This window comes from Mucilaginibacter sp. P4_E8 (genome assembly GCF_056401495.1).
Genome location: NZ_JBFUJG010000037.1, coordinates 1 through 50746, shown reverse-complemented (window position 1 = coordinate 50746; position 50746 = coordinate 1). Strand labels below are relative to the sequence as shown.

The 50746-nt window shown below is 41.7% G+C and carries 41 protein-coding genes; 11 read left to right on the top strand and 30 right to left on the bottom strand.

Translation table 11 applies throughout. The features are described from left to right. The first annotated feature begins 13 nt into the window (after positions 1–13). Positions 14–160, top strand: coding sequence for an integrase core domain-containing protein (locus AC1DRQ_RS15390; protein ID WP_477425567.1), 147 nt, complete (start codon positions 14–16; stop codon positions 158–160). Between the two features lie 136 nt (positions 161–296). On the opposite strand, the gene AC1DRQ_RS15385 is transcribed toward AC1DRQ_RS15390, so the two are convergent. Continuing rightward, a complete protein-coding gene (locus AC1DRQ_RS15385; RefSeq protein ID WP_429400948.1) occupies positions 297–2849 on the bottom strand; it encodes a TonB-dependent receptor in 2553 nt (850 codons plus the stop codon). 465 nt (positions 2850–3314) lie between these two features. Continuing rightward, complete coding sequence (leuS, locus tag AC1DRQ_RS15380) at positions 3315–6146, bottom strand: leucine--tRNA ligase (RefSeq protein ID WP_477425566.1); 2832 nt, start codon at positions 6144–6146, stop codon at positions 3315–3317. A 209-nt stretch (positions 6147–6355) separates the two neighbouring features. Here leuS and AC1DRQ_RS15375 point away from each other — a divergent pair, with 209 nt between their 5' ends. Beyond that, positions 6356–7144: a hypothetical protein gene (locus AC1DRQ_RS15375; RefSeq protein WP_477425565.1), complete on the top strand. Its 789-nt coding sequence runs from the start codon at positions 6356–6358 to the stop codon at positions 7142–7144. A gap of 78 nt (positions 7145–7222) precedes the next feature. Here AC1DRQ_RS15375 and AC1DRQ_RS15370 read toward each other — a convergent pair whose 3' ends face one another. The 4 genes from AC1DRQ_RS15370 to AC1DRQ_RS15355 all read right to left on the bottom strand — a co-directional run bounded on the left by AC1DRQ_RS15370 (position 7223) and on the right by AC1DRQ_RS15355 (position 11810). Continuing rightward, positions 7223–7759 carry an RNA polymerase sigma factor gene (locus AC1DRQ_RS15370; RefSeq protein WP_429400951.1) on the bottom strand — a complete coding sequence of 179 codons (537 nt, stop codon included), beginning with the start codon at positions 7757–7759 and terminating at the stop codon, positions 7223–7225. 266 nt (positions 7760–8025) lie between these two features. Further along, positions 8026–9045, bottom strand: a complete 1020-nt coding sequence (gene murB, locus AC1DRQ_RS15365; RefSeq protein ID WP_477425564.1) for a UDP-N-acetylmuramate dehydrogenase — start codon at positions 9043–9045, stop codon at positions 8026–8028. Positions 9046–9105: 60 nt separating this feature from the next. Continuing rightward, positions 9106–10779, bottom strand: a complete 1674-nt coding sequence (locus tag AC1DRQ_RS15360) for an ArnT family glycosyltransferase (RefSeq protein ID WP_477425563.1) — start codon at positions 10777–10779, stop codon at positions 9106–9108. Between the two features lie 50 nt (positions 10780–10829). Next, entirely contained in the window at positions 10830–11810 is a 981-nt protein-coding gene (locus AC1DRQ_RS15355) for a glycosyltransferase (RefSeq protein WP_477425562.1), read from the bottom strand. A 100-nt stretch (positions 11811–11910) separates the two neighbouring features. Here AC1DRQ_RS15355 and AC1DRQ_RS15350 point away from each other — a divergent pair, with 100 nt between their 5' ends. After that, entirely contained in the window at positions 11911–12900 is a 990-nt protein-coding gene (locus tag AC1DRQ_RS15350) for a hypothetical protein (protein WP_477425561.1), read from the top strand. A gap of 157 nt (positions 12901–13057) precedes the next feature. Further along, complete coding sequence (locus AC1DRQ_RS15345) at positions 13058–14374, top strand: sugar MFS transporter (protein WP_477425560.1); 1317 nt, start codon at positions 13058–13060, stop codon at positions 14372–14374. A gap of 109 nt (positions 14375–14483) precedes the next feature. Here the strand turns inward: AC1DRQ_RS15345 and AC1DRQ_RS15340 are convergent, their stop codons facing one another. The 4 genes from AC1DRQ_RS15340 to AC1DRQ_RS15325 form a co-directional block, all read right to left on the bottom strand. Beyond that, positions 14484–14933, bottom strand: coding sequence for a sterol desaturase family protein (locus tag AC1DRQ_RS15340; protein ID WP_477425559.1), 450 nt, complete (start codon positions 14931–14933; stop codon positions 14484–14486). 1 nt (position 14934) lies between these two features. Then, positions 14935–15576, bottom strand: coding sequence for a TlpA family protein disulfide reductase (locus tag AC1DRQ_RS15335; RefSeq protein ID WP_477425558.1), 642 nt, complete (start codon positions 15574–15576; stop codon positions 14935–14937). A gap of 133 nt (positions 15577–15709) precedes the next feature. Then, positions 15710–17113 carry a dihydrolipoyl dehydrogenase gene (lpdA, locus tag AC1DRQ_RS15330; protein WP_429401046.1) on the bottom strand — a complete coding sequence of 468 codons (1404 nt, stop codon included), beginning with the start codon at positions 17111–17113 and terminating at the stop codon, positions 15710–15712. 63 nt (positions 17114–17176) lie between these two features. Further along, on the bottom strand, positions 17177–18175 hold the full coding sequence (locus tag AC1DRQ_RS15325) for a phosphotransferase enzyme family protein (RefSeq protein WP_477425557.1): 999 nt from the start codon (positions 18173–18175) through the stop codon (positions 17177–17179). A 377-nt stretch (positions 18176–18552) separates the two neighbouring features. Here AC1DRQ_RS15325 and AC1DRQ_RS15320 point away from each other — a divergent pair, with 377 nt between their 5' ends. The 3 genes from AC1DRQ_RS15320 (at position 18553) to AC1DRQ_RS15310 (ending at position 22872) form a co-directional block, all read left to right on the top strand. Further along, positions 18553–20232 carry a M1 family metallopeptidase gene (locus AC1DRQ_RS15320; protein ID WP_477425556.1) on the top strand — a complete coding sequence of 560 codons (1680 nt, stop codon included), beginning with the start codon at positions 18553–18555 and terminating at the stop codon, positions 20230–20232. 29 nt (positions 20233–20261) lie between these two features. Then, positions 20262–21935, top strand: a complete 1674-nt coding sequence (locus tag AC1DRQ_RS15315; RefSeq protein ID WP_477425555.1) for a M1 family metallopeptidase — start codon at positions 20262–20264, stop codon at positions 21933–21935. Between the two features lie 199 nt (positions 21936–22134). Further along, on the top strand, positions 22135–22872 hold the full coding sequence (locus AC1DRQ_RS15310; protein WP_477425554.1) for a head GIN domain-containing protein: 738 nt from the start codon (positions 22135–22137) through the stop codon (positions 22870–22872). 150 nt (positions 22873–23022) lie between these two features. Here AC1DRQ_RS15310 and AC1DRQ_RS15305 read toward each other — a convergent pair whose 3' ends face one another. The 3 genes from AC1DRQ_RS15305 to AC1DRQ_RS15295 are packed head-to-tail and all read right to left on the bottom strand — an operon-like array spanning position 23023 to position 26540. Then, a complete protein-coding gene (locus AC1DRQ_RS15305; RefSeq protein ID WP_429400962.1) occupies positions 23023–23748 on the bottom strand; it encodes a DUF2490 domain-containing protein in 726 nt (241 codons plus the stop codon). 31 nt (positions 23749–23779) lie between these two features. Beyond that, positions 23780–24805 carry a hypothetical protein gene (locus AC1DRQ_RS15300; protein ID WP_477425553.1) on the bottom strand — a complete coding sequence of 342 codons (1026 nt, stop codon included), beginning with the start codon at positions 24803–24805 and terminating at the stop codon, positions 23780–23782. 7 nt (positions 24806–24812) lie between these two features. Then, positions 24813–26540 carry an ArnT family glycosyltransferase gene (locus AC1DRQ_RS15295; RefSeq protein WP_477425552.1) on the bottom strand — a complete coding sequence of 576 codons (1728 nt, stop codon included), beginning with the start codon at positions 26538–26540 and terminating at the stop codon, positions 24813–24815. A 148-nt stretch (positions 26541–26688) separates the two neighbouring features. On the opposite strand from AC1DRQ_RS15295, the gene AC1DRQ_RS15290 reads away from it, so the two are divergent. After that, positions 26689–27159: a DinB family protein gene (locus AC1DRQ_RS15290; RefSeq protein ID WP_477425551.1), complete on the top strand. Its 471-nt coding sequence runs from the start codon at positions 26689–26691 to the stop codon at positions 27157–27159. 210 nt (positions 27160–27369) lie between these two features. Here the strand turns inward: AC1DRQ_RS15290 and atpG are convergent, their stop codons facing one another. The 8 genes from atpG to AC1DRQ_RS15250 all read right to left on the bottom strand — a co-directional run bounded on the left by atpG (position 27370) and on the right by AC1DRQ_RS15250 (position 33217). Then, the gene (atpG, locus tag AC1DRQ_RS15285; protein ID WP_429400969.1) at positions 27370–28251 is read right to left on the bottom strand and encodes an ATP synthase F1 subunit gamma; all 882 of its coding nucleotides are present in this window, start codon (positions 28249–28251) and stop codon (positions 27370–27372) included. A gap of 85 nt (positions 28252–28336) precedes the next feature. Then, the gene (gene atpA, locus AC1DRQ_RS15280) at positions 28337–29911 is read right to left on the bottom strand and encodes a F0F1 ATP synthase subunit alpha (RefSeq protein WP_477425550.1); all 1575 of its coding nucleotides are present in this window, start codon (positions 29909–29911) and stop codon (positions 28337–28339) included. A 34-nt stretch (positions 29912–29945) separates the two neighbouring features. Further along, positions 29946–30491, bottom strand: a complete 546-nt coding sequence (gene atpH, locus AC1DRQ_RS15275; RefSeq protein WP_477425549.1) for an ATP synthase F1 subunit delta — start codon at positions 30489–30491, stop codon at positions 29946–29948. A gap of 117 nt (positions 30492–30608) precedes the next feature. Beyond that, a complete protein-coding gene (gene atpF / locus AC1DRQ_RS15270; RefSeq protein ID WP_429400974.1) occupies positions 30609–31100 on the bottom strand; it encodes a F0F1 ATP synthase subunit B in 492 nt (163 codons plus the stop codon). Between the two features lie 104 nt (positions 31101–31204). Continuing rightward, entirely contained in the window at positions 31205–31447 is a 243-nt protein-coding gene (gene atpE / locus AC1DRQ_RS15265; protein WP_090472659.1) for an ATP synthase F0 subunit C, read from the bottom strand. Positions 31448–31509: 62 nt separating this feature from the next. Further along, entirely contained in the window at positions 31510–32505 is a 996-nt protein-coding gene (atpB, locus tag AC1DRQ_RS15260) for a F0F1 ATP synthase subunit A (RefSeq protein WP_477425548.1), read from the bottom strand. Between the two features lie 98 nt (positions 32506–32603). Further along, positions 32604–32990: a hypothetical protein gene (locus AC1DRQ_RS15255; protein ID WP_477425547.1), complete on the bottom strand. Its 387-nt coding sequence runs from the start codon at positions 32988–32990 to the stop codon at positions 32604–32606. After that, positions 32987–33217 (bottom strand): AtpZ/AtpI family protein, encoded by a 231-nt coding sequence (locus AC1DRQ_RS15250; protein ID WP_429400980.1) that lies wholly within the window; start codon positions 33215–33217, stop codon positions 32987–32989. Before AC1DRQ_RS15250 ends, AC1DRQ_RS15255 begins: the two co-directional genes overlap by 4 nt. Positions 33218–33288: 71 nt before the next feature. Between AC1DRQ_RS15250 and porW the strand changes: the two genes are divergently transcribed. The 3 genes from porW to uvrC all read left to right on the top strand — a co-directional run bounded on the left by porW (position 33289) and on the right by uvrC (position 40503). After that, positions 33289–36219 carry a type IX secretion system periplasmic lipoprotein PorW/SprE gene (gene porW, locus AC1DRQ_RS15245; RefSeq protein ID WP_477425546.1) on the top strand — a complete coding sequence of 977 codons (2931 nt, stop codon included), beginning with the start codon at positions 33289–33291 and terminating at the stop codon, positions 36217–36219. A 1-nt stretch (position 36220) separates the two neighbouring features. Next, positions 36221–38467 carry a penicillin-binding protein 1A gene (locus tag AC1DRQ_RS15240; protein WP_429400984.1) on the top strand — a complete coding sequence of 749 codons (2247 nt, stop codon included), beginning with the start codon at positions 36221–36223 and terminating at the stop codon, positions 38465–38467. 212 nt (positions 38468–38679) lie between these two features. Next, positions 38680–40503, top strand: coding sequence for an excinuclease ABC subunit UvrC (gene uvrC / locus AC1DRQ_RS15235; protein ID WP_477425545.1), 1824 nt, complete (start codon positions 38680–38682; stop codon positions 40501–40503). Between the two features lie 328 nt (positions 40504–40831). Here uvrC and porN read toward each other — a convergent pair whose 3' ends face one another. The 9 genes from porN to AC1DRQ_RS15190 all read right to left on the bottom strand — a co-directional run bounded on the left by porN (position 40832) and on the right by AC1DRQ_RS15190 (position 50670). Then, positions 40832–41836: a type IX secretion system ring subunit PorN/GldN gene (gene porN / locus AC1DRQ_RS15230; protein ID WP_477425544.1), complete on the bottom strand. Its 1005-nt coding sequence runs from the start codon at positions 41834–41836 to the stop codon at positions 40832–40834. Between the two features lie 6 nt (positions 41837–41842). Further along, positions 41843–43342, bottom strand: a complete 1500-nt coding sequence (gene porM / locus AC1DRQ_RS15225) for a type IX secretion system motor protein PorM/GldM (protein ID WP_477425543.1) — start codon at positions 43340–43342, stop codon at positions 41843–41845. A 41-nt stretch (positions 43343–43383) separates the two neighbouring features. Further along, positions 43384–44184: a type IX secretion system motor protein PorL/GldL gene (gene porL / locus AC1DRQ_RS15220; RefSeq protein ID WP_429400990.1), complete on the bottom strand. Its 801-nt coding sequence runs from the start codon at positions 44182–44184 to the stop codon at positions 43384–43386. A 43-nt stretch (positions 44185–44227) separates the two neighbouring features. Continuing rightward, complete coding sequence (gene porK / locus AC1DRQ_RS15215; protein WP_429400992.1) at positions 44228–45544, bottom strand: T9SS ring complex lipoprotein PorK/GldK; 1317 nt, start codon at positions 45542–45544, stop codon at positions 44228–44230. Between the two features lie 256 nt (positions 45545–45800). Further along, positions 45801–46559: a uroporphyrinogen-III synthase gene (locus AC1DRQ_RS15210; protein WP_429400994.1), complete on the bottom strand. Its 759-nt coding sequence runs from the start codon at positions 46557–46559 to the stop codon at positions 45801–45803. 18 nt (positions 46560–46577) lie between these two features. Beyond that, the gene (locus AC1DRQ_RS15205; protein WP_477425542.1) at positions 46578–47558 is read right to left on the bottom strand and encodes a DUF4271 domain-containing protein; all 981 of its coding nucleotides are present in this window, start codon (positions 47556–47558) and stop codon (positions 46578–46580) included. 101 nt (positions 47559–47659) lie between these two features. Further along, entirely contained in the window at positions 47660–48340 is a 681-nt protein-coding gene (locus AC1DRQ_RS15200) for a metal-dependent hydrolase (protein ID WP_477425541.1), read from the bottom strand. A gap of 241 nt (positions 48341–48581) precedes the next feature. Continuing rightward, positions 48582–49295 (bottom strand): hypothetical protein, encoded by a 714-nt coding sequence (locus AC1DRQ_RS15195; RefSeq protein WP_429401000.1) that lies wholly within the window; start codon positions 49293–49295, stop codon positions 48582–48584. 94 nt (positions 49296–49389) lie between these two features. Next, on the bottom strand, positions 49390–50670 hold the full coding sequence (locus tag AC1DRQ_RS15190) for a glycosyltransferase (protein ID WP_477425540.1): 1281 nt from the start codon (positions 50668–50670) through the stop codon (positions 49390–49392). Between the last annotated feature and the right edge of the window lie 76 nt (positions 50671–50746).

The following is a 50746-nucleotide window of genomic DNA, read 5'->3' as shown; positions in this document are numbered from 1 at the left end:
GCTTAAGGAAGACCTGATCGAGGACACTGATTTCGACAGCCTCGAAGAACTTGAAGACGAACTCCTGCAATACCTGGTCTACTATAACTGGGAAAGACCTCACCAAGGTATTGGTGGAAAAAGACCTATTGATATGATCACCTTAAACAACACAAAATAAACCTGCTACCTTGTCATCGAATTACTAAACCCTTACAGCAATGACGGAGTGGTTATCCTATAACAAACAAGGCCCGGGAAAATTCCCGGGCCTTGTTTGTTATAAATCCTGATTCCTGTTTTAACAGTCCTGAATTTTATCTGCCGCCTGCAGGTGGACCACCCTGGCCACCGCCCTGGTCACCTTGTTTCTGGTCGTCATTGTTAACACCTTTTTTCTGTTGGTTAGGGTTGCTAAAGTTCAATTTACCAAAGCTGTAGCTAAAGGTTAAACCAAATGAACGGAACGGAAACGCTGTTGAGCTGGTTTGTGTAAAGCCCGGGCTGTTTATATTCTGGTTAAAGGCTTTGTCTCTTGCAAATGGTTGCACGGTATTAAACCCGATAGATAATTTTTTCTCCATGAATTGCTTCTTGATACCAAAGGCATATATACCAAAGGCCGGGTTGGTTCCCTGTATGGTTCTGCGCGATGAATTGGTAAAGCCAAATAATTCGGCCACTAAGCTCTTGGTAACCTGCAATGAAGCGCTTCCGAAAGCAGAATATTGTAAGTAAGTACCTGTTGCTGATGAATTATCAACAAATACCCCTTGAGGAGTAGGGCTATAAGTGAATGCGTTGATACTTGCACGTATGGTTAACGCTTTTATCGGGTTTACCGACCCAAAAAAGCTGGCACCGAATGATTTGTTTGTACCCACGTTTGAATAGGTAGTACGCGTACCCTGTATAGTATCACCATGTATAACCTCTGTTAACGGCGATGCGATACCCTCAATCAGGTTATTGGTTTTCTTGTAATAAACCGAAAAGTTAAGCACTGATGATTTGATGAAGGTATTGTACCCTAACTCAACCGTTTGTGAAGTTTCTGGCGATAAATTAGGGTTACCTACAGTTTGGTTTTGTACGTTGCTGCGGTTAATAAACGGATTTAAGAACTGCAGGCTTGGCCTTTGAATACGTTTGCTGTATGATAACTTTATTGTTTGACTACCAAACTGCTTTTGTATGGTTAAGCTTGGGATATAAGTAGTATAACTGGCATTAAATGGCTCTAAATTTTGGAACAAACCACTGCTTGCATCCTGGAAAGGGTTCTGCGGATCGCCCTTGATCCTGGTATTTTCAATACGGCCACCTGCCAATATCGAGTAGCTTTTTGGCAGGGTGAATGTTAATACAGTATAACCGGCATAAACATTTTGATTGTAATCATACAAATTAGAGTTTAATGAATCACGTACCGCGTTATTACCCTGCTCATCTGTCGAAAATATATCATAGTTACTGTTAATACGGCGCTGTATGGTTTTACCACCTGCCTCTATTTTTAACAATTTGCTCACCGGCAAAGTATAATCGGCCTGAAAAGTGTACTCGTTATTTTTACCGTTGTTACTACCTATCTGACTTGGGTTAATCGCTGTAAACTGACTTGAGTAATCGGTAGTTATATCACTATGGCTCCACTGACCTGAAACCGTAAATTCATGGCCTTCTTTTTTAAATTTGTGGGTGTAATCAACATTCCAGTCAAACCCACCAAAGTGATTGTGCGATGTTGTACTGCCTAAGTATTGCAACGCGGTACCGTTAAGGTTCCTATTATACGTTCCGCCGCCATCGGTATTAAAACCGCCATCATTAAGCCTGAATGTACTGTTAATGCTATTGAACGCGTTAAACTCATAACCTGCGGTAACCGAACCTATAGCACCATGCCTTTTGATACGGCTTGTTAAATCATTATGGTTATGCAGGTTAACTGCCGCTGTATCGCCATGGGCCGGCGTGGTAATCATTTGGTCAAAAGTAGTAATTGACGTTTGTGGCCACGTTAAATTACCACCCGCGTTTATCCCTAAACTAAAGCGGTTCTTGTTATAGTTTAAGTTTATATTACCATTGTTTTGACGTGTACCCACACCACCGCTCACGGAGCCGCTAAATCCCGAAACATTTTTTTGTTTAGTGATGATGTTGATGATACCTCCAGAGCCCTCAGCATCATACTTCGCCGATGGCGAAGTAACTACCTCAATGCTTTTGATCTGATCGGCAGGGATGGTTTTCAATACATCAGATAAACTGGCCGATGTAGCGCCTGATGGTTTACCATTTATCAATACACGCACGTTTTGATCGCCACGGATAGATACATTACCATTGATATCAACCGCTACCAAAGGCACTTTTTGCAGCACATCCGTTGCATTACCACCAGCGGCGGTAAGGTCTTTTTCGGCATTGTAAACAATCTTATCAATCCTGTTCTCGATAAGGGGTGCCTGGCCTACTACATTAACCTGGGCTAATGATTTAGCGCCTGGTGATATAAAAACCGAGCCCAGTTTATTATCGGGCTTTGATGCCGTAGTAACAACCGGATCAATTGTTTTTGATGGATAACCAATAAATGATATTACTAATTTGTAACTGCCTGGCTTTATATTATCCAGTTTAAAGTTTCCTTTTTCGTCAGTAACCACACCTGTTATGGGCGATTTCCCGCCGGTGCGGTACAAACCTACAGTAGTATAGTCCATTGGTTTTTTGGTAACGGAATCAATCACTGTACCGGATATTCGGCCCGTTGTGGATGGTCCGCCGCCGCCCACACCAAACTGGGCTTTTGCAGAAAGTGCAAAACAAAAAATTGCTATAAATATGTAAAAACGTTTCATTCGCTATGTATTTTCGTAATTGGAGGCGAAAGTAGTTCAAATGTTACACCCCAAATGGTTATTTTTTTAATAAAACTAAAATTGTAATGTATATGTTACACTAAGGTTATGTAAACACCATGTTAATTCGATAAGTCGCTTGAGTGGGCATTTGTAATGGCATCAATGCCACGGGAATGAAGGATAAATAAAGGAATAATGATGTCATTGCCGAACTCGTCGAAGTATAGTGGGCAGGCTCTACACGCTATCTTCTTTGTCTGAACCTTGATTTTTCAGATTAAAGGATTTACAGGATTCTTTCTTTAGCTGATTCCGACTTATATTCGTCTGCGATGATTGTTTTTGATTTGTCATCCTGAACGCAGTGAAGGATCTACTCGCGAACTATGCATATCGCCGGATAGATCCTTCGTTCCTCAGGATGACAAAATAGACTATAGCCCTCTTAAGGAACTTGAAGGCTTACACCACCATATTTACAATTCTTCCTTTAACCACAATTACCTTTTTAGGGGTTTTGCCGTCAAGGTACCGTTGTACATCGGTATTGGCCAAAATAAAGGCTTCAATATCCTTTGGCTCCAGGCTTAGTGATACATTGAGGTTCATTTTTGTTTTACCATTGATGGATATCGGGTAAGCAAATTCATCCTCAACCAAATAAGCGCTGTTGAATTTTGGAAATGGCGCGTACGATAACGTGCCTGCCGGATTGCCCAGCAAGGTCCACAGTTCTTCGCAAATATGTGGCGCGTATGATGAAAGTACGATCACCAGCTCCTGCAGAATTGCCCGGTTATTACATTTCAGATCGGTAAGCTCATTAACCGCTATCATAAAGCTGGATACGGAGGTATTGAACGAGAAACGTTCCACATCTTCTTCCACCTTGCGGATGATCTTGTGCAATGATTTCAGTTCGGCTTTTGATGGCTCGGCATTGGACACGCTAAACTCCCAGGCATCATTATGGAACATCCTCCAAAACTTACGCAGGAATTTGAACACTCCTTCAATACCATTGGTATTCCAGGGCTTGCTCTGCTCCAGCGGACCAAGGAACATTTCATACATACGCAGCGTATCAGCACCGTAACGGCCAATAATGTCATCCGGGTTCACTACATTGAACTTGGATTTAGACATTTTCTCCACCTCAACGCCGCAGATGTATTTACCATTTTCCAGTATAAATTCAGCATCTTCAAATTCAGCTCTGAACTTTCTGAACTTTTCAATATTCAGCACTTCGTTCTCTACCATATTAACATCAACATGTATTGGCGAAGTGTGGTATTCCCTGATTAACCCGTGCGAAACAAAAGTGTTAGTACCGCGCCCTATTTCGTCAATTAAACGATACACAAAGTTGCTTCGGCCCTGTATCATCCCCTGATTAATGAGCTTTTTAAAAGGCTCTTCCTCAACCACCTTATCAATATCCTTTAAAAACTTGTTCCAAAAACGGCTGTACAACAAGTGCCCGGTGGCATGTTCGCTGCCACCTATATACAGGTCAACATCCTTCCAGTAGGCAATAGCTTCTTTCGATGCAAACTCCTTATCGTTTTGGGCATCCATATAACGGTACCAGTACCAGCTTGAACCGGCCCAGCCCGGCATGGTGCTTAGCTCGTATTCTCCTTCGGGATGTTTCCAGTTTTCTGCCCTGCCCAATGGTGGTTCGCCTGTTTCGGTTGGCAGGTATTTATCAACCTCGGGCAATAACAACGGCAAATGATCTTCTTCAATTAAATGAGGCAAACCATCTTTAAAATAAACCGGCACAGGCTCGCCCCAGTAACGCTGGCGGCCAAATATGGCATCGCGCATCCTGAAGTTTACTTTTGCCTTGCCCGCGCCAATTGCTTCCAATTTGGCGATAACAGCAGCGGTACCCGCCTTATAATCCAACCCGTTCATAAAGTCGGAGTTGATGTATGTACCTTCTTTGGTCGGGTCGGCCTCAGTTTCAATATTTTGTATGTCGATGATAGGTACTATCGGCAGGTTAAAATGCTTAGCAAATAAATAATCGCGCTGATCGCCCGATGGTACGGCCATTACCGCGCCTGTACCATATCCGGCCAAAACATAATCTGCAATCCAGATCTGGATCTTTTCGCCATTCAGCGGGTTCAACACATAGCTGCCCGTAAACGCGCCCGATACGGTTTTGGCATCAGCCATCCTGTCCAACTCCGATTTCTTTTTGGTTTGGGTTATGTAGGCATCAATGCTTGCCTTTTGCTCCGGCGTAGTTAACGAGGCTACCAACTCATGCTCAGGTGCTATCACCAAAAAGGTAACACCAAAAATGGTATCAACCCGGGTGGTGAAAACTTCTATATAGGTTGCGGGGTTCGTGTTGCCGGTTGCGGAATTTGCTGTCCCCTGAACCTCGTTCCCCGAACCTGGCAACGGAAAACGAACAGACGCTCCTGTACTTTTGCCTATCCAGTTGCGCTGCATTTCTTTTAGCGGTTCTGGCCAGTCAATAGTGTCCAAACCTTGCAACAAGCGTTCGGCATAGGCGGTGATGCGCATGCTCCACTGCAACATTTTCTTTTGCTCCACCGGGTAACCACCGCGCTCGCTAAAGCCTTCCTTTACTTCGTCATTAGCCAATACGGTACCTAAAGCCGGGCACCAGTTTACGGTACTTTCGCGCAGGTAGGTAAGGCGGTATTTTAACAGTTCGCTCTGCTGCTCCTGGTTGCTTAAGGCTTTCCATTCATCAGCAGTAAAACTTAATATTTCTTCATCACTTACGGCGTTTATCCCGGCCGATCCCTTTTGCTCAAAATGCTCAACCAGTTTGGCAATTGATTCCGCTTTGTCGGCATCTTTATTATACCAGGAGTTGAACAACTGCATAAATATCCACTGCGTCCACTTATAATAATCGGGCGAGCTGGTGCGTACTTCCCGGCTCCAGTCAAACGAAAAACCTAATTGGTCTAACTGGCGGCGATAAGTGGCAATATTTTCCGCGGTAGTAATAGCGGGGTGCTGACCGGTTTGTATGGCATACTGCTCGGCCGGTAAGCCAAAGCTATCATAACCCATAGGGTGCAACACGTTAAAACCTTTAAGGCGTTTATAACGTGCAAAAATATCAGATGCAATATAACCCAGCGGATGGCCAACATGCAGCCCCGCACCCGATGGGTAAGGGAACATATCCAGCACATAGTACTTGGGTTTGGCGCTTTTATCTTCAGCTTTAAAGGTTCCGTTCTGGGCCCAAAACTGCTGCCACTTTTGCTCTATATCTTTAAATTGATAGTCCATTTTATTGTTTACGCGTATGAGGTTGCGAAATTAAGAAAATCCCTATTAGTTTGGTAGTTAATTGATGCTTTGTTTATTTGATTTACTGATAAATTGTAATAATTCATCCTATTTATACTTACAACCATATAATACCATAAATTGACTGCCTTTTTTCTTAATTCATTGATAATAAGTTAAATTTGTAAAAATACTAACCAAACCTCATTATGAAACACCAGTTAAAACTCATTCTTTTGTTACTTACCTGTATTGCTATAAGTTATTCGGCATGTACCAAATCAAGCATCACCCGTAATTCAAGTACGGTTACCCCAAAGGTGATAAGCAGCCAGGTGGCTTTAAATCTTAAACAAATATTATATGGCGAATATGGCTCCTTTAGTATTGCCGACGGAGTAGACATGCCGGTAAATATGGATATTGGTCATAAAGGCCGCCTTAAAATACAGTCGACCAATGATGGCCCACAATGCGGTTTTAAGATCGATACCGCTTTTCAGTTTTCTCTTGACGCCAGTGATACTGCCAAATTTGATATCTGGAACAGGATAAAATATGAAGTGCTTTGCACGGGTGGCGTACTATCGGGCGTAAGCGTTTATGATAGTTTAAACGTTTCGGCTACATCAGCTAATTATACCATCGTATCAAAAAGCGGCGAAACTTTAGTGCTTAAAAGATTGGTTCCGGGTAATAAAAACTCGCAACTTTCGCTAAGTGGCTCGTTAAATGTTTATGCCAATGTACAGCCTAAAAAAGCATCAGAAAAACCTACCACCGGGACATATAATTTTACGCTAACCGCCCTGATCATTGATCCTACAAAAAATGGCGACGTTATAAGTGGTTCGGCAACGTTTGCCACTAAGGGCAGCAGCGCCGAGGGTATTTGGGATTATAAGGGAACCATTATATTTTTAGGCGACCATAAAGTTAAGATCACCATTGAAGGATCATCCTATACTTATGACCTGCAAACAGGGTTGGAAGTATAAACTGCAGATAATTTAAACACAAATGTAAAAAACCCGCCTCATCAGCGGGTTTTTTACTATATGGTGAGTTTAATTATATTAAATCTCTGCATAAACGGGTTTGGCAATACCGTTATCGTAAGCTTTTAAATTCTTCTTTAATAACTTACGTGCCACGTGAATGCGGGTTTTTACTGTGCCGATAGGGATATCCAGATGATCGGCTATTTCATGGTATTTATGTCCCTCAAAATACATCGTAAATGGTACGTAGTAATCTTCGGGTAACCTGTCAAGGGCTCTTTTAATATCATCCATCACAAACTTTGCCTCGCCTTGATTTTTTGTTGAACTGAATACCAGGTTTGGAGATGAGATCTCATCAGACTTGGTAACAAATGTGCTCATTTTAACAAAACGGCGATAGTTGTTGATGAACGTATTTTTCATGATGGTGTATAACCATCCTTTTAAATTTGTACCCTCTTTAAACTTATTGTAATAAGTTATGGCCTTCAACATTGTATCCTGGACAAGGTCGTTAGCATCATCTGCGTCATGGGTAAAATGAAGGGCGTAAGACCTTAATGAACTTGCCTGACGTAGTACTAGGGTGTTAAACTCAATCTTTGTCATTTTGTTAAAGTTTTGTAACAAGTGTTAGACAAGCATGATGCCATTTACCGGTTAACTTTGAACGCGGACAAAACTTTAAGTTAAATTTAAAAACAAAAATTCAAAGTGTAATTATTACACTATAAATGTTATTAAGTATCTTATAAACAACAAATTATATCTACTAAATACCGAAAATAGTCAAGTGAGAGCAGTGTTTGTTTGTAACAAAAATGTTATACAAGGAAGTAAAAAGGGCTGGATTTGTTTAGTTTGAATAAAATTATTTAACTAATAATATTTACCTCGCGTTGTAGCATAACGCCAAATTTAGTGTACACACTGTCTATGATTTGCGACGAAAAGCTGTACACTTCCTGTCCGGTGGCACCGCCATGGTTCACTAATACCAGTGCCTGATTTTTCCATGTTCCGGTATTTCCTACAGTTTTCCCCTTCCATCCGCACTGTTCAATAAGCCATCCCGCGGCTAATTTCACCAGGCCATCGCCGCCCGGATAATTCACCACATCGGGGAATTTTGACTGGATCACCTTAAACTCATCAACACTGATCAATGGGTTTTTAAAGAAACTACCGGCATTACCTATTGTTGAAGGATCAGGAAGTTTGGATACCCGGATATGCGATACTACCTGCGAAACATCTTTTATAGTAGGCGATGTAATACCCCTGCTGGCCAGCTCCTGCCCTATGGCGCCATACTGGGTATTGATATTAGGGATCAGCGACAAATGAAACTTTACCGATACTATAATATACAATCCCTTCAGTTCATTTTTAAATACACTTTCGCGATAGCCAAATTTGCAGTCGGCTTTGGTAAAGGTTTTAAATGTGCCTGTAGCAATTTCAAAAGCTTTACAGCTCACAAAAGTGTCCTTTAATTCCACGCCATAAGCGCCAATATTTTGAATGGGCGATGCACCTACCGAACCGGGGATGAGGCTCAGGTTTTCGATACCGGCATATTGGCGGGCCACACAAAAGTTCACCAGGTCATTCCACACCTCGCCGCCGCCGGCTTCCACAAAAACATCATTGTGACTTATACGGTGTTCGATACCGCGTATGTTCATGCGGATCACCAACCCTTCAAAATTGTTAACTAATAACAGGTTGCTGCCCCCACCCATCACCAGTCGCTCCATTTGCTGCCATTGCGGATCTGCAAACAGTTCAACCAATTCGTCCTCATGTGCTATCTCCACAAAATAACGGGCAGAAACATCAATACCAAAAGTGTTAAAGTTTTTAAGGGATACGTTTTCCTGTATTTGTAGCATATTTTGATGTCGGATGTGGGATGTTGAATTTCGGATTTACTTGGGGCGAATTTCGGAATTTTATTTTGCAGTGCCGGGCATCCTCACCAAAAAGAAATGATTCAAGGTAGTCATCCTTTTTGCTTTGATAATGAACGGCAGCGTCATATTCTCATTCGGGTAATTATCAAATGCCTTCACCAATTCAAATGGGGCATTGTTTTTTTGCAACTCCTCCCTCTGAGCATCATTAATTAAGATCAGCGCATTGGCATGTTTAGTGGCCTCGCCCAGATCCATGAATGTAACCGGTTGGTGGGTGTAAAACTCAAAAGCATTCGGCACATTGAAGGCCGCTATCACCTCATCATTTGGATGATGTTCATTAATATATTCGGCAGCGTGCAAATCGCCCTTAAAGGTAAGCAGTGTAGGGTACACCACACTCATGAGGTAGCCATTAACCCACAGGCCCACACAGCAGGTGAATAAAAACAAAGCCCTTTGCTTTGAGGCTGTATTTTTATAGATGTATAAAGTGATGCCCGCCAATAAAATACAGAGTGGTAGAAATATGGTCAAACGCTCAGGCGCGAAAATGAAGTTGAGCACTATAACTATTATTATCAGCAAACCACTTATACTGTATTGGGTAATAGTAAAAAACAGGTTTTTGTTGCTGCTAAACACCTCCCGAACAAACCCCGCCGTTATAATGGCAAAGAACGGGAACAGGATATTGGTATAAAACGGTAACTGAAATTTGGAGATCGAAAAAATAAGCAACATTACCACAGACCCGCTGATGGTAATATACTCGGGCAGCGCTACCCCTTTAACCATTTTACGGATGTGCCTGAAAATGGCATAGTAAAATAAAAGCATCCAGGGGGCAAAGGCCCATAAAAGCGTATGCAGAAAAAAGAAGATACTGCCGTGGGTGTTTTTGATAAAGCTATTGTTATTAAATCGCCCAAACTGACTATCCCACAAAAACCAATGAATGCCCGATATGCCGGTTTTGCCAAAGACCACTTTTTCGGGATGCAGATCAAACTGTATATATAAGGTATAAATTTCGGGCAGTGTAAAAATGGCTACCAGTATAAAAGCCAAAAGCCATTTGAGGTGAAAAAGACTTTTCAGATCCTTTTTAAACAGATAGTCGCCAATAATAGCGCTGCCAATGGGGATCAGCAGGTATATTCCTTTAGTCATTACCGCGCAKGCTGTAAATAACGAGGCCAGCAAAATATCAATAAGGCTAAAGCGCTCCTTAACTTTATAAAAGTGATACACAGCGCCCATCAGCAGGCCCATAATATAAGGCTCGGCCCGCACATCGGTGTTCGACATTAAAACATGCTGGGCGGTAAGCAATATTAAAATGGCTATCAGAGCCGTTTCCTGATCATAAAATTTACGGGCCAGTTTATAAGTATACACAACCGACATCAGGAAAAACAACAGGGCCGGCAGTTTATAWGCTATGGTATTAATGCCAAAAACTTTAAAGCTCAGGGCCGCCATCCAAAAGGGAAAATGTGGTTTATCCAGCCAGTCTTTCCCATGGTAAATGATATCAGCAAAATTATTGCTTTGGGCCATGGTGCGGGCAAGCATACTGTACAGACTGGGATCGTCGGTAAAATATTTAATGCCTATGCCGGCTATATTAACCAGTATGGCCAAAACCAGTACCACTATATATGGTCTTTTTTGTGCCGCGGATATGGAGGTTGCTGAACTATTCACCAGATATATTTATCGCAATAAGCTGTACAAAATAACACATTATAAAATTACTAATTAATCCATGGCAAATACTTTGGTGAAGTTTCTATCAATGTTGGATTAACCGCATTTAATGTTTCACCATTCAAAACCTCCTGGTAAAGCATCAAATATTTTTGAGCCATTTTTTGTACAGTAAAATTGTCAACAGCGTAATCATGGCAAAGCTGGTTATTAAATCCGGCCACTGCTTTAAGTCCATCGGTGAGTACTTGCTTACTGTTGCTAAGCAACCCCACCTCTGGCGATACCAGTTCGGGCAGGGAACCATAGGGCGTGCCAAATACCGGGCAGCCGAAGTACAGGCTTTCAATAATAGCCAAACCAAAAGGCTCGTGCCATAAAACCGGGAACAACAATGCTTTTGAACCGTTGAGCACCACCGACTTTTCATCATTATTAACCATGCCCTTAAACCGTACATTAATATGAGGTGTAAAGCGCAAGCCCATTTTTAAATTTAAACGGGTACCACCCAAAACTATCAGCTTGTTACCGCTTTGAGTAGCCACATCAATAGCCCCCTTTACATTTTTAACACGCCAGGCAGCCTTTGCCAAAAAGTGTGTGTGGATGCGTTTTTTTGAAAGATCAGGTTTGGGATAATCATCAGGGTCGAGGCCATGATGTACAAAAACCGACGACCCATGCCGCGCTGCATGATCGGCAGATACGAATACCGAGTTCTTATCTAACGGATGTCCATAACCCGGATTGTTATGCACGTTAATGAGGTAGGGCTTCTTTGTAAAGTTGCTCACCTGAAAGTGAAAATGCACCACATCAATATCATCAGGTACCTGCAGGTTCATATCAGTTGCAGGATCATAAATTAAAATCTTTGCAAACGGGCATTCTGAGCCGGCAGCTACCAGGTAAGTTACCTCATGCCCCAGCCGGTTAAGTTCTTTACCCAGCCACCAGATCACCCGCTCGGTACCGCCATATTTTGCGGCGGGTATTTGGGTATTGTTAACTATTAATATTTTCATCAGGCTGATAAAGTAAGCGCCCGAATTTCGGAATTTAATTTGGATTGTTTTACTTTAGAAGCAGATCACCCGTTTCTGATATACTAAACCATTATTACCCATGACCAGTCTTTTCAGTAATAAATTGAAATTAATTACCAGTAAATATGGGGGTGTTTTTTTAGGAGCCGTTTATGGACTGATTTTGCGACTGGTATTTAACATTGCCTTCAAAATTGATTTTAGTTTTACTGATCTGTTTTCAATAACATTTATCTGGATCGTGCCGGTATTTATTGGGATAACCCCCATGCTTTTTGCCAGGCCTATACAATTGGAGCGTTTAACCTACAGGGTAATCACTCCCTGTTCTACAGTTTTGGTTTTTTTTATATTTTGTTTCATTACACGTATTGAGGATATTTTATGCATCCTGGTTATTGCGGCTCCGTTTCTTTTAGGAGCGATGATGGGCGGATTAATTTTCGGAAAGTTCCTGCTGCATTATCGCAAAAACCGAGGCGTTTTATATTCTGTACTACTCATACCATTTATAACCGGAATCATCGAGGACCAGTTCAAAATCCCAACAGGCATTTACAATGTAAATACCACGGTTCTAATTAATTCTAATCTGCAAAATATCTGGCAAAATGTAGTAAGGGTAAGGCAAATCAACAATGAGGAATACACCAAAGGAGTATTTAATTATGCAGGTATACCCCGCCCCCTATTTGCAGAACTTAATAAAGACACTATTGGAGCTACCAGAACCGGACATTTTGAAGGAGGGTTAATGTTTATTGAAACTGTTAACCGTTGGAAGAGGAATAGAAATGTATCGTTCAGTATCAAAGTATTACCCTCAACCATTCGGAACACCGTTTTTGACCGGCATATTTTAACCGGTAATCATTTTGAGTTTCTAAATGCTTCCTATACATTAAAAAAGATAAGTAATAATAAAATTGAGCTAAGTTTAGCATCATCGTACCGCTTGGATACAAGAATAAATCAATATGCCTCATTTTGGGGCAATTGTTTACTGTCTGATTTTCAGAAAAGGTTATTAAACGTTATAAAACAACGATGTGAAAGTAATAACAAATAAAAAGAGGTTGTAATTGATACAATTACAGTGATTATTTGCTATTTTCAGTAATAATGGGGTATTAATTTCATAAATTTTCACATTTGCAATACAACCTATCAACTTTTTTAATTATTTTAGAAACTTAATTAAGTTTTTAACGATTTTATCAAAGATTATGGATTCTATTATCGATAACAAAAAAACAGCTGTTAAAAAATCAGCAATAAATCCTATCATCATTATAGGCGCTTTATTTTTCATTTTCGGTTTTGTAACCTGGCTAAATTCGGTATTGATACCCTATCTTAAAATTGCCTGCCAGCTTAATAACATCGAATCGTTTTTAGTGGCCAGCGCCTTTTACATTGCCTATCTGCTGATGGCCAAACCGTCGGCATGGCTGCTCAAAATATTTGGTTTTAAAAACGGAATGGCAGTCGGCTTAATTATCATGGCTTTGGGCGCGCTGATATTTATACCCGCAGCATTAACCCGTACGTATGTCATTTTCCTGATCGGCCTGTTTGTACAGGGTTCAGGATTAGCGGTTCTGCAATCGGCCTCAAACCCATATATCACTATAGTTGGCCCACCCGAAAGTGCCGCCAAGCGTATCAGCATTATGGGTATATGTAATAAGTTTGCCGGTGTATTGGCCCCACTGGCATTGGGCGCTGTTGTGTTAAAAAACATCGATGCTTTTACAGCTAAACTTGCCACGCTGAATGACACTGAAAAGATAAGCGAACTTAACGAGCTGGCTTCACGCGTTATATTACCTTATGTACTTATTGTAATTGTATTGGCGATACTGGCCGTACTGATCTATTTTTCGGGACTGCCTGAAATTGATACCGATCATGAGGACGAAACCGTTGCCGCTGCCAACTCCGGCAAAACCAGCATATTCCAGTTTCCGCACTTAATATTAGGAGTAATAGCCCTGTTCCTGTATGTAGGAGCCGAGGTCATAGCTGGCGATTCCATCATCAGTTATGGCATGGCGCATCATATCCCGTTGTCTACCGCCAAGTATTTTGCCTCCGGTACCCTTGCCTGTATGGTTATTGGTTATATTGCCGGCATACTATTTATTCCCCGTTATATTTCACAGCAAAAAGCGCTGGTATATTCGGCTATTTTAGGTGTAATTTTAACCGCCGCCGCATTACTTGTCCCTAAATATGCTTCGGTAGCATGTATAGCCCTCTTAGGTTTAGCCAACTCTTTAATGTGGCCCGCTATATGGCCGCTGGCGCTATCGGGCCTGGGCAGGTTTACCAAAATAGGTTCCTCTCTACTGGTAATGGGTATAGCAGGCGCAGCTGTTTTCCCTCCAATTTATGGCTTCCTTGTTGATAAGACTAAAGAAAGCGCCGGTCCAGAGATGGCAGCACAATCATCATACTGGATATTGCTTCCTATTTATTTATTCATCCTGTATTTTGCTACAGTAGGTTATAAAAAAGGCAAGCATGTGGTGGCAGTGTAAGGCTTTAGATCGTCTGAACCATGATTTATGGGATTTAAGGATTTCCATGATTGTTGTCAATAAGAAATCCCAATAATCCCTGAATCCGTTTAATCATGGTTCAGACAATTTACAATATCACACTCCTAAACCATTTCCTGCTTGCCACCAGTAACCCAAACTCTTCCGACGGGTTTTTCTCTGTTGATTTATGATGAATTTTATGCGCCCGGCGAATGCCCATCAGGTAACGGTTATTACTTTTAAAGGCTTTGAAGCGGTTGTGGATAAACCAATCGTGGAAAATAAAATAGATGATGCCGTATATACTGATGCCTGTACCAATCCAAAAATGGTAATCTAAACTGAGATGCCCTATCCACATCAACCATAAGGCCAGCGCTGCAAAACCGATACTAAAAATATCGTTCAGCTCCAGAAAGCCATGCCTTTCCTGATGATGCGTTTTATGAATAAACCACAGCGGCCCATGAAACAGGTATTTATGCATAGCCCAGGATATAGCTTCCATTACAACAATGGTCATAAGCACAATACTTATATCCGATAATATCTTCATATTATTTTGCCGCTAATGCCGGTTCTATAACGTTTTCTATGCCTGCGATGTTAACATCCTCTTGTCCGTCATATCCCGTTTTCTGAAATATCACCTCCCCTTTTTTATTAAAGATGATCACGGTAGGATAACCTACAAAACCCAACTGCGCATCCGGGCATTTGGTTTTATCACCTGGAGAAATACTTTCCAATTGGTTTCCAACATGATTAACTTTCGAGTCGCAACCCTCTATAAAATATACAGGCAACCTGAAATCCTGTCGTTGGCTAAAAAACTGATATGACTTTACATAATTAGCCATTGATGTATCCTGAGCTATAAACTTTTTAACGACACTACTATCCGTGCGACATAAAGTTATAAAACAAAAATCTTTATCATTAAAGTGTTTAGAGTAAAGCTTGTGCAGCATGCCCATTTCTATAAAACATTGCGGACATGGTATAAACCACGAATCAATAAACAGTACTTTATTTTTACTCAACTGCTTTAAAGTAGTATGCTTACCATGAATATCGTAAACATCAATATCAGGCAAATATTTAAGTTGCTGCTTTTGAGTAGCACTATTTTGTGCCCTGCCCATAGATGCCCAAAACAACATACATGTTAGTAAGATATAATAGTTTATCTTCTTCATAAGTAATAATTAGTTTAATATAAGCTATACTAAAACAAAAAGCAGAAACAAATCTAATTGTTTCTGCTTCAATGTTATTTACTTCGATATTCTAAATTAAAAATCCGAAATCGAAATTCCCAAATCCGAACTCTTATATATGTATTGGCCTGTTCTCCGTAGCTGCTAAACATGCTTCGCGCATGGCTTCGGTATAAGTTGGGTGGGCGTGGCTCATGCGCGAAATATCTTCGGCGCTTGCACGGTATTCCATAGCTACAACAGCTTCGGCTATCATATCCGCGGCACGCGGACCAATCATGTGTACACCCAGGATTTCGTCGGTAGCGGCATCAGCCAGTACTTTTACAAAACCATCCAAATCACCGCTGGCACGGGCACGACCGCTGGCTTTAAATGGGAACGAACCTGTTTTATATTTTACACCGGCCTCCTTTAACTGCTCTTCGGTTTGGCCCACGGCAGCAACTTCTGGCCAGGTATAAACAACACCCGGTATCAGGTTATAGTCGATGTGCGGTTTTTGGCCGGCAATAATCTCGGCAACCAAAGTACCTTCATCCTCGGCTTTGTGTGCCAGCATGGCGCCTTTAATAACATCGCCAATGGCATAAACACCTTTAACGCTGGTTTCCAGGTGATCATTAACGGTGATCTTACGGCCGCGTTCTTCAACCGTAATACCTATTTTATCCAAACCTAAATTATCGGTATAAGCTATACGGCCAACGGCTACCAGGCAGTAATCGCCTTTAAGCTCTTTTTTCTCGCCTTTAGGGGTATCAAAACTTACAGTAACTTCTTTACCTTTTACCGTAGCGCCGGTAACTTTATGACCCAGGTAAAACTCCATACCCAGTTTGGTTAATACTTTTTGCAGCTCGCGACCCAATGCTTTATCCATAGTTGGGATAATGCCATCCATAAATTCAATTACAGATACTTTAGACCCTAAACGTGCATATACAGAACCCAGCTCCAAACCAATAACCCCACCGCCTATCAGTACCAGGTGTTTAGGTATTTCGGTGAGTGTTAAAGCCTCGGTAGATGTGATAATGCGTTTTTTATCGATCTTTAAAAATGGCAGTGCCGATGGTTTTGAACCGGTAGCAATGATCACGTTAGTACTGGTGATCTCGGTTTCGGTGCCATCGCTTTTTTTAACGATGATGGTATTTTTATCTTTAAATGATCCAACACCAAAGTGAGTGTCGATCTTGTTTTTCTTCATCAGGTAGCTAATGCCACTGGTGTTGGCATCAACCACTTCCTGCTTACGTTTGATCATCTGCCCGAAATCAATTTTCAGGTTATCCAGGTTAATACCATGCGTTTTAAATGAGTGAGCCGCGTTATGGTAATGTTCAGACGAATCAAGCAAAGCCTTTGACGGGATACAGCCTACATTTAAGCAGGTACCACCAAGGGTAGGATATTTTTCAACGATAGCGGTTTTTAAACCCAGCTGGGCACAACGTATAGCGGCTACATAGCCTCCAGGGCCCGAACCGATAACGATAACATCATATTGCATAGTAGTGTATTTTGTGGTTGGCAAAGTTAATGGTTATTAGCCTATTATTTTATAGATTTAGGGTCAAAATTCACAATACTTGTTTACCCAGGAGCGGATCAGCGCTACCCTGTCTTTTATAAACCGCGTGCCAAAAAACAAATTCGACCAGTCGTCAAAGTGATCATGCTGAAACCCTAAATAAAATATCCAGAACCCAACACCCAGGTAAGGGATAGCTTTAAGCTCTTCTTCGGTAACATCCCTGTTTTCGCGATAGCCCGAAATAAAAACCGCAAACATCCGGTCGGCCTCCTCATTGCTGAGCTTGCCCGTATAATTATGCACAAAGAAATGCACAAAGAACGACATCAGGTCATTTGCCAGATAGCCCTTACCGGCAAAGTCGAAATCGAAAAAGGTTAAAGTCCCGGCTTCGCTAAAATGGAAGTTCTTCGGTAAAAAATCATACTGGCAATACCCGTAGCTAAATTTACCGGTATCAAATGATGTCAGCTTTTCAATTACCTTATCTGCGGTTTCTTTTAAATAAGTGTACTCCTCAGGCAGATCTTTAAAAGCCGGTTTCAGGTCTTTTATGGGTTGGGTGAGCGTAGTTTCAGTTGTATATGCTTTCCGCTGATGCTTTAGTTCGATAACCGAAGTTATATTATGAACTATCGCCATTTGCCTGCCGATTGTTTTGAGCTGATCGTCCGTTAGTTCAAAAACAGGGCCACCTTCGGCGTAAGAAAATAAAATACCATAACGAATACCTTCGGCGGCTTCAAATTGCTGCAGCTGATCACCCCGGGTGTCTTTAATTGGATAAGCTACACTGGCGCCGTTTTCTTTTAACAGGTTCAGTAGCTCTATCTCTCCCTTTATTTCGTCTGCCGAACGATGTTGCTCCCGGTAAACTTTGAAAACGTATTGGGCATCTGTGGCTTCTATAATATAGGTATCGCTCACTCCACGTAACAAATACTTACAGGTTATAAGTTTTAAGCCGTAAGCATCCTCAATATACGTTTTTAAGGCGATGGCCGATAAGGTTGAATACTGCGCAGGAAACTTGGGCATAGGTAAAAGATTTAGATAGCCTACAATGATACAAAATTGAAAATACTTAGCGCCGGGCCTACTCTTATTTTACCAAACATTAGCCATTTATTAGCCTGTTATTGTAACAGTGTTGAAATGAACGTTTAAATGATGATTTACTTGTTATTTTAGTCAGTAAATTGACTGATCTCATGAAAAAAAATCTCCTTTACTATTTAAATAAAACTCCGCCCAAATCCACTGCTTAAGGTAGAGTCTTAAAAAAAGTCTTCCCTGCCGGATTAAATTTATCCTCACCCTTTCAGGGGGATATTTTAACAGAGGCTGCTTTGTGAGAAAATTTACTGAAGCATATTTACTACATTTAAGCTTATTTTATTGACTGATTCTTAACAATGAACAATTTATCATTTATCAAAGTGCATTATAAATTAATGCTCCTGCTGGCAATTACATTTCTGCCTGCCATCACCCAGGCCCAACTGCTGGAAACCAAAGAAAAATACACCCATGCCGATACGCTGCGCGGCACCCTTTCACCATTGCGTAGCTGTTACGATATCAATTACTACCACCTTGATGTTAAGGTTAATATTGATCAAAAAGCCATTAGCGGCAGCAACCAGTTTAAATTTACCGCCACGCAGGATTTTACCAAACTGCAGTTTGATCTGTTTGCCAACCTTAATGTAGATAAGGTGGTATATAAAGGAAAGACCCTGGCTTATACCCGCGATGCTAACGCCGTATTTGTAACATTCCCGCAAACCATAGCAAAAGGCAGTAAGGACGAATTTACGGTATACTATTCGGGCAAGCCAACCATAGCCGTAAATGCTCCCTGGGATGGCGGACTGGTATTTAAAAAAGATTCTCTGGGTAAGCCCTGGGTGGCTACGGCCTGCGAGGGTGTAGGCGCCAGCATCTGGTGGCCCAATAAAGATCACCTGAGCGATGAGGTAGACAGCATGATGATCAGCATCAGCGTACCTAAAGGTTTAAAAGATGTATCCAACGGCCGCCTGCGTAAGGTTACCCCCTTAAAAGATGGATATACCCGTTTTGATTGGTTTGTTGCCAATCCCATCAACAACTATGATGTGGCTGCAAACATTGGCGATTATACCCACTTTAGCGATACCTACGATGGCGAAAAAGGCAAACTCACCCTTGATTACTGGGTACTGCCGGCCAGTCTTGACAAGGCCAAAAAGCAATTTGGCGAAAACGTAAAACCCATGCTTAAAGCCTTTGAACATTGGTTTGGCCCCTATCCTTTTTATGCCGATGGTTATAAACTGGTAGAGACACCACACCTGGGCATGGAACACCAAAGTGCTACGGCTTATGGAAACCATTACCTGAACGGTTATTTAGGCTATGATATGTCGGGCACGGGCTGGGGACTTAAGTGGGATTACATCATTGTACATGAAAGTGGCCACGAATGGTTTGGCAATAACATTACCGGGAAAGACCTGGCCGATATGTGGATCCATGAAAGCTTTACCTGCTATTCCGAATCGTTATTTATTGAAGATAACTGGGGCAAAAAAGCCGGACAGGAATATAACAAAGGGCTCAGGCCAGGTATCGGTAATCGCAGCCCGATTGTTGGGGCTTATAACGTAAACAAAGAAGGCTCGGAGGATATGTACCCTAAAGGCGCCGTATTGCTCAACATGGTGCGCACCATTATTAACGACGATGAAAAATGGCGCACTATTTTACGCGGCCTTAACAGCACATTTTACCATCAAACCGTTACTTATGATCAGGTGGTGAATTATATTAATGATCAGTCGGGCAAAAACCTGCTGCCTGTTTTTGATCAGTACCTGCATTATAAAAACCTGCCTATACTGGAGTTTGGTGTACGAGATGGCAAACTGTTAAGCCGCTGGATAGCCGATGCTAAAGGTTTTACCATGCCGGTACTGGTAAGGGTTAAAGGAGGCGAGTATAAATTTATTACCCCTACCACCCGCTTTACCCCGGTTGAAATTGAAGGCGCTACCAAAGACAATATTGAGGTTGATACTTTTAATTATTATATAGGAATACTGATTGATTAAGTTGATTGATTTAATTACGATATAAAGACATGCGAAATAATACACTTTACATTTTTTCACTTACCCTTTTACTGGTAAGTGTTTGTTTATTGCCCGCGCAAGCCCAGCTTGGCGCAAACCGCGAAACCTTTACCCATGCCGATACCCTACGCGGAAGTTTATCACCTTTACGTACCTGTTATGATATTAACTACTATCACCTGGATGTGAAGTTTGATATCGGTCAAAAATTCATCAGCGGCAGCAACTTATTTAAATTTACCGCTACGCAGGATTTTACCAAATTACAGTTTGATCTGTTTGCTAACCTGAAGGTTGAAAAAGTAGTTTATAAAGGAAAAGAATTGCCCTATACCCGCGAGTTTAACGCAGTGTTCATCACGTTTCCGCAAACTATAACCAATGGCAGCAAGGATCAATTTACGGTATATTACTCAGGCAACCCAACCATTGCCAAACGTGCCCCCTGGGATGGCGGCGTAGTATTCACTACCGACTCCCTGGGCAAACCCTGGGTTGCTACGGCCTGCCAGGGTGTAGGCGCCAGCATCTGGTGGCCAACTAAAGATCATCAGTACGATGAGGTTGATAGCGCGCTGATCAGCATCAGTGCACCCAATGGTTTAAAGGATGTATCAAACGGTAGGCTACGTAAGGTAACCAAGCTAAAGGATGGCTATACCCGTTTCGACTGGTTTGTGGCTAATCCTATCAACAACTATGATATTGAAGCCAACATTGGCGATTATGTACATTATGATGGTACCTATCAGGGCGAAAAAGGTAAGTTAACACTCGACTACTGGCCGTTAAGCTATAACATTAACAAAGCCAAAAAACAATGGAACGAAAACGCAACTAAAATGCTGAAAGCATTTGAACATTGGTTTGGTCCATACCCTTTTTATGAGGATGGCTATAAACTGGTGGAAACCCCGCACCTGGGTATGGAACACCAAAGCGGTACCGCCTATGGCAATCATTACCAAAACGGCTACCTGGGCCGCGACCTGTCGGGCACGGGCTGGGGTTTAAAATGGGATTTTATTGTAGTACACGAGAGCGGGCACGAATGGTTTGGCAACAACATTACCTCCAAAGATGTTGCCGATATGTGGGTTCATGAAAGCTTCACCAACTATTCTGAATCCTTGTTTATTGAAACTTTTTATGGTAAACAGGCCGGGCAGGAGTATGTACATGGCACACGTATGAACATTGTAAACGACCGCCCTATTGTGGGTCCGTACAATGTGAACCGCGAAGGATCAGGCGATATGTATTACAAAGGCGGCAACCTGCTTAACATGGTACGTACCATTATTAACGATGATGAAAAATGGCGCAACATACTGCGCGGCCTCAACAAAACTTTTTATCACCAAACCGTTACTTATGATCAGATAGTGAATTACATCAGTGAGCAGGCCGGTATCAATTTATCACCTGTATTTGATCAGTACCTGCATTATAAAAACATCCCCATACTGGAGTTTACAACAAGGGAAGGCAAAACACTTTGCAAGTGGACCAACGCTGATGCGAAAGGCTTTAACATGCCGGTAAGAGTGCGGGTAAAAGGCGGCGATTATAAATTCATCACCCCAACCACCCGTTATTCCCCAGTTAATTTGGAAGGCGCCACTAAGGATAATATTGAAGTTGATACTTTTAATTATTACGTAGGGGTAATGGTTGATTAAGTTGTATTAAAAGAGTTGATGAATAAATAGGCTGTCATGCTGAACTTGTTTCAGCATCCCACATGCTGTTCCGCATTAGAGCTTAACACATGGGATGCCGAAATAAATTCGGCATGACTTGGCTAAAAGAAACTTTATTTCAAAAAAATTGCAACCTAAAAGCATAACGTGCGTCTTATAAACAAACAATTAACTTAACATGAAATCACTAAGCAAACTATTACTTGTTGTGGCATTGGCAGCAGGTACCGCAGGCCATACTTTCGCAAAAGCAACCCCAGTTGTTAAAACCATAAGTCAAACTACTCAGGACCGTCATTTATCCGGTTTTCATGCTATTGATCTGGCAGGTTCTTTTGATGTATATATTACCCAGGGGGCAACCGAATCGGTAAAAGTAGAAGCACCTTCAGATGTGATTGACCGTATTATTACCGAGGTACAGGGCGGTGTTTTAAAGATCCACAGTAAAAAAGACACTAACTGGGGCAATTGGAGCTGGGGCAACAAAAGAATGGTGATCTACGTTACCGCTAAAGATCTGAACAGCGTTGGTGTAACCGGCTCAGGCGATATCTTTTTCAAGGACGGCATTACTACCAATTCATTAAAATTACAGATCACAGGCTCGGGCGATATGCTGGGCAAAGTGAATGTAAAAACGCTGGAAAGTAAAATATCAGGCTCCGGCGATATGAAACTTTCTGGCCGTGCCGATGAATCGACAATAAGCGTGGTTGGCTCCGGCGATTTTACCGCCCGCGACATGGTAACGATTAACACAGCAGTACGTGTAGCAGGCTCTGGCGACGCGGTAGTAAACGCCAGCAATAAAGTTGACGCCTCTGTTAGCGGTTCAGGCGATATTCATTATACCGGAGGTGCTAAAAATATCAATAGCGCAAAAGCCGGTAGCGGGGATATTGAAAGGTTGTAACCTCATAGCCTCACCTAATCCTCTCCAAAGGAGAGGATTCCTGATTAGCGAGGTGGAAATATATTAAAAGAAAAGAGCGATAGGCATAACCTATCGCTCTTTTCTTTTTTAACCCTCTCATTAGGAGAGGGCAGGGTGAGGCTCTGAATCCTAAAACCTCGTATAAAAAGCCAGCTGTGCCACATGGTTCAGGGTATAGCTTTCGGCTTGTTTAATGTATTGGTTAAGGTATCCGGTTTCTACGTCGATCATTTTGTTGATGCGGTAGCCTACGGCAACATAGGCCCGGTTTTGATCAAAGAAATGCTTGTTCACCTTATTTTTATTTTGGATATTAACAAACACCTCATTCTGCAAGGCCAGGAACGGGCCCTTGCTAAATACTGCCGAATCGTTTTTAAATGGTATTACCCCTCTTGCAAAATACCGGAAACGTTGCGAAAAATAATGATCGTTCTTGTTGGCTGCAGTGTTACCCAAAAAGCGTTGCTCCCAACGGAACCGGTGCGATACCGCGATGGTTTTACCCATCTTGTGCGAGTAGGTGTACTGCTGCCAGATGCGGTGCTCAGGCCTGAAGGTTTTATCGCCAGCCGCGGTGCGGCCACTGGTAGCAATGTAGGCATAACCTAATGCTCCTACTTTGTTTTTAGCAAAATAGTAATTGGCAGACGGGCGCAGGAGCACATTTTTTAAATAACTTATCTGATCATGTGAGCGGAGCTGCCCATCAAATGAATAACCCCAATGGTCTGATAATTTTTGTGAGTGAAACCATGCCCCCCATCCCGAAAACTGATTATCCTGCGCAAATAGCTTTGCAGGCACTATAAATAATAAAACAATAAGAACTGATAATTTTTGCTTCAACTGCATAGGTATTAGTATTTGTTAAGGTTAATTACTGTTAATCTTTAAATCGTACCAGGGTTTGACGGCCCAAATCAAACGTTACCCTGAACGCTTCCTGATTGCTAAAATAACCTGGTGTTTGGTGCAAACTTAAAATAAATTGTCCTTTTATGCGCTTGTATAAAAATGGTGTGTATATCAGATCCATGCGGTTATAGGTTTTCTTTTCAAAAAACGAATCGCCATAAATGATATGGCTGCCCTGGCCTTTATAAAACTCATCAAACAAGGCAAAGCGGCGCCAGCCCAAATATACACTTGCCACAAAGCCGGCAGGTTTTTGAAAACCATCCAAACCACGGGTACGTTCAAATGACATCATTCCACCTGCCTCAAAGCTTAGCGAATCCAATATTGTTTTGTGGCTAAAATCAAGCCCTAACCTAATCTGACCGCCGCCATTATCCTGTATATGATCATTAGGGATAGGAATGGCCGGCCCGGCATCATGCATCAGCAAAAAATAATGCGATACATAAAATGGTCCGCTAAGACTTGGCCTGTATTTCCCTGAAAAACCGAATAAAAACTGTTCACGGTCGGTATTGGTTTGGCGGCTCACCCAATCAATCCAACCGGTTTCGGTAAAATGCTCATTGGTATATCGCGCCAGTAAACCTTGCACATTGGGGCGATAATAACGTAAAGTATCATTCAGTAAAGCCCGGGGATAATCGGTTAGTAAACCTTCGCGCGGAAAAGCACCGGCATTAAACAGCCAGTTTTTGCCGGTATAGCTATAATAAGCAACCGGATCAACCTTTAAAAAATAAGGCTGGGCGCCAAACTCATGAATGCCGTTAACACCCACAATGAAGTGATGAACACTATCAATATTCAAGCCCAGGTCAAGTGCCGTACGCACACCCGAGTAGGTACGTGACCGTAACACAAAATCCTTATACTCGCGGTTATCCAGAAAACCCATTCCGTTAAAATGGATATCGAGACTATTTTGCGCCAAAGCAGCGGTACTGCTTATGATGGTTATGATTGCTAATAGGTATAGTTTTTTAAACATGGGGTTATTATTTAACTGTTAAACTTGTAAAACCACTGTTCCTGCTCCCTACAAACGGATCCGTTCGCCAGGAAAAAAACAGCGCATAGTTCCCCTTTTTCATGGGGGATTTGAATGTAAATTTATAATGTGCCTGTGCACCGGGCTTTAATGGCGGCAGGTCATAAAAATCGTTCCCGGCCGACTGAATCTCCACAATATCCGCACCGAGGAAAAAACACACCTCAACTGTAAGCGGATGCAGTGCATTTTTATTACTGAAATCAATAGTGAACGGATACGGATTGGTGATGGTTAAGTTAACCGACTGCTGTTGCCCGGGTGCCGATGTGATACTATCGACCGACGCTTTGCATATCACCTTTTGATAGGTACGTGCATCCCTGATCCATCCGCCATACCACTTACCTGTAGTGGTAATACTATCAGTACTTACGTTAGGCCATTTATCCTGTGTAAGGTAATATACATCGGTATGCTGCAGGCTATCTTCAAAGGGCCACATATCAAACTGGGTGGTGCGGTAATACCGTGAATCGTACGCAAACCCTTTTAACGAGTTGGTATAAAAACAATATTTTGATGGATTTTGATATTCATCCCTCATCACCACATAATGATCGCCTGCTTTGGCATGTACTGCCTTTGCCCAATCCCTGAAACCGTAGTAGCTGGCCAATTGCCCGTTCTGTTTTAAAAACGAGAAACCCGCCACCAGGCATAACCTGAAAGCAACAATAAGCACGATGTTAACCACAGCCAACCAGTAAAGCCATACCGGGTTAAATTCTTTTTGTTTAAGATTGATCAGGGCCAGCATAACCAATGGCACAAAAGCTATCAGCGTATAATGCGGCTGCACATTTACTTTAAGGGTATTCAGATAAAAGAAAACAAAAACACCGGCAGCATTCACCATGAGACCGCGCATAAAGGCGTCCTTAATTTTGGTAGTGAAAGCCTTGTAAAATATAAACCAGCTAATGAGCGGTCCGCCGATGAGCAGTTGCGCAAGCAGGTAATTAAAGCCGTAAGTAATATCAAAACCACCGCCAGAGCGTTCGAACAAATTAAAATTCACCGCCGGGAAATTGTGGTGGTACTGCCATAATATATGTGGTACAAACAAAGCCAGAGCCAACACTACGATCAGGTAAAACGAGCCACGCTTTAACAGCTTTAAGTTTGATAGCAGGGTAAAACCTACAAGCAATACCCCATGGTACTTACTATACATAAGGCAAGCCACTACTACGCCAAGTATCAGCGCTAATATCCAGCTATCATGATCAAGGTATTGCTGGTAAAAAAAGTAGAACAAAACGGCGAAGAACAACAGCGGTGCATCGGGCGTGGCGGTAAAGCCATACACATGAAATATCAATATGCCCGCCATAAACAGGATAAACCATTTGGCGCTAACCGCATACCGTTGCAGCATGAGCCATACCAGGTATATAGCCAGCGTGCTTGACAGCAACGTTATGAGCCGTGCGCCCAGTTCATTATGCATCAATGTATCGCCAATGCGGATAAATACAGCCACCATTGGCGGGTGATAATAAAAGCCCCAATCCATCATCCGCGAAAACACCCAGTAGTAAGCTTCATCGGCATGGAGCTCCAGGGTGCTGGCCTGTAATACGTTTAATGCTGTCCACAACAATAAAAAATAAATAATAGGGCGGTTATACTTTTCCGTTGCCTGTTTATTATTTAAGGTGGTGTGCTGCATTAATTATGATAAAAATTGAATTGGCAAAGGTATGATAAAAGATATAAGGCATAAAGCGATCGTAATCATCATTAAGTAAATTGATCAAATAATATCGCTAATCTTGGTAATTTAGCTTTCCTGATAATCCACCTCATAATCTTCATCAATGCCCGAGTCAATACAAATCATAAAAGGCCCAAGAACTTTCATACTTAACCTGGTTAAGGATCTAACCGTTGAACAGCTTAACCATATTCCGCAAGGATTTAACAATAACCTGATCTGGAACCTGGCCCACATCATATCCGGCCAGCAAGGCATCTGTTACGCGCGTGCCGGGCTGCCTATTGTTGTGGACGATAAATACTATACCCCCTATCGCCCGGATACCAAACCCCAGGATTTTATTGATGCGGATGAGGTAGCAATTATCAAGGAGCTATTCCTATCAACGATTGACCAACTGGAAACCGATATACAGAACAATCTGTTTGTAAATTATCCCGCCTGGACCTCCCGCTATAATTTTGACGTGAACTCGTTTGATGAAGCTATGGATTTTTTACCTTTTCATGAAGGGTTGCATGCGGGCTATATGATGGCTTTGAAAAGGGCGGTTTTGAAGGAGCTGGAATAAATTATCCATATTAAGTTACCGTCACATCAATTGCGAGGCACGAAACAATTAGCCTCACCCAACCCTCTCCAAAGGAGAGGGCTTTAGAATGCTTTTTAAAGTCTCCCCCTTTGGGGGGAGATTTAGAGGGGGCTTAATCAAGGTTCAGACAAACAAAAAAGGCCTTCTTGTAAAAGAAGGCCTTTAATATAATAAGTTTATAAATAATCATTAACCTGCTAATGCCGCGGCACCGCTCACAATTTCGGTAAGCTCGGTAGTGATGGCTGCCTGGCGGGCCTGGTTGTATGAAAGCTTCAGGGCTTTTAACAAATCGCCTGCGTTTTCAGTAGCCTTATCCATAGCCGTCATACGGGCGCCATGTTCAGATGCATTTGAATCCAACACAGCACGGTACAACTGGATCTTGATATTTTTAGGGATCAGCTGTTCTACAATTTCCTCTTGCGATGGCTCCAGGATGTAATCAACATTAGCAGTTTTTGTTTGCTCCTGTTTTTCAGGTTTTGGCACCGGCAATAATTGCTCGGCAATTAAATACTGTACTGCAGCGTTCCTGAAATGGTTATAAACCAGCTCAACACGGTCAAAATCACCATCAACAAAACCTTTCATAATGCTTTCGGTAATTTTTGAAGCATTTTCAAAGTTAAGGTCAAGGTACAGATCGTTATTGTTGCCAATTACGTTGTATTTGCGTCTTTGGTAATACTCCTGGCTTTTTTTACCAATGGCCACTATCGAAACATTACCGGCCTGCAATTGCTTGCTGTATTTTTCGGCGATAAGGTTGTTGGCTGTTTTAATAACGTTGGCATTAAAAGCGCCTGCCAAACCACGGTTTGATGATACCACAATCACCAATATGCGCACGGGCTCGCGCTCCTGCAAATAAGGTGATGAGCCATCCTCTAAACTTTGAGAAAGATTTGCCAGCAGCTCTTTAAGCTTATTAGCATAAGGGCGCAATTGAACGATAGCATTTGTAGCGCGCTTTAACTTGGCAGCCGAAACCATTTTCATGGCCTTGGTGATCTGCTGTGTTGACGACACAGATGTTATCCTGTTTCTTACTTCTTTTAAATTAGCCATTCTTCTTATGAGGTTCGGGGAGCGGGGTTCGAGGTGCCGGGACTAATTTTCCACGCACCTCGCAACCCGCACCTCGCAACTTTAATTAATATCTTCCTGCCAGTTCTTTTGCTACTGTTTCCAGTACGCCGGTTATCTGGTCGTCAAACTTACCTGCTTTAAGGGCAGCTAATACTTCTGGATGACGGGCTTCTAACTGACTGGTATATTCTACTTCAAACTTCCTGATGTCTTTTACAGGCACATTACRCATCAGGTTTTTAGTACCTAAGTAAATAATGGCAACTTGTTTTTCAACAGATACAGGTGAGTACTGACCTTGTTTCAGGATCTCCACATTACGTACACCTTTATCCAGTACGTTTTTGGTTGATGCATCAAGATCTGATCCGAATTTAGAGAAAGCCTCCAGCTCCCGGTATTGAGCCTGGTCAAGTTTTAAAGTACCTGCTACTTTCTTCATTGATTTGATCTGCGCGTTACCACCCACACGTGATACCGAGATACCTACGTTAATAGCCGGACGAACACCCGCGTTGAACAGGTTTGATTCCAGGAATATCTGACCATCAGTAATAGAGATTACGTTGGTTGGGATATAAGCAGATACGTCACCAGCTTGTGTTTCGATGATAGGCAATGCGGTTAATGAACCACCACCTTTAACAATACCTCTGATAGATTCAGGCAGGTCATTCATCGCCTGGGCGATAGAATCATTTGCGTTGATCTTAGCGGCACGCTCTAATAAACGGCTGTGCAGGTAAAACACGTCACCAGGATAAGCCTCGCGGCCCGGTGGACGACGTAATAATAACGATACCTCACGGTAAGCAACAGCTTGTTTCGACAAATCATCATAAATGATCAAAGCCGGGCGACCAGTATCACGGAAATACTCGCCGATAGCAGCACCCGCGAAAGGAGCAAAGAACTGCATGGTAGCAGAGTCGGCAGCACTTGCAGATACAACGATAGAGAATGGCATAGCGCCGTTTTCTTCCAGTGTACGTACAATGTTTGCCACTGTACTTGCTTTTTGACCGCAAGCAACATATATACAGATAACTGGTTTCCCAGCATCATAAAATTCTTTTTGGTTAATGATGGTATCAATACAAACGGCAGTTTTACCAGTTTGACGGTCACCAATTACCAGCTCACGTTGTCCGCGGCCAATAGGGATCATCGCATCGATAGCTTTAATACCGGTTTGCAAAGGCTCGGTTACCGGCTGACGGTAGATAACACCTGGCGCTTTACGCTCTAAAGGCATTTCATAAGTTTGACCTGTGATAGGGCCTTTACCATCAATTGGGTTACCTAAAGTATCAACAACACGGCCAAGCATACCTTCGCCTACGTGAATTGATGCAATGCGGTTGGTACGTTTTACTGTATCACCTTCCTTAATATCGTCAGATTTACCTAACAATACTACACCCACGTTATCTTCTTCAAGGTTAAGAACGATACCTTGCAATCCTGTGCCAAATTCTACAAGCTCACCTGATTGTACTTTTGTTAATCCATAAACGCGTGCAATACCATCACCCACCTGGAGTACAGTACCTACTTCTTCTAATTCAGATTCTGACTTGAAGCCTGCCAATTGCTGACGCAAAATTGCCGATACTTCGTCTGGTCTTACCTCTACCATTGTTTAAAATTTATTTAGAGTTTTAGTGTTAATATTAAACCGCCTGTTCGGCAAATTCTTTCTTTAATTTTTTTAAGCTCGCTGCAATGCTGGTATCAACCTGCCTGTCGCCTACTGTTAGTACAAAACCACCAATTAATGATGGGTCAACCTTGGCTTCCAATATTACTGTACCACCAACTGCCTTTTGGACTTCGGCTACTATAGTTTTCTCATTAGCTGCCGATAGTTTGGTAGCCGAGGTAACTTTAGCTGTAGTGATATGCCTTTTAATATTATACAGGTTAATGTACTCAATCGCGGTAGTGTATAAAACCTCGCCACGACCTTTGTTAACCATCAGTTTAAAAAACGCGATAGTAGCCTTGTTCACCTTACCCAAAAACACTTCATCAAGTATTTTTATTTTTTTAATGTGGGCGATGATCGGGTTGCTCAAAACAGCTTTAAGTTCGGGGCTTCCCTTTAAGGTGTGTAAAAAAAGATCCATATCGGCTTTGATCACATCAACAATATCTTGTTCCTGTGCAAGGTCAATAAGCGATTTGGCGTACCTGGATCCTACTGTTAATTCTGACATGTCTTTTTTATTTCGAATTTTCGATTTCGGAATTTTTTATTTTGAGTTTAGGATATTTTAACTTCGGGAGCTGATCAGGAAATAAATCCGGAATCGAACACCCCAAATCCGAAATCTCTATAATTTCACTTCCTTTAATAGCTGGCTAACCAGTTCATCCTGTTTTTGCTGATCTTCAAATTGCTTGCGCAATACTTTCTCGGCAATTTGTAATGATAGTGTAGCTACCTGGTTTTTAACATCAGCCATCGCGATTGATTTCTGGTTGTTAATTTCAACACGGGCCAACTCAATCATGCGTGCACCTTCTTTGTGCGCCAGTTCCTTAGCATCTACAATCATTTGCTCTTTAACTTTGCGGGCCTCAGTTAATATCTGATCGCGCTCGGCACGGGCCAGTTTCAATAATGATTCATTCTCATTAGTTAAACGGGCCATTTCTTCTTTGGCAGCTTCGGCTTTTGAAAGTGAATCTTCAATAAAGCGTTCACGATCATTAAGCGCGCCTAAGATGGGTTTCCAGGCAAACTTTCCTAACAAAAACAACAGGATCGCAAATGATATTGTTGTCCAAACAACCAAACCAAGATTCGGGGTAACTAATTCCATAATTTATGTAAGCTATTACTTTATATGTTATTCTTTTTAATCTGATTAAAACAAGCCMGGAGCCAATCGCCCCGGGTTGTTCATTTTTTCTTTAACCCTAATAATTAGAGTAAAGCAACTACCACAGCAAACAAAGCAACACCTTCAACAAGGGCTGCAGCGATGATCATGTTAGTTTGAATTTTTGAGGCAGCTTCTGGCTGACGGGCGATACCTTCAACGGCTTTACCACCGATTTGACCGATACCGATACCAGCGCCAATAACAGCTAAGCCAGCACCAATTGCACCAATTTTTTGAAGCCCCACAACGCCTGTAGCAGCGGCTTGTGCAATTGTTCCGATCATTCCAATCATTGTCATTGTTTGATAATTTAACGTGTATGTATATATATTATAATTAATTCAGATTAATGATGATGCTCTTCAACCGCCATACCAATAAACAGCGATGTCAGCATCGTAAAAATAAAGGCCTGTAAAAATGCCACAAGCAATTCTATACAATCCATAAACACCACAAACGGAACAGATACAGTTGCCATCCATGCTGTTTTAAAGATAAAGATCAATGATATTAAGCTCAGTACTATAATGTGGCCCGCGGTAATGTTCGCAAACAAACGGATCATTAACGCGAATGGCTTTGATATGATACCAATAATTTCAACCGGAACCATGATGGGATATAACCAAACTGGGATATCGGGTGTGAAAATGTGTTTCCAGTAATATTTGTTACCGCTAAAATTGATCACGATCAGCACAATTACCGATAATACCATAGTTACCGCGATATTACCGGTAAGGTTAAAACCTCCCGGAAAAAACGGAACCAAGCCTAACAGGTTGTTGATCAATATAAAAAAGAAGATGGTTAACAGCAAAGGCATGTATTTAGCATACTTTACACCAATGTTAGGTATAGCTACATCATCCCTTACAAAAAGAATAACTGGCTCCAATAATGACTGTAAACCTTTTGGCGCTTTACCTGCGCGTTTTTTATAAGATGAGCTTATGCTAAAAAATACGATCAATAATATGATCATACCCATCCACATACTGGCAACATTGCGGGTTATTGAAAAATCATAAACCTTAGCGTCCTTATTAACTTCACCAGCTTCATCAACGGCTAATATTTTATTACCCTCAAGCTTGTAGTTGTAATACTCGCCTTTGTGAACGGGAGCCTCATGACCTTCTTCATGATGAAGGCCTAATTTCTCTGACGAGAAAATTTCCAATCCTTTATCAGTATACAGGATAACCGGCAGTGGAATGGCAATATTTCCGAATACATGCATGGAGTGCGAATCACCAATATGTTCAAATACGACCTCTTTTGGATCAAACGGCTTTTCGGTGCCTTCGGCGGCTTTTTCCTGCGAAAAAGATAACACAGGCTTAACACAAAACAGCAAAAAAAGCGCGGAAATCAGTAATGGTTTAAATATTTTTGAGTTCAAAATCGAGCAATTATTCATTCAGATGATGTTTTCTACCTTATTTTTTGGTTGCGCAAGTTACGTAATAGGCCATAAATTTCAAAGGCCATATTTAAGAAATATATATAAAAAAAATCGCCCACAAAAACATACCGGTTTACCTTGTTTTTTAAAAGGAAAAACAGAGCAAAGAACATACAGGCCAATAGCTTAACCGTAGTAGCGGCCAAAAATGCCTGAGCATACATTTCTTTGTTAATTTTAGCCACCATCAGGATAGAAATTACCGTTAAAAACGTAAGTCCCGAAAGGAAAAAAAACAACAGCCAGAACTTTGGGGTTATCAGATTGGTATGGCCGGTATAGGTTAATACCAACGGCGGTACCGCTATAATAATAATAAACAATAAATAGGATAATACAGTAGGTAGTAGTTTCAACTTTTTACAGATCTGATAACAATATATAATGCAATAAAAACCCCAACCAGCGATAACCCCGCTGTTGCCCACTTTACAGTATGGCCGGTAGCCTCATCAATTTTATACCCGGCAAAAGCAAAAACACCTATAACAGCAATCATCTGGAAAGCTATACCGCTAAATTTGGCATAACTATTTACCCGCCTGCCATTTTCGTCATCTTCCTGCTGTTCATTTTTAGCCATGCCGCAAATTTATTAAACCTATTGTATAATCTTTAGTATTTTAGCAATGCTTTTAAAACCAACATCTTATTTTGAGGCAATTACCTATAGTTTCTACGTATAAGAGCAGTAAATTTTTGCTGTTTACATTTATAATTATTGTTGCAGGATGCTCGCTCGAAAAACAAAGCGGCTTAAACCGTTCGCTGCAAAACCTTACCGCGCACTACAATATACTGTTCAACGCCAATGAATTATTGCGGCTTAAACAGGAAAGCTATGCCACATCGTTCCATGACGGGTACACCGAACTGCTGAACGTTTACCCCGATACCACCAGCCAGAGCGCCACTCCTGATAAGGATATGGAGGCCGTTGTTACCAAAGCCAATACCATTATTAACATCAAAGAACAAAGCCATTACATTGGCGATGCTTACCTGGTTATGGGCAAAGCAAGATTCCTGGAAGGCAGTTATTTTGACGCGGTGGAGTATTTTAACTACGTGATACGCTCCTTTGGCAATAAAACAACGTTAACCCAGCAGGCCCTGATTTGGAAAGGCCGGTCGCTTTTATATTTGAATGATCTGCCGCAGGCTAAAACAACCATCGATTCGGCAGTACAGAACATCGATCCTAAAAAACTCAAAAAAAGCTTCGCGGCCGATGTATACGCTACCAGACTGCAATACAATATCAACACGCAAAACTATGCCGAAGCCGAAGAGGATGCTAAACAGGCTATAGCATACAGTACCGTAAAAAGACTAAAGCTGCGCTGGATATTTATTTTGGCACAACTGCAGGAACTTAATTTAAAACCTGCCGATGCCTTTGATAACTATACGCGCATTGTTCAAAGTAATGCATCGTTTGAGATGGCTTTTAATGCCAATTTAAACCGCATACGCATACAGGATAACCGCAATGGGATTAAGCTAAGCAAAATAGACCTGCTGCGTAAATTATTAAAGAACCACGACAATCTTGATTTTAACGACCAGATTTACTACCAGATAGCAGGACAATATTATGCCGCCGGCGATATTGATAACGCCCTCAAAAACTACAAACTATCGGTACGTTACAGCACCAAAAATCAAAACCAGAAAGGCATATCCTATCTGCGTATTGCCGATATTGATTTTAAGAACAAAGCCGACTATGCCGGTGCCAAATTATATTATGACAGCACCCTTACTTACCTGTCGCCCGGCTATCCGGGCTATCAGCTCATTCTTAAAAAGAGCAACAACCTGCAGTTACTAACCGGCCTGCTCGAAACCATAGCCCGTGAGGATACCTTACAAATGCTGGCCTCGCTTGATGAAAAAACACGCATATCCCATATTGACGCCATGGTTGCGCGTAAAGCAGTTCAGGAAAAAGCCACTGCCGAAACAGCCGTGAGCGCCGGCGATCCATTTATCAATAGCAGCTCACTGGGCAATAACAATCCTGATGCTCAATCGCCAAACAGCCAAAACACCGCGAGTTCATTTTATTTTTATAATAATAACGCGATAAGCCAGGGCTTTGCCTCATTTAAACGCCAATGGGGTAATCGCAAGCTGGAAGATAACTGGCGGCGCAGCAAGCGTTCAAACAGTGGCATGCCAGCCAATACCGGGCCTTTGGCACAAAACAGCCCTACGGATAAACCAGTCAGTCAGGCCGGTAAAACAGGGGATTCAGTAAATAACAATGGTTATAAACAGCAACTGATCCGTGACCTGCCGCTAACCCCCGATCTGCTTAAACAATCAAACATCCGTATTTATAACGCCTACCTTGATCTGGGCAACCTATACCGCGATGTACTGGAAGATAAAAAGGAAGCCATAGTCATTTTTGAAAAACTGCTTGCCCGTTTCCCGGATAGTCCTGATAAGCCTGCTATATTTTATAACCTGTACAGGCTTTATACTGATATTGACGCCACCAAATCCGAAAACTATAAGAACCGGATCCTGAAAGAATATCCGCAAACCGCGTTTGCCAAAATCATTCTCGATCCTGACTACGGCAAAAAACTAAATGATGCCAATGCCGGGTTCAATGTATTTTACAACCAGGTATATGACCTGTACACCCAAAAACAATATGCCCAGGTTATCAGCAGTGCCGATGATCTTTTAAAAAGATATCCCGACAACCGTTTTTCGGCCCAGTTATATTATTTAAAAGCCATTGCTGCCGGTCACCAGGAAAAGCTGCCGCCTTTTATGGCCGATATGCAGCAGATAGTGGATAAATATCCCGATGATTTGTTAGTAACCCCATTGGCCACCCAGCACCTGGCTTATATTAATGCCAACAAAGCCGAGGTAGCTGCCAGGTCCGTTGTATTAGCTGAGGATGATCCTAACGAAATACCGTTCACCCCGCCTGTAGCTTATCAAATACAAACCGAATACCGCAAAGGCTTTATCCCATCGCAACAGGTTGAAGAGTACAGACACCCTGTAAGTGCACCGTTAAATGGATTGGCGCCTTCATCGGCACAAATCAAGTCGCCATTAGGCATTCAGCAAGGAAAGTTGGTTGATACACATATACAGCAGCCGGCGTACCAGCTGCAGCAGGCTGCACAAACAAACCCCGACAGTGTTGCTGCACCTGCCAAAGCCGAAATAAAAGCACAAAATATAATATCCATATTTTCAAAGCGCGATAGCAGTAATTATTATTTTGTAGTAAATGTTACTACGGGTACAACTAACCTGGCCTCTTCACGTTTTGGTATAGGGCAGTTTAACCGCACCCGTTTTTCGGGCAGTACTATTAAGCACCAGTTGGTTAATGCCGGACCTGATGACCAGATAATTTATGTAGGCCGCTTTTACAGCCTGGAAGATGTAAAAAAATATGCAAGGGGCATCATTCCGCTGTTGCCTGATATTATGAAGGTACCAAAGGATAAATACAGTTTTTTTATCATAACAAAGGAAAATCTGGATAAATTAGCCGATCAAAAAACAGTAGATAGTTATATTGACTATTACCAGAAAAATTATTGAAATGAGAACCACTAAGCCTAAGCTTACCCAGCAGGATATAAGAAGATATAATTGGTACATATGGCGAACCGTATTAGCCGGCTTTGTATTTGTTGCCATCATGATAGCGCTTACTATTTTTGATGTATTTGGCCAGTTACCCGCTTTTCGTGACTTAGAAAATCCTAAAAGCAACCAGGCATCAGAAGTAATATCGTCTGATAAGCAGGTTTTGGGTACCTATTATATCCAGAACCGCTCTAATGTAACTTACGCCGGATTATCGCCCTATGTGGTTAACGCGCTGGTAGCTACCGAGGATAAACGTTTTTTTGAGCACTCGGGTATTGACTTTGGGCGCAGCTTCACCATTTTTCTGCATTTGCTGGTAGGACAAAAACAAGGCGGAAGTACCATTACGCAGCAATTGGCGCTTAACCTGTTTTCAGAAAGGGCGGCCAATCCGTTTAAACGCGTTATTCAAAAAATGCAGGAATGGGTAACCGCGGTTAAGCTGGAACGTCATTATACCAAACAGGAGATCCTGACCATGTACCTTAACACGGTTGATTTTGGCGCATACAATACTTACGGTATAAAATCGGCAGCACGTACTTATTTTAATACCACGCCCGATAAGCTTACGCCCGATCAGGCTGCCCTGTTAATAGGGATGGTTAACGGTCCGGGTATTTACTCGCCTATAAGGCATCCCGACAATGCCCTCAGGCGCCGTAACCTGGTACTTAACCGTATGGTAGAAAAAGGTGATCTGAACGAAGCCCAGGCCGAGGAGTATAAAAGAAAACCACTTGGCCTTGACTTTCATCCCAACAATCATTTTGACGGGCCGGCTCCATATTTCAGATCGGTACTAAAAAAAGAACTGCAAAAACTATTTAAGGAACAAAGCATTAACCGGCCCGATGGTACGCCTTATGACCTTGACCGCGACGGCCTTAAAATATATACTACCATTGATGCCACCATGCAGCAATATGCCGAAGAAGCGCAGCAGGAATATATGCGTAACCTGCAAGTGCAGTTTAATGACCACTGGCGCGGGCAAAATCTGGCAAGAAACATCCATAACTTTAAATATCTGATTAACCTGGGCATGCTAAAATCAGACAGGTACAAAATGCTGAAAGCCCAGGGAATGAGTGATGAAGATATTAAAACAAATTTTAACACAAAGGAAAAGCTGAACCTGTTTACCTGGCATGGCGACATCGATACGTTAATGAAACCTATCGACTCTATTGTTTATTGTAAAATGATGCTTCGTAATGCCCTTATGAGCATGGATCCTACAACGGGTTATGTGAAAGCCTGGGTAGGCGGTACCAACTTTGAGCATTTTAAGTATGATCAGGTTAAAAACGGTACCCGTCAGGTTGGTTCAACAGCCAAACCTTTCACTTACGCGGTAGCTATTGATAACGGCTATTCGCCTTGTATGAAGATCAATAATGTGCCCGATACCATCAGGGGTTATGGGGCGCCGTGGTGCCCGCGCTCGTCGCCGTCAGAAACCATACCTGGCTTTATAACCCTGCGCCAGGCTTTGGCCCATTCGCAAAACTGGGTAACCGCCCACGTTATGAGCGAGGTTAAACCCGAGCCGGTTGTGGAACTGATCAAAAAAATGGGAGTTACCAGTGCGGTGCCGCCTTATCCATCCATTTGCCTGGGTACGTTTGATGCTTCGGTATTTGAAATGACCGCCGCATACTCGGTATTTGCCAATCATGGCCTGTGGACCGAACCTACTTATATATTACGTATTGAAGATAAAAATGGCAACGTGTTATACACCCACACCCCAAAAGTGGTGCAGGCCATGAACCCTCAAACGGCTTATGTAATGACCTACATGCTTAAAGGTGTAATACAGGACGGAACTGGTTCAAGGCTGCAATGGAAATATAAACTTAACAATCCTATAGGTGGTAAAACAGGTACTACCAACGCCAATTCCGATGGCTGGTTTATGGGCATAACCCCGCAACTGGTTACCGGCGTTTGGACAGGCTGCGAAGACCGCGACATTGCCTTTCAATCAACCCGGCTTGGCGAAGGTGCTAACAGCGCCCTGCCTATATTTGCCCTGTACATGAAAAAAGTATATGCCAACGCGGCCCTGGGTATTAAAAAAACCGTTGATTTTGATGCACCCAAAAACGGCGTAAGCATTGTACTGGATTGTAATCAATACAACCAGCAGCAGCAGGGCGCTACTGAGGTGGATAAGAAATTGGATTTCTAAAGGAAGCTAAAGTAATTATTATAAAATTTGTTGCGGGTGGTTGAGTCCGGTACGTCATTGCGAGGAACGAAGCAATCTCTATGCTATACAGAGCAATTAGTTAAGTGATGAACTTACACAGCTGACCTGCCTAAGTAGAGATTGCTTCGTTCCTCGCAATGACGTGGACGTGGCCAAACATAAATAAGTCAATGACAACCTGTAATTAAGCGATGAGTGAAAAATTCGACTATAAAGTTGCATTAAAGAATATACCTCATAAACCCGGTGTATACCAGTATTGGGATAGTGAGAATGAACTGATTTACATTGGTAAAGCTAAAGATCTGCGTAACCGTGTTGGCTCATATTTTAATCAGGATATACATATAAATGCCAAAACCCGGGTTTTGGTATCAAAGATCCGCAATATTACTTTTACTATTGTTGATACCGAGGTGGATGCCTGGCTGCTGGAAAACAGCATGATCAAAAAGCACCAGCCCCGGTACAACGTAATGCTTAAGGACGATAAAACCTATCCCTGGATCATTATCAAGAACGAGAACTATCCCCGTATTTTCTGGACCAGGCGTATAGTAAAGGATGGTTCAAAATACCTGGGGCCCTATGCATCGGTAAGCATGATGCATAATATTTTAGGGCTTATTAAGGAAACCTATCCCCTGCGCACCTGTAACCTGGCACTTACGCGCGAAAATATTGATAAGGGTAAATTTAAGGTTTGTTTGGAGTACCAGCTGGGCAACTGTAAGGGCCCCTGCCAAAACTACCAAACAGAGGATGATTATGACAATGGCATTGAGGAGATAAAAGATATCCTGAATGGCAAGATAGGGGCCGTGCTGCGCCGCCTTAAAGGCGAAATGGATATTGCCGTTGCCGAATATAACTATGAACTGGCGCATCGCCTGAAAAGGAAATTCGATCTGCTCGAAAATTACCAGAGCAAATCAACCATTGTTAATTCGTCTATAACTGATGTGGATGTGTTCAGCATCGCGTCTGAAGAGAAGATAGCCTTCGTAAACTTTTTAAAGGTGATGAACGGCACCATCATTCAAACGCAAACCATCGAACTTAAAAAACGACTGGATGAGAGCGACGAGGAACTGCTCACCCTGGCTATATCTGAGTTCAGAAGCCGTTATAACAGCGATTCCAAAGAGATCATCGTACCCTTTGATATCGATCTGGAAGATCATCCCGGCATAAAGTTCACCGTGCCCAAACTGGGCGAAAAGCGGAAACTACTCGATCTGTCGCAAAAGAATGTACAGTACTTTAAAAAGGAAAAGATAGACCAATACGAAAAGCTGAACCCAGAGATCCGCACCGAACGTTTGCTAACCCAGATGATGAAGGACCTGCGTATGAACCAACTGCCCCGCCATATTGAGTGTTTTGATAACTCCAACTTTCAGGGCAAATACCCGGTATCGGCCATTGTTGTATTTAAGGATGGCAAGCCGTCGAAAAAGGATTACCGCCACTTCCATGTAAAAACTGTGGAAGGACCAAATGATTTTGCTACCATGGAAGAGGCCGTACACCGCCGTTACCGCCGTATGCTTGATGAAGGTACCGAACTGCCTCAACTCATCATTATAGATGGTGGCAAGGGTCAGTTATCATCGGCTATGCACAGTCTTAAACTGCTGGGTATTGATAAGCAGGTAACGGTGATAGGTATTGCCAAACGCCTGGAAGAACTATACTATCCAAACGATCAATACCCCATGTACCTGGATAAAAAATCAGAAACACTTAAAGTGATCCAGCATTTGCGCGATGAAGCGCACCGTTTTGGGATAACCTTTCACCGTAAGATACGTGATAAAGGTACCCTGGCCACCGAGCTGGAACTGATTGATGGCATTGGCAAAACCACCGCCGAAAAGCTACTTAAATACTTTAAATCGGTAAAAAAGATCCGCGAAGCCAGCGAAGAAATGCTGCTGGAAGTAGTAAACCTGAAACAAGCGAAAGCAATATTAGGATACTTTGGCGGAGAGGTGGAGACAAGTCAAAATTAAAAAATACCATCTCTTACCCGTTGTCTGTGTCCTCACAGACAACAGAATTAAGATGAAAGAGCAGAGGGCAGTGCGATTCCTTCCCTCGGGAAGGGGGAGGTAGGGGTTTAATAAACTATCCATATCCCACTTAAATACCCGTAGGTAACAGGGTGTATAAACCCCTCCCTGCCACATCACAAACCAACGCACCCCTCCCGTGGGGAGAGAACTATAACGGCGATTAGTCCGTATCAATGTTAGTTTATAAATCCATAAAAACAAAAAAGCCAAAACTCAATACCCGGAGGCTCTGAATTTTGACTCTAAAATTTAGGTTTGTAATTGGTTAGTATGACCAAAGGTTAAGCTCCCAGTCCATCAGGTTTTTTTTGACCCTTTCTGATTCATAAAGCTTATCAATACCCTGGGCGTAATCTTTTATACGTTCGTCCTTATCGTTACTTTCTTTAACAATATAACTGGTAAATATTCTTTTCATAAAAACATCGTCAAAGCTCAAACCGGTTGCATCACTGTTGCGGCTTACTACTTCTTTTGTAGCCAGTATAGGTCTTGCTTCGGGAAAATAGATCCAGAAAGCGGGCTGGTAATCCAGATCGAGGTTACCTGCTTTAGGTTTAATCAAAGGCGCTATACCTACAATGCGCGGCTCAAATACAGAACGTTGCCTGTCAAAAACCCAGTCCTCCTTAATACGGAACTTAACAACACTATCGGCATTAAACTCACCGGCCACCAGGGTTGATGAAATTTTGTTACCATCTTTATCAAGCTTATCAACCACGCTGCTATCGGCCATGCGTGAGCGTGCCTGCTCTCCGGTTAACGGAGTAGTAAAGCTATCGCCTCCCGGATCATCCTTTTTGCCCGGCGTTGGATCGTAAGCGGTTAATTCACCAGCAGCAATGGCATCAAGCAAAACATCTATCAAACGGCGTTTTGGCGAAGCCAGGTATTGGTTCATTTTTTCGCGCAGATCAATTTCGCGCCATATACGTTTAGCAAAAGCTACATCACTTTCGCGCAGGTTTGGGTATGGTGTAACCCGGGCACTTAAAATATTGTTCTTTTTGTAATAACCATCAAGCGGTCTTTCAAAAGGCTTATTAGGGTCAAAACCCTTGCGCTTGGTAGTATCAGTAACCGGCGGCTGGCTTACTACGTTATCCTGCTGACTGTTCAATTGCTGCTGTTGAACGGGCTGTTGCTGAACTGGTTGCTGTTGAGTAGTAGTAGCAGGTTTCCTGGTACGCTTTTTAGCCGGGCGTTTCTGGGCAAATGCCGAAACACAGATTAAGCAAAGCACAACTACCAAAATTTTCTTTTTCATACGCTTTTAATTTGCGGATAATACAATGGGGTCAAGTCCTCTCGGCGATCCATCGGGGCCAACTGCAACAATATCCTTAAATATAACAGTAGAACCCGGTGTAACGGTGTTCATTGCAGCACGCATAGCACTTGTTAGTTCAGCTCCGCTGCCTGATAATATAATGGCATCCTGGCGGGGCTTTACTATGAGTACGGTAAAACGTGTTACGTTAAATTTAGCATCAAAATCAAAATTTTCCAACTTGGCAAATACCCTGTCCTGCGCCCTTAGGTTAGCAGCACTGGTATTACCGCCGCTTCTGCCGGCAAACTGTGGCTTAGGGTCAGGGATCCGTTTAACACGGAACTCAGATGTACCCAAAACCATGCCTTTATCGCCCAAAACGGTAACCCTTGCAGTACCAATACTACTTACTGTAGCCGTATAATGGCCACCGCTACCGTTTATGGAACCTCCGGACATGCTTACTTTCATACTTTCTTTTGGTACACCCGGCGCCGATACTGAAAGCGGGTTGGGTACGCCTATATACAATACGTTCATTTTATCGGGCGATACTACTGCCGATGGCTTTGCAACCATATAAGTAGCAGAAATTGGATACACCTTAGGAGGACCTTCCACCTGTTTTACAGATAAATTACCTGACCATGTATGTAAACCCTCGCCGCTTGCAGTGGTTGTATAAGTACCTACACCATTTGCAGTAGGTATTGATGAACCACCTACAGTAATAGCAGGGTTTGAGTTTTGATCATACGCGGTTAAATAGATCTCGGCTTTATACTGCTGCCCTGCCAAAACATAACTGCTCGGTGCAGATATTACCGGTCTAAACTGATTTAAAGTTACCGATGCCACATCAATTTTTCCCAATATCTTTTTCACCACTTCGTTCTCCGCGTTTTTATTATCCGCCTGTATTTTAGCTAATGTGGTTAAAGCTGCCCCCAACGGGATGCCATCACCAAAGTAAGCCTGCTGCCAGGTTTTCTTTTTAGGTCCAATGGCATTCAAAGAAAAATTAACACCTACACTATCCTTACCCAATAGTTGTAATAAGCGTGCCCTGGTGCTTTCAATTTTCCCTTTTAATACATTAGCTTTTTTAGCATTGATCATCACTTCGGGCGATATGTCAAGGCTTTCCCTCGCATCCACATCATTAGTTTCTGCGTTAATTCCTCCACCCCTTTTAATTAATTCCGTTTTTAATTCTTCAATGTACCCATTCAGTTCATCAGCGGCTTTACTTGCATCCTTTGCTTTTGTTAACAATTGATTAGCTTTTTCGGGCTGCTCTTTTAACTTGGTTGCTTCAAAGGCCGAATAGGTACTTTGTAAGCTGGTAGTAACATTAGTTCTTGACTGATCTAAACTGTTTGTAATATTTCTAAATGCATCTAACAGGCTATCCGGAACATTAAGGGCAATTAAGCCTAAAAGCACCAGGTATAATATACCTATCATCCGCTGTCTTGGGGTTTCCTTACCTCCGGCCATCCTACTATAAATCTTAGCTTGTAAAAATTCTATTAATTATATTAATTAACACGAGGCTGGTTCATTGCTGTAAGCATATTACCATAAACCGAATTTAACGATGCCAGGTTTTTAGCTAAACGCCCCACTTCTTCTTTAAACTGTTTTGAATCGTCTAATGATTCATTAAAGTTGTTCATGGTTAATGACAGGTTCTTGTAAAAGTTGTTCATTGATTTTAAATGAGCACTTGAATCCTGCAATTCCAGTTCATAAACAGCATTTAAATCAGAAAGGTTACGTCCCAGTTTATTTACCTGCTCATGGTATGCTTTTGAATCAACATTTGAATTGGCCATTTCGGCTAAATTGGCTGAAGCTTTTTCAAAAGCGTTGCTCAATTTATCATAGCTTGTACCTGCGGTCTTAACTTTTTCGGTAAAGGCAATGGTTGCTTCGCCGGCATCGGTCACCTTTGATATAGCGGCCACTTTATCGCCAAATGTTCTTAGGCCATCACCCAGGCTACGTACCAGTTCAGGCCCTATTTTGGCATCTTCCATCATTTTATCCAAAGCTTGTGTGCTTGAAGCATTGCTGCTGATTGGCCTTACTGAAGCTTTTGGTAATTCGCCTTTAAAATCTTCGTTTAGTTCGGGGTAAACACGTACCCAGTCTATATCTTTCTCTTCCCGTTGAAAACCTAATAAAAAGAATAATATTGCCTCTGCTCCTAATCCAACTGTTATAAATGTTGACGCCATAGGCCAGTGTTGTATTTTAAACAACAAGCCTATAATTACCACTGTAGCTCCCCATGATACTACGTTCCCTATTCCGTAAGGTTTTTTCTTCCCTGCCATAATAATTCAGAAATAACTTTTTTGTAGATGTTTGTTAATTAGTTTATCGTTTGTCTTTAATATCTCTTCCCAGATACTGTGTTACACAGCGGAAACCAATGTATGATTTCGCGGTGTCCTGGTATTCATAGCTGCGGGTTGCGTTTTGAAGGAAATATCCTATATCTTTCCATGACCCGCCGCGTACAACTTTACGTTTAAGTACTTCAGGATCGGTGGCTTTAGCTTCGTAGTTAAATGTTGGTGCAAGATCGTGTACAAATGATGATGCAGATTCGTCGAACGTTGATGATGTCCACTCGGCCACATTACCAGCCATATTGTACAGGCCGTAATCATTAGGAAAATAAGAGCGTACATTTACGGTGTATGCCCCGCCATCATCAGTATAGTTACCACGGCCGGGTTTAAAGTTGGCCAGCAGGCAACCTTTTGCATTTTTAATATATGGGCCTCCCCATGGGTAATCGGTACCTATCCTGCCACCGCGGGCTGCATATTCAAATTCGGCTTCGGTAGGGAGTTCATAAGGTAAACGGCGGGGTAAACGGCGCGAGGCTTTATAAGCCTCATTATAACGGGTACGCCATACCGTAAATGCCCTTGCCTGTCTCCACGTTACGCCAACCACCGGATAGTTGCGAAAAGCCGGATGCGAAAAATATCCTTCAACCATAGGCTCATTGGCAGCGTATGAAAAATCGCTGAGCCATACCAGTGTATCCGGGTAAACGGTTACAGTATCATGCAAAATAAAATCAGAGCGCCTTTTGGTTTTATCATTTTTATAAGTGGCCGCGTCGCGCAGCACCATCAGCGAGTAGTTGTACTTTAATAAACGTATGTCAATCTCATTACTGTCAAACACCCGGTCCTCGCCCTGGTAATACATGCCTTGTAGTTTTGACGCGTTCCCGGCCTGTCCTTTCTTATCACTCCAGATAGGGTTTCTTTTTACATAGGCCCAGTTAATGTACTTTTTACCAGTAGCATTGGCATTGGCGCCCGCGCCCTTTGGTTGTATATAATACTTATTGTCGTTAATGTAATTGGTAATAGCTATGGAGTCGCGTACCCAGTAAACAAACTGTTTGTACTGACTATTGGAAATTTCGGTTTGATCCATAAAAAATGGAGCAACAGTAACCTGCTTGGTTTGTGCTATTTGCGCGAATGTTACATCCTGATCGGTTTGCCCCATCAGGAATGTTCCTCCCGGAATATAGACCATGCCGTAGGGCACTTCTGACCTGAACGACCGCTGCGGAACTCCTGTTAGTTCTCCCCTGTCACCGCCTTTACCGCAACCACTCCATACACCACCAGCTAAAACAACTATTAATAAGTATATCTGCTTCATTTTAAAAATCAAAATTCAGTTATATAAACTATAACATATATGACCCCCCGAATATATCAAAATTTGTGCTATTAAAGCCAAAAAACATTTTATTTAAGCTATATTATAGCCCACTATATGCCCTTTGCGTTATTTAAACGACAAGATATTGAATAATAAACGATTATCCAACTAATTACAATGATGAGAATTAGTTGGCATTATTACGCTAATATTTTAAAAAAAGTTGCGATGTGCGCTAATAAATCCGGAATATTTATTTGTTTACCAGCTTAACATATTGCTCAATAGCCATGGTCATTGATGGTGCCGCGGGGGTTGGTGCTGGGATATCCAGAATCAGTCCGGCTTCGAGCACCGCTTTATGGGTTGTTGCACCAAAAGCAGCTATACGGGTATTATTTTGTTTAAAATCGGGAAAGTTCTTGTATAATGACTGGATACTTGATGGACTAAAAAAGGCTATTACATCGTAAAATACTTCGGCCAGGTCAGAAAGATCACTGCAAACTGTGCGGAACAATACAGCAGGTGTAAAGTTATAGCCATTCTCCAGCAAAAAACGTTGTGTTTCCTCGGCAGCAACATCTGAACATGGGTAAAGGAATTTTTCGGCCGAATGTTTTTTCAACACTTCTGCCAGGTCGGCAGCAGTTTGTTTGCCAAAAAATATTTTACGCTTACGGTATTGAATATATTTTTGCAGATAAAGAGCAATGGTTTCTGAAAGACAGAAATATTTCATCTCCACAGGCACTTCAAAGCGCATTTCTTCGCAAATGCGGAAAAAATGATCAGCGGAGTTACGGCTGGTAAAGATAACAGCGGTAAAATCACCAAGGTTTATCTTTTCCTTTCTAAAATCCTTAGCCGGCACGCCTTCAACATGAATGAATGACCTGAAATCAATTTTCAGGTTTAGCTTTTTAGCCAGTTCAGCATACGGATTCTTATCGTTCTCAGGTTTTGATAAAGTAACTAATATACTTTTAACCTTTTTATTTCTATCTTCCAAATCAGTTCTTTTAACTACCTAAATTTTAATATTCAATGCCTTTATCAAAATTAAAATGGGGCAAATTTCGAGGGCACAAAGATACGTAAATAAATAAAACTTATGAAATCGAAAAGTAGAAATTATATTTACGCTGCTCCTGAGATATTGCCATACAAATATTATTACGATTACAATAAGTGTTACTGTAAGCAATACGGGTACATATTGGCTCCCCAGCAGGCTAAAACAAATTACTACAGGTAAAAATATAAATGCTATATTAAAATACGTAAGGTGCAATATGTTCAGGTATTCGCTTACCAAACGGTTAATATCAAACACAAAACCTATAAACTTAAGCACCAGAAATTTTAGCGCAAAAAGAGTTATGAGTATTGTAGTAAGCGATATGAAAAGGCTGCTGCCGCCTACTATGTAATAAACCCCTTTATAGGCTGCCAGCTGATATAAAAAAAGGCCAAACGTTGAACAAAACAGCAAAAACAGGCCTACAAAGGCCCAGAAGCTTACAAAGCCCTCCTCTTTACCAGCCTGCGATAATATGCGTTTATTGTAAAACGATTGCAGCACATAGCTTACGTCTTTATTTAAAGCAATATTAAGTATAGCCGTGTATAACAGTAAACCTATAATGATAACAATGATCCAGGGATCACGCAGGGGGCGGCTATGCCCATCCTTAACCCGGCCTTTTGATTTGAGGTGAATATCTAAAAAACCGTAGCCCTTATATAAGCTGCGCGCCAGCAAACTATCAGCAAACTCGCTATTGGTTGCAGAATCTGGAGCATGTAAATAACGCATGGCCAGGGAATCGGCAACAAAAAGCTTGCGGGCCTGCATGGCTGCCGCCACCGAATCAAGCAGGGAGGCACTGCTACTCTTTATAGTTTTGGGGGCTGTAGTTTCGGGGCTGTTTGCTACCGTGTCCTGCTGTGCAAATGCAGCAGAACAATTCAGTAAAAATAACAGAAAGCACCAGGCAACTAAACGCATTTGCAGCAAAATATAAACCCCGTTAATTTTGCTGCAAATTTATTGTAATAATTGGTTGTTTTATAAATGCCTCATAAAATTATAACAGCAATATAATGCGATTAAATATCAATGCTTTCACCTATTTGTGGCAGATACAGCGTTAAATCAGATTTTTCAAACTCCTGAATTGCATCAGCTTTATCGATCTTAATAAATCCGAACGTGTCATAATGCACCCCTATAATTTTTTTTACCTTAACAAATTGAGCAGCTTCAATGGCGTCTTCTATACCCATAGTTAACATATCACCTATTGGAAATACCGCGAAGTCAAGATCGGCCCATTTTGGGATCAATGTCATATCTAAAGTAAGTGCAGTATCGCCGCTGTAATAAAAGTTACCACTGTCGGTTTTGAAAACAAAGCCACTGGGCACCCCTGCATAACTTCCATCGGGCAAACTGCTGGAGTGTTGTGCTATTACAGCCTTTACTGTTCCAAAATCAAAGGTAGCTTTACCTCCAGGGTTTAACGGATGTACATTTTTAACCCCTTGCTTGCTAAAATAATCGTACAATTCCCAAATACCAACAACCAGCGCGCCTGTGCGGTTTGCAATGGCTACCACATCAAGCATATGATCAAAATGGCCGTGTGATACAAAAATGTAATCGGCTTTAATCTCATCAATGTTGATGTCTTTTGCCAGTTCATTTCCCGAGATAAAGGGATCAAACAAAATATGTTTTCCGCCTGCCAAAACCGAGAAACATGAGTGACCGTAATAGGTAATTTTCATCTTTTTGTTTTTACTGTAAATAATATTTTTCGAATTGTTTATTTCAAGAGCCCTATAATTTTTCGCTTATCCACATAGCAAAGCTATCTGAACAATTGCTTACTTTAAATTATTTTAGCATGTTGACAACGGTGTGACAAAATGAACTCACGTGCGTGATCACTATACAGTTTCAACAAAAACGAAGATGGTAAAAGCCTAATGACAAAGCATTTTAACGGGCCATCAATAAATAAGAACCTTATTTAACCGGTACACCTGTAGCTGCCCAAAAAACAAGGTATCCGCCAACGGTTTTTTTAACCTTAACGTGTACCAAAATACGTTTTGGATTGGGGTATATATTAAGCGCATCAATATTATGATGATTTATCTCAACCATTTTGTTTTGATTATCCCACTTACCCAGGTCATGCACCACATAGCTTAAAACGGTATCTCTTGCAACAATATCATTGTAATAATCAGGCAGCCAAAAGTCTTTTATTTCCACGCCATCTTTATAAGTTAATTCAAATTGTAGCTGCGAGCCCCCTTCGGCACTTGTAAGACTTAAATACATGCCCATATATTTTTTTTGTGGCACATAAAATCCAAAACTACCAGCACCCGAAACAAAATGGGCCTGGTTATTAACCCCGTCGCTGTTTGAATAATGTAATTTAATAGCAGGATGCGCGGGTGTGGCATCTATAAACGGATCATTTGGCAATGCATGCGGGTCTTTATCTTTATTAAATAAAGCGGCTTTCATAGTCAAATAGCCATCTCCCTTCCCGTCGCCATCAATTCCTTTGGTCCAGGTTACCAGTTTACCATGGGTCAGGGTGGTTACCGGGCGGGCATTTAAAAGCGTGTCAATATTGATCTGGATGGCTCGGCCCGGACGTTGCGCGTAAGCAAGGGTGGTAATCAGGCTACAAAACACTAATACTGTGGCTATTTTAGGTTTCATTTAAGGGGATACCCGCATAAACGGATATATAAATATACCTTAAAAATGATGGTTATCAAATAACTAACCTTATACATCCGCAGGCGATATATCATCATCGCGTTTTACCCAACATGTTGTCAAAGTATTTTTCTATTTCGTTTACCGCGTTTTCAAGTCCGTTCTCATTTCTGATTTGCCTGCCAATTGTTATAATATTATTTTTTATTTCGGCTGTTTGAACTTTTATTATGGCCGAAATCAGATTTTCAGCTTTGAGTTTTTTAATTGGAATATGAACACCCAATTTCCTCCGTTCTATTATTTTCCCCCAGGTTGGCTGGTCGGTATAAAATGAAATAATAATTACCGGCAAATTGTTTCTCAACATAGTTGCCAGTGTACCCGCGCCTCCGTGAAATATTCCTACTTTACATTTTGGTAAAATTGCTTCATGGTTTACATACTTTATTACAAATAGGTTTTTATGAACCGGTAAGTTATCAAGCAACGACCAACCCGTACAAAATAAAATCCGCTCCGCGGTTTGTGTCAAAATATCACTCAATATGTTTATAAGTTTCCCCACGTTTCCAACACCATTACTGCCAAAGCCAATGTATATTGGTTTATCGCCTTGTGATAACCAATTATTGAGTTCGTTTGGTATTTTATCCAAAAAATGATTTTCTCTTTTCTCCACCGGAACAGTCAAAAAGCCTGTTATTTTATGATAGTCTTCCCAATCTTTGGGCTGTGGGATCAAACTTGTGCTTATGCAGTATAAATCTAACGGTTTTTGTTTGCCGATATAACTTATCAGGTTTTCCTTCAAAACGGGCAGCCCTAATTCTTGCCTGAATTCATTGGTTTCTTCTTTTACAAATTTCCAATAAAAAGCATGTGCTAATTTATAGGTCAGCTTATTATACCAGGAAAAATTTAAGAAGTCAAAGTCGCTCAACGGAAATTCATTTGTAGGAACAACAGGTGGCATAAAATAGGTAAGGGCAACTTTTTTATTTTGTTTTTCGGCAATAGCATTTACAATAGGAAGAGTAGCTGAATTCGCTATAATAAAATCTACTTTGCTGATCCCTTCAAGGTAAGTTTTTCGTAAAGGGGTCCTTATTTCATGAAGTACTTTAAAAAAATACTTCATCAGTTTAATAGTATTCTCTGTTTGAAGTACACTTTGTCCCTCGGGCGAATTCATCATTTCTTCGGCGTTTCCATATAGCGGATGAAAAGCAACTCCAAAACCTTCAACAAATTCTTTAAAATTCTCTGGTGCAGCTAATGTTACCTGATGCCCCTTATCTATGAGTCCTAATGCCAGGGCAATATATGGTTGTACATCGCCTCTTGTTCCGTAAGTAAAAATCCCGATGTTCAATTGTGATAAGTTTTAATTTACAAATGAACTAAATTATAAAAGGACTTCCTGCTGTATTTGAATAATCTTTAGACAG

Excerpts from the sequence above, each read along its gene's own strand:
- porN (WP_477425544.1), bottom strand. The coding sequence starts at position 41,836 with ATGAAAAAGAAAATTTTGGTAGTTGTGCTTTGCTTAATCTGTGTTTCG.
- AC1DRQ_RS15200 (WP_477425541.1), bottom strand. The coding sequence starts at position 48,340 with ATGAAAATTACCTATTACGGTCACTCATGTTTCTCGGTTTTGGCAGGC.
- porK (WP_429400992.1), bottom strand. The coding sequence starts at position 45,544 with ATGAAGCAGATATACTTATTAATAGTTGTTTTAGCTGGTGGTGTATGG.
- AC1DRQ_RS15385 (WP_429400948.1), bottom strand. The coding sequence starts at position 2,849 with ATGAAACGTTTTTACATATTTATAGCAATTTTTTGTTTTGCACTTTCT.
- AC1DRQ_RS15375 (WP_477425565.1), top strand. The coding sequence starts at position 6,356 with ATGAAACACCAGTTAAAACTCATTCTTTTGTTACTTACCTGTATTGCT.
- AC1DRQ_RS15325 (WP_477425557.1), bottom strand. The coding sequence starts at position 18,175 with ATGCCCAAGTTTCCTGCGCAGTATTCAACCTTATCGGCCATCGCCTTA.
- AC1DRQ_RS15305 (WP_429400962.1), bottom strand. The coding sequence starts at position 23,748 with ATGCAGTTGAAGCAAAAATTATCAGTTCTTATTGTTTTATTATTTATA.
- AC1DRQ_RS15315 (WP_477425555.1), top strand. The coding sequence starts at position 20,262 with ATGCGAAATAATACACTTTACATTTTTTCACTTACCCTTTTACTGGTA.
- AC1DRQ_RS15370 (WP_429400951.1), bottom strand. The coding sequence starts at position 7,759 with ATGACAAAGATTGAGTTTAACACCCTAGTACTACGTCAGGCAAGTTCA.
- murB (WP_477425564.1), bottom strand. The coding sequence starts at position 9,045 with ATGCTACAAATACAGGAAAACGTATCCCTTAAAAACTTTAACACTTTT.
- atpH (WP_477425549.1), bottom strand. The coding sequence starts at position 30,491 with ATGTCAGAATTAACAGTAGGATCCAGGTACGCCAAATCGCTTATTGAC.
- AC1DRQ_RS15195 (WP_429401000.1), bottom strand. The coding sequence starts at position 49,295 with ATGAAACCTAAAATAGCCACAGTATTAGTGTTTTGTAGCCTGATTACC.
- AC1DRQ_RS15300 (WP_477425553.1), bottom strand. The coding sequence starts at position 24,805 with ATGTTTAAAAAACTATACCTATTAGCAATCATAACCATCATAAGCAGT.
- uvrC (WP_477425545.1), top strand. The coding sequence starts at position 38,680 with ATGAGTGAAAAATTCGACTATAAAGTTGCATTAAAGAATATACCTCAT.
- AC1DRQ_RS15355 (WP_477425562.1), bottom strand. The coding sequence starts at position 11,810 with ATGAAAATATTAATAGTTAACAATACCCAAATACCCGCCGCAAAATAT.
- leuS (WP_477425566.1), bottom strand. The coding sequence starts at position 6,146 with ATGGACTATCAATTTAAAGATATAGAGCAAAAGTGGCAGCAGTTTTGG.
- porM (WP_477425543.1), bottom strand. The coding sequence starts at position 43,342 with ATGGCCGGAGGTAAGGAAACCCCAAGACAGCGGATGATAGGTATATTA.
- AC1DRQ_RS15350 (WP_477425561.1), top strand. The coding sequence starts at position 11,911 with ATGACCAGTCTTTTCAGTAATAAATTGAAATTAATTACCAGTAAATAT.
- AC1DRQ_RS15250 (WP_429400980.1), bottom strand. The coding sequence starts at position 33,217 with ATGGCTAAAAATGAACAGCAGGAAGATGACGAAAATGGCAGGCGGGTA.
- AC1DRQ_RS15320 (WP_477425556.1), top strand. The coding sequence starts at position 18,553 with ATGAACAATTTATCATTTATCAAAGTGCATTATAAATTAATGCTCCTG.
- AC1DRQ_RS15205 (WP_477425542.1), bottom strand. The coding sequence starts at position 47,558 with ATGCGTTTAGTTGCCTGGTGCTTTCTGTTATTTTTACTGAATTGTTCT.
- AC1DRQ_RS15335 (WP_477425558.1), bottom strand. The coding sequence starts at position 15,576 with ATGAAGAAGATAAACTATTATATCTTACTAACATGTATGTTGTTTTGG.
- AC1DRQ_RS15240 (WP_429400984.1), top strand. The coding sequence starts at position 36,221 with ATGAGAACCACTAAGCCTAAGCTTACCCAGCAGGATATAAGAAGATAT.
- AC1DRQ_RS15310 (WP_477425554.1), top strand. The coding sequence starts at position 22,135 with ATGAAATCACTAAGCAAACTATTACTTGTTGTGGCATTGGCAGCAGGT.
- AC1DRQ_RS15345 (WP_477425560.1), top strand. The coding sequence starts at position 13,058 with ATGGATTCTATTATCGATAACAAAAAAACAGCTGTTAAAAAATCAGCA.
- atpF (WP_429400974.1), bottom strand. The coding sequence starts at position 31,100 with ATGGAATTAGTTACCCCGAATCTTGGTTTGGTTGTTTGGACAACAATA.
- AC1DRQ_RS15290 (WP_477425551.1), top strand. The coding sequence starts at position 26,689 with ATGCCCGAGTCAATACAAATCATAAAAGGCCCAAGAACTTTCATACTT.
- atpG (WP_429400969.1), bottom strand. The coding sequence starts at position 28,251 with ATGGCTAATTTAAAAGAAGTAAGAAACAGGATAACATCTGTGTCGTCA.
- AC1DRQ_RS15295 (WP_477425552.1), bottom strand. The coding sequence starts at position 26,540 with ATGCAGCACACCACCTTAAATAATAAACAGGCAACGGAAAAGTATAAC.
- lpdA (WP_429401046.1), bottom strand. The coding sequence starts at position 17,113 with ATGCAATATGATGTTATCGTTATCGGTTCGGGCCCTGGAGGCTATGTA.
- AC1DRQ_RS15340 (WP_477425559.1), bottom strand. The coding sequence starts at position 14,933 with ATGAAGATATTATCGGATATAAGTATTGTGCTTATGACCATTGTTGTA.
- atpE (WP_090472659.1), bottom strand. The coding sequence starts at position 31,447 with ATGATCGGAACAATTGCACAAGCCGCTGCTACAGGCGTTGTGGGGCTT.
- porL (WP_429400990.1), bottom strand. The coding sequence starts at position 44,184 with ATGGCAGGGAAGAAAAAACCTTACGGAATAGGGAACGTAGTATCATGG.